Origin of the sequence: Methylobacterium fujisawaense, assembly GCF_039619325.1 — a bacterium.
Lineage (GTDB): Bacteria > Pseudomonadota > Alphaproteobacteria > Rhizobiales > Beijerinckiaceae > Methylobacterium > Methylobacterium fujisawaense.
In genome coordinates this window covers 6,424,705-6,478,331 of the sequence record NZ_CP155000.1, presented here as the reverse complement: position 1 = coordinate 6,478,331, position 53,627 = coordinate 6,424,705, and the positions used below count along the sequence as shown (strand labels likewise).

At 70.9% G+C, this 53,627-nt stretch carries 55 protein-coding genes and 1 pseudogene (2 of these 56 only partly in view); 26 read left to right on the top strand and 30 right to left on the bottom strand.

Annotated features, from left to right (window positions below):
• Positions 1-1,433 carry the 5' portion of a RelA/SpoT family protein gene (locus ABC766_RS30910; protein ID WP_043355937.1) on the bottom strand. It extends 823 nt beyond the left edge of the window, so the window shows 1,433 of its 2,256 coding nt (coding positions 1-1,433); its start codon is at positions 1,431-1,433; its stop codon lies off the left edge, out of view.
• A 202-nt stretch (positions 1,434-1,635) separates the two neighbouring features.
• A complete protein-coding gene (gene rpoZ, locus ABC766_RS30905) occupies positions 1,636-2,046 on the bottom strand; it encodes a DNA-directed RNA polymerase subunit omega (protein WP_010685409.1) in 411 nt (136 codons plus the stop codon).
• Between the two features lie 305 nt (positions 2,047-2,351).
• On the opposite strand from rpoZ, the gene fabD reads away from it, so the two are divergent.
• The 6 genes from fabD (at position 2,352) to ABC766_RS30875 (ending at position 7,986) form a co-directional block, all read left to right on the top strand.
• A complete protein-coding gene (gene fabD, locus ABC766_RS30900) occupies positions 2,352-3,296 on the top strand; it encodes an ACP S-malonyltransferase (RefSeq protein ID WP_043355941.1) in 945 nt (314 codons plus the stop codon).
• A gap of 17 nt (positions 3,297-3,313) precedes the next feature.
• The gene (fabG, locus tag ABC766_RS30895; protein ID WP_043355943.1) at positions 3,314-4,051 is read left to right on the top strand and encodes a 3-oxoacyl-[acyl-carrier-protein] reductase; all 738 of its coding nucleotides are present in this window, start codon (positions 3,314-3,316) and stop codon (positions 4,049-4,051) included.
• 332 nt (positions 4,052-4,383) lie between these two features.
• On the top strand, positions 4,384-4,623 hold the full coding sequence (locus ABC766_RS30890; protein WP_007559070.1) for an acyl carrier protein: 240 nt from the start codon (positions 4,384-4,386) through the stop codon (positions 4,621-4,623).
• 183 nt (positions 4,624-4,806) lie between these two features.
• The gene (gene fabF / locus ABC766_RS30885) at positions 4,807-6,066 is read left to right on the top strand and encodes a beta-ketoacyl-ACP synthase II (protein ID WP_043383014.1); all 1,260 of its coding nucleotides are present in this window, start codon (positions 4,807-4,809) and stop codon (positions 6,064-6,066) included.
• Between the two features lie 158 nt (positions 6,067-6,224).
• Positions 6,225-7,775 carry an anti-phage dCTP deaminase gene (locus ABC766_RS30880; protein WP_345820309.1) on the top strand — a complete coding sequence of 517 codons (1,551 nt, stop codon included), beginning with the start codon at positions 6,225-6,227 and terminating at the stop codon, positions 7,773-7,775.
• Positions 7,768-7,986 (top strand): hypothetical protein, encoded by a 219-nt coding sequence (locus ABC766_RS30875; RefSeq protein WP_345820308.1) that lies wholly within the window; start codon positions 7,768-7,770, stop codon positions 7,984-7,986. The genes ABC766_RS30880 and ABC766_RS30875 overlap by 8 nt, the downstream gene beginning before the upstream one ends.
• Positions 7,987-8,040: 54 nt before the next feature.
• Here ABC766_RS30875 and ABC766_RS30870 read toward each other — a convergent pair whose 3' ends face one another.
• From ABC766_RS30870 to ABC766_RS30855, 4 genes are all read right to left on the bottom strand, one after another.
• Positions 8,041-8,751 (bottom strand): YidB family protein, encoded by a 711-nt coding sequence (locus ABC766_RS30870; protein ID WP_345820307.1) that lies wholly within the window; start codon positions 8,749-8,751, stop codon positions 8,041-8,043.
• Positions 8,752-8,825: 74 nt separating this feature from the next.
• On the bottom strand, positions 8,826-9,026 hold the full coding sequence (locus tag ABC766_RS30865; RefSeq protein ID WP_345820306.1) for a hypothetical protein: 201 nt from the start codon (positions 9,024-9,026) through the stop codon (positions 8,826-8,828).
• An 84-nt stretch (positions 9,027-9,110) separates the two neighbouring features.
• Complete coding sequence (locus tag ABC766_RS30860) at positions 9,111-9,380, bottom strand: hypothetical protein (protein ID WP_043757120.1); 270 nt, start codon at positions 9,378-9,380, stop codon at positions 9,111-9,113.
• 85 nt (positions 9,381-9,465) lie between these two features.
• Complete coding sequence (locus ABC766_RS30855) at positions 9,466-11,547, bottom strand: hypothetical protein (protein WP_345820304.1); 2,082 nt, start codon at positions 11,545-11,547, stop codon at positions 9,466-9,468.
• A 212-nt stretch (positions 11,548-11,759) separates the two neighbouring features.
• On the opposite strand from ABC766_RS30855, the gene ABC766_RS30850 reads away from it, so the two are divergent.
• From ABC766_RS30850 to ABC766_RS30840, 3 genes are all read left to right on the top strand, one after another.
• Positions 11,760-12,800 carry a hypothetical protein gene (locus ABC766_RS30850; RefSeq protein ID WP_345820303.1) on the top strand — a complete coding sequence of 347 codons (1,041 nt, stop codon included), beginning with the start codon at positions 11,760-11,762 and terminating at the stop codon, positions 12,798-12,800.
• A gap of 79 nt (positions 12,801-12,879) precedes the next feature.
• Positions 12,880-13,128 carry a hypothetical protein gene (locus ABC766_RS30845; protein WP_345820302.1) on the top strand — a complete coding sequence of 83 codons (249 nt, stop codon included), beginning with the start codon at positions 12,880-12,882 and terminating at the stop codon, positions 13,126-13,128.
• Positions 13,129-13,276: 148 nt separating this feature from the next.
• Positions 13,277-13,630, top strand: coding sequence for a hypothetical protein (locus tag ABC766_RS30840; protein ID WP_345820301.1), 354 nt, complete (start codon positions 13,277-13,279; stop codon positions 13,628-13,630).
• A 29-nt stretch (positions 13,631-13,659) separates the two neighbouring features.
• On the opposite strand, the gene ABC766_RS30835 is transcribed toward ABC766_RS30840, so the two are convergent.
• A complete protein-coding gene (locus tag ABC766_RS30835) occupies positions 13,660-13,887 on the bottom strand; it encodes a hypothetical protein (RefSeq protein WP_043382998.1) in 228 nt (75 codons plus the stop codon).
• Positions 13,888-14,272: 385 nt separating this feature from the next.
• Here ABC766_RS30835 and ABC766_RS30830 point away from each other — a divergent pair, with 385 nt between their 5' ends.
• Positions 14,273-14,524, top strand: a complete 252-nt coding sequence (locus ABC766_RS30830; RefSeq protein WP_043382995.1) for a hypothetical protein — start codon at positions 14,273-14,275, stop codon at positions 14,522-14,524.
• Positions 14,525-14,575: 51 nt separating this feature from the next.
• Here ABC766_RS30830 and ABC766_RS30825 read toward each other — a convergent pair whose 3' ends face one another.
• The gene (locus tag ABC766_RS30825; RefSeq protein ID WP_345820300.1) at positions 14,576-14,917 is read right to left on the bottom strand and encodes a hypothetical protein; all 342 of its coding nucleotides are present in this window, start codon (positions 14,915-14,917) and stop codon (positions 14,576-14,578) included.
• A gap of 377 nt (positions 14,918-15,294) precedes the next feature.
• On the opposite strand from ABC766_RS30825, the gene ABC766_RS30820 reads away from it, so the two are divergent.
• Positions 15,295-15,513 carry a hypothetical protein gene (locus ABC766_RS30820; protein ID WP_210274712.1) on the top strand — a complete coding sequence of 73 codons (219 nt, stop codon included), beginning with the start codon at positions 15,295-15,297 and terminating at the stop codon, positions 15,511-15,513.
• Positions 15,514-15,625: 112 nt separating this feature from the next.
• On the opposite strand, the gene ABC766_RS30815 is transcribed toward ABC766_RS30820, so the two are convergent.
• The 5 genes from ABC766_RS30815 to ABC766_RS30795 all read right to left on the bottom strand — a co-directional run bounded on the left by ABC766_RS30815 (position 15,626) and on the right by ABC766_RS30795 (position 18,105).
• A complete protein-coding gene (locus tag ABC766_RS30815) occupies positions 15,626-15,925 on the bottom strand; it encodes a PilZ domain-containing protein (protein ID WP_043353543.1) in 300 nt (99 codons plus the stop codon).
• Between the two features lie 253 nt (positions 15,926-16,178).
• Entirely contained in the window at positions 16,179-16,361 is a 183-nt protein-coding gene (locus tag ABC766_RS30810; RefSeq protein ID WP_043353544.1) for a hypothetical protein, read from the bottom strand.
• 260 nt (positions 16,362-16,621) lie between these two features.
• Entirely contained in the window at positions 16,622-16,996 is a 375-nt protein-coding gene (locus ABC766_RS30805; protein WP_111473990.1) for a hypothetical protein, read from the bottom strand.
• Positions 16,997-17,122: 126 nt separating this feature from the next.
• Positions 17,123-17,398 carry a hypothetical protein gene (locus ABC766_RS30800; RefSeq protein WP_043353563.1) on the bottom strand — a complete coding sequence of 92 codons (276 nt, stop codon included), beginning with the start codon at positions 17,396-17,398 and terminating at the stop codon, positions 17,123-17,125.
• 239 nt (positions 17,399-17,637) lie between these two features.
• On the bottom strand, positions 17,638-18,105 hold the full coding sequence (locus ABC766_RS30795; RefSeq protein ID WP_043353547.1) for a MucR family transcriptional regulator: 468 nt from the start codon (positions 18,103-18,105) through the stop codon (positions 17,638-17,640).
• A 319-nt stretch (positions 18,106-18,424) separates the two neighbouring features.
• Here ABC766_RS30795 and ABC766_RS30790 point away from each other — a divergent pair, with 319 nt between their 5' ends.
• The 5 genes from ABC766_RS30790 (at position 18,425) to ABC766_RS30770 (ending at position 19,991) form a co-directional block, all read left to right on the top strand.
• Positions 18,425-18,631, top strand: coding sequence for a hypothetical protein (locus ABC766_RS30790; protein ID WP_043353548.1), 207 nt, complete (start codon positions 18,425-18,427; stop codon positions 18,629-18,631).
• 34 nt (positions 18,632-18,665) lie between these two features.
• The gene (locus ABC766_RS30785; protein WP_043353550.1) at positions 18,666-18,851 is read left to right on the top strand and encodes a hypothetical protein; all 186 of its coding nucleotides are present in this window, start codon (positions 18,666-18,668) and stop codon (positions 18,849-18,851) included.
• Positions 18,852-18,901: 50 nt separating this feature from the next.
• A complete protein-coding gene (locus ABC766_RS30780; protein ID WP_043353551.1) occupies positions 18,902-19,156 on the top strand; it encodes a hypothetical protein in 255 nt (84 codons plus the stop codon).
• Positions 19,157-19,273: 117 nt separating this feature from the next.
• On the top strand, positions 19,274-19,507 hold the full coding sequence (locus ABC766_RS30775; RefSeq protein ID WP_345820299.1) for a DUF6894 family protein: 234 nt from the start codon (positions 19,274-19,276) through the stop codon (positions 19,505-19,507).
• A gap of 58 nt (positions 19,508-19,565) precedes the next feature.
• Complete coding sequence (locus ABC766_RS30770; protein ID WP_342142225.1) at positions 19,566-19,991, top strand: hypothetical protein; 426 nt, start codon at positions 19,566-19,568, stop codon at positions 19,989-19,991.
• Positions 19,992-20,233: 242 nt separating this feature from the next.
• Here the strand turns inward: ABC766_RS30770 and ABC766_RS30765 are convergent, their stop codons facing one another.
• Both ABC766_RS30765 and thrS read right to left on the bottom strand, forming a co-directional pair.
• Positions 20,234-21,244 (bottom strand): diguanylate cyclase domain-containing protein, encoded by a 1,011-nt coding sequence (locus tag ABC766_RS30765; protein ID WP_345820298.1) that lies wholly within the window; start codon positions 21,242-21,244, stop codon positions 20,234-20,236.
• Between the two features lie 319 nt (positions 21,245-21,563).
• Positions 21,564-23,592: pseudogene (gene thrS / locus ABC766_RS30760) on the bottom strand (threonine--tRNA ligase).
• Between the two features lie 418 nt (positions 23,593-24,010).
• Here thrS and ABC766_RS30755 point away from each other — a divergent pair.
• Positions 24,011-24,916 carry an NAD(P)-dependent oxidoreductase gene (locus ABC766_RS30755; protein ID WP_345820297.1) on the top strand — a complete coding sequence of 302 codons (906 nt, stop codon included), beginning with the start codon at positions 24,011-24,013 and terminating at the stop codon, positions 24,914-24,916.
• 132 nt (positions 24,917-25,048) lie between these two features.
• Here the strand turns inward: ABC766_RS30755 and ABC766_RS30750 are convergent, their stop codons facing one another.
• From ABC766_RS30750 to ABC766_RS30740, 3 genes are all read right to left on the bottom strand, one after another.
• A complete protein-coding gene (locus ABC766_RS30750; protein WP_043382977.1) occupies positions 25,049-25,285 on the bottom strand; it encodes a DUF6894 family protein in 237 nt (78 codons plus the stop codon).
• Positions 25,286-25,357: 72 nt separating this feature from the next.
• Positions 25,358-27,277: an ABC transporter ATP-binding protein/permease gene (locus ABC766_RS30745; RefSeq protein WP_345820296.1), complete on the bottom strand. Its 1,920-nt coding sequence runs from the start codon at positions 27,275-27,277 to the stop codon at positions 25,358-25,360.
• Positions 27,278-27,362: 85 nt separating this feature from the next.
• Complete coding sequence (locus ABC766_RS30740) at positions 27,363-27,557, bottom strand: DUF1127 domain-containing protein (protein WP_043383150.1); 195 nt, start codon at positions 27,555-27,557, stop codon at positions 27,363-27,365.
• Positions 27,558-27,663: 106 nt separating this feature from the next.
• Here ABC766_RS30740 and ABC766_RS30735 point away from each other — a divergent pair, with 106 nt between their 5' ends.
• Positions 27,664-28,998: a PLP-dependent aminotransferase family protein gene (locus ABC766_RS30735; protein WP_342142232.1), complete on the top strand. Its 1,335-nt coding sequence runs from the start codon at positions 27,664-27,666 to the stop codon at positions 28,996-28,998.
• Between the two features lie 299 nt (positions 28,999-29,297).
• On the opposite strand, the gene ABC766_RS30730 is transcribed toward ABC766_RS30735, so the two are convergent.
• Positions 29,298-30,776 carry a LysM peptidoglycan-binding domain-containing protein gene (locus ABC766_RS30730; protein ID WP_345822856.1) on the bottom strand — a complete coding sequence of 493 codons (1,479 nt, stop codon included), beginning with the start codon at positions 30,774-30,776 and terminating at the stop codon, positions 29,298-29,300.
• Positions 30,777-31,003: 227 nt separating this feature from the next.
• On the opposite strand from ABC766_RS30730, the gene ABC766_RS30725 reads away from it, so the two are divergent.
• The 3 genes from ABC766_RS30725 to ABC766_RS30715 all read left to right on the top strand — a co-directional run bounded on the left by ABC766_RS30725 (position 31,004) and on the right by ABC766_RS30715 (position 37,048).
• Positions 31,004-31,600, top strand: a complete 597-nt coding sequence (locus ABC766_RS30725; protein ID WP_043347456.1) for a TIGR00730 family Rossman fold protein — start codon at positions 31,004-31,006, stop codon at positions 31,598-31,600.
• A gap of 56 nt (positions 31,601-31,656) precedes the next feature.
• On the top strand, positions 31,657-33,423 hold the full coding sequence (locus ABC766_RS30720) for a methanol/ethanol family PQQ-dependent dehydrogenase (RefSeq protein ID WP_345820294.1): 1,767 nt from the start codon (positions 31,657-31,659) through the stop codon (positions 33,421-33,423).
• 409 nt (positions 33,424-33,832) lie between these two features.
• Positions 33,833-37,048, top strand: a complete 3,216-nt coding sequence (locus ABC766_RS30715) for an autotransporter domain-containing protein (protein ID WP_345820293.1) — start codon at positions 33,833-33,835, stop codon at positions 37,046-37,048.
• Here ABC766_RS30715 and ABC766_RS30710 read toward each other — a convergent pair.
• On the bottom strand, positions 37,032-37,952 hold the full coding sequence (locus tag ABC766_RS30710) for a LysR family transcriptional regulator (RefSeq protein ID WP_345820291.1): 921 nt from the start codon (positions 37,950-37,952) through the stop codon (positions 37,032-37,034). The two genes, ABC766_RS30715 and ABC766_RS30710, sit on opposite strands and share 17 nt — an antisense overlap.
• 92 nt (positions 37,953-38,044) lie before the next feature.
• Here ABC766_RS30710 and ABC766_RS30705 point away from each other — a divergent pair, with 92 nt between their 5' ends.
• Entirely contained in the window at positions 38,045-38,914 is an 870-nt protein-coding gene (locus ABC766_RS30705) for an aldo/keto reductase family oxidoreductase (RefSeq protein WP_345820290.1), read from the top strand.
• A 157-nt stretch (positions 38,915-39,071) separates the two neighbouring features.
• Here ABC766_RS30705 and ABC766_RS30700 read toward each other — a convergent pair whose 3' ends face one another.
• The 7 genes from ABC766_RS30700 to ABC766_RS30670 all read right to left on the bottom strand — a co-directional run bounded on the left by ABC766_RS30700 (position 39,072) and on the right by ABC766_RS30670 (position 46,197).
• Positions 39,072-40,301, bottom strand: coding sequence for an ABC transporter substrate-binding protein (locus ABC766_RS30700; RefSeq protein ID WP_182592253.1), 1,230 nt, complete (start codon positions 40,299-40,301; stop codon positions 39,072-39,074).
• Positions 40,302-40,570: 269 nt separating this feature from the next.
• Positions 40,571-41,458: a 3-keto-5-aminohexanoate cleavage protein gene (locus tag ABC766_RS30695; RefSeq protein WP_345820289.1), complete on the bottom strand. Its 888-nt coding sequence runs from the start codon at positions 41,456-41,458 to the stop codon at positions 40,571-40,573.
• Positions 41,459-41,474: 16 nt separating this feature from the next.
• Positions 41,475-42,233, bottom strand: coding sequence for an SDR family NAD(P)-dependent oxidoreductase (locus ABC766_RS30690; protein WP_345820288.1), 759 nt, complete (start codon positions 42,231-42,233; stop codon positions 41,475-41,477).
• The gene (locus ABC766_RS30685) at positions 42,230-43,180 is read right to left on the bottom strand and encodes a 3-hydroxyacyl-CoA dehydrogenase family protein (protein WP_342142601.1); all 951 of its coding nucleotides are present in this window, start codon (positions 43,178-43,180) and stop codon (positions 42,230-42,232) included. Before ABC766_RS30685 ends, ABC766_RS30690 begins: the two co-directional genes overlap by 4 nt.
• Before the next feature lie 62 nt (positions 43,181-43,242).
• On the bottom strand, positions 43,243-44,094 hold the full coding sequence (locus ABC766_RS30680; RefSeq protein ID WP_342142603.1) for a MoxR family ATPase: 852 nt from the start codon (positions 44,092-44,094) through the stop codon (positions 43,243-43,245).
• 205 nt (positions 44,095-44,299) lie between these two features.
• The gene (locus tag ABC766_RS30675; protein ID WP_043347422.1) at positions 44,300-44,941 is read right to left on the bottom strand and encodes a hypothetical protein; all 642 of its coding nucleotides are present in this window, start codon (positions 44,939-44,941) and stop codon (positions 44,300-44,302) included.
• Complete coding sequence (locus ABC766_RS30670) at positions 44,938-46,197, bottom strand: hypothetical protein (RefSeq protein ID WP_043347420.1); 1,260 nt, start codon at positions 46,195-46,197, stop codon at positions 44,938-44,940. Before ABC766_RS30670 ends, ABC766_RS30675 begins: the two co-directional genes overlap by 4 nt.
• A 314-nt stretch (positions 46,198-46,511) precedes the next feature.
• On the opposite strand from ABC766_RS30670, the gene ABC766_RS30665 reads away from it, so the two are divergent.
• On the top strand, positions 46,512-48,356 hold the full coding sequence (locus tag ABC766_RS30665) for a cation:proton antiporter (RefSeq protein ID WP_345820287.1): 1,845 nt from the start codon (positions 46,512-46,514) through the stop codon (positions 48,354-48,356).
• Between the two features lie 740 nt (positions 48,357-49,096).
• Entirely contained in the window at positions 49,097-50,056 is a 960-nt protein-coding gene (locus tag ABC766_RS30660) for a helix-turn-helix domain-containing protein (protein ID WP_345820286.1), read from the top strand.
• 32 nt (positions 50,057-50,088) lie between these two features.
• Here ABC766_RS30660 and ABC766_RS30655 read toward each other — a convergent pair whose 3' ends face one another.
• Positions 50,089-50,496, bottom strand: coding sequence for a hypothetical protein (locus tag ABC766_RS30655; RefSeq protein ID WP_043347415.1), 408 nt, complete (start codon positions 50,494-50,496; stop codon positions 50,089-50,091).
• Positions 50,497-50,831: 335 nt separating this feature from the next.
• Between ABC766_RS30655 and ABC766_RS30650 the strand changes: the two genes are divergently transcribed.
• Positions 50,832-52,007 (top strand): vWA domain-containing protein, encoded by a 1,176-nt coding sequence (locus ABC766_RS30650; protein WP_345820285.1) that lies wholly within the window; start codon positions 50,832-50,834, stop codon positions 52,005-52,007.
• Positions 52,008-52,211: 204 nt separating this feature from the next.
• Here the strand turns inward: ABC766_RS30650 and ABC766_RS30645 are convergent, their stop codons facing one another.
• The gene (locus ABC766_RS30645; protein ID WP_043347410.1) at positions 52,212-52,532 is read right to left on the bottom strand and encodes a 2Fe-2S iron-sulfur cluster-binding protein; all 321 of its coding nucleotides are present in this window, start codon (positions 52,530-52,532) and stop codon (positions 52,212-52,214) included.
• A 134-nt stretch (positions 52,533-52,666) separates the two neighbouring features.
• Entirely contained in the window at positions 52,667-52,987 is a 321-nt protein-coding gene (locus tag ABC766_RS30640) for an Hpt domain-containing protein (RefSeq protein ID WP_043347408.1), read from the bottom strand.
• Between the two features lie 290 nt (positions 52,988-53,277).
• On the opposite strand from ABC766_RS30640, the gene ABC766_RS30635 reads away from it, so the two are divergent.
• Positions 53,278-53,627 carry the 5' portion of a hypothetical protein gene (locus ABC766_RS30635; protein WP_345820284.1) on the top strand. 7,129 nt of this gene lie beyond the right edge of the window, so the window shows 350 of its 7,479 coding nt (coding positions 1-350); its start codon is at positions 53,278-53,280; its stop codon lies beyond the right edge, outside the window.

Sequence of the window (53,627 nt, the reverse complement as noted above, 5' to 3'; positions counted from 1 at the left end):
CCGGTCACGACGAGCGATTCCCAGGCGGCCGGGGGCGAGGCGCCGTCGGAGCGGCTGATCTCGACCTCGTCGCCGTTGGCGAGTTCGTGCAGAAGCGGCGCCATCCGGCCGTTGATCTTGGCACCCACCGCCGTGTTGCCGACGTCGGTATGCACGGCGTAGGCGAAGTCGATCGGCGTGGCCCCCCGCGGCAGGGCGATCAGCCGGCCCTTCGGGGTGAAGCAGAACACCTGGTCCTGGAACAGCTCCAGCTTGGTGTGCTCCAGGAACTCCTCCGGGCTGTCGCCCTCGGCGAGGAGTTCGATGGTCCGGCGCAACCATTGGTAAGCGCCGCTCTCGCCGGCGAGCCGCGGATGCACGCTGCCCTCGGCGCGTCCCGGATCCTTGACCAGCTCGGCGCCGACTTCCTTGTAATGCGCGTGGGCCGCGATGCCGTATTCGGCGATGTCGTCCATGGCGCAGGTGCGGATCTGCAGCTCGACGCGCTGGCTCTTCGGCCCGATGACCGTGGTGTGGATCGAGCGGTAATCGTTCTGCTTCGGGGTCGAGATGTAGTCCTTGTAACGGCCCGGAACCATCGGCCAGCTGGTGTGGACGATGCCCAGCGCCGCGTAGCATTCCTGCACGGTGTTGACGACGACCCGGAAGCCGAAGATGTCGGAGAGCTGCTCGAAGGCGACGGACTTGCGCTCCATCTTCGACCAGATCGAGAAGGGCCGCTTCTGCCGGCCGCTCACCTCCGCGGTGATGCCTTGCGCGGCGAGCTTCTCGGTGAGCACCTGCGCGATGGTCTCGACCACGCTCTCCGACTTGGCGGTGAGCCGCGCCAGCCGCTGCGTGATGGTGGCGTAGACCTCCGGCTCCAGGTTGCGGAAGGCCAGATCCTCCAGCTCCTCGCGCAACTCCTGCATGCCCATGCGGCCGGAGAGCGGCGCGTAGATGTCCAGCGTCTCCTGCGCGATGCGGTGGCGCTTGTCCTCCCGCATGTGCTGGAGGGTGCGCATGTTGTGCAGGCGGTCGGCGAGCTTGACCAGCAGCACGCGCACATCCGCCGCCACCGCGAGCAGCAGCTTGCGGAAGTTCTCGCCCTGCGCCGCCTGCTTGGAGACGAGGTCGAGGCGCTTGAGCTTGGTCAGGCCGTCGACCAGGGCGCCGATCTCCGGCCCGAACAGCCGGCGGATCTCCTCCAGCGTCGCCTCGGTATCCTCCACGGTGTCGTGCAGGACCGCGGCCACGATGGTGGCGTCGTCGAGGTGGAGGTCCGTGAGGATCGCGGCGACTTCGAGGGGATGGGCGAAGAACGGGTCGCCCGAGGCGCGCTTCTGCGTGCCGTGCGCCTGCATGGCGTACACGTAGGCGCGGTTGAGCAGCGCCTCGTCGGCGGCCGGATTGTAGCGCTTGACCCGCTCCACGAGCTCGTACTGGCGCATCATCCGCCGGGACGGGGCCGGGGCTTCCTGGGTCGTGCGTGGGGTCGGGATCACGCGCGATTGTTCCGCAACCGCCGGGCCGGCGCCAGCCCCCGGCGGGGGAAAACCCTCCGGCGCCGGGCCGGCCTCGGAACGAGAGAACCCGGCGTCTCCGCCGGGTCCGGTCTCGGTCAGGTCGTGCGCATCCAGGCCCACGGTGTCCGGCTCACTCGCCCTCGTCGTCGGTCTCGACCGGCGGGGCGAGGTTCTCGAGGCCGCGGAGCAGATCTTCCTCGCTCATGCGGTCGAACTGGACCGCCGCGTCGTCGCTGGAGGACTGGGGCGCCACCGCGGCGGCGGCCGGCGAGCTCGACAGCAGCGGCACGGTCTCGGCCTCCGGCTCGTCCACCTCGACGTATTTCTGCATCGAGTGGATCAGCTGCTCCTTGAGGTCGTCGGCCGTGATCGTCTCGTCGCCGATCTCGCGCAGGGCCACGACGGGGTTCTTGTCGCGGTCGCGGTCGATGGTCAGGGGGGCGCCGGCGGCCAGGAGGCGGGCCCGGTGGCTCGCCAGCAGCACCAGCTCGAAGCGGTTCTCGACCTTCTCGATGCAGTCTTCGACGGTGACGCGCGCCATGCGGGGCGGCTCCTTGGGCTTGAGCGACGGAAGATGTCGGGTATGGCGCCACTCTACACCGGATGCCGTTGTGCAACAAGCACAGCGGGTTGCGCCGGGCGCGCCTCCGGCGAGCGCTGCGGGCCGGGCGCGCCGAGGCCCGGGTGCGGCGTCGGTGCGGCGGCTGTGCGGCGTCGGTGCGGCGTCATGGTGCGGCGCATTGTTGACACCCACGGCCGCGGGTGCGAGTGCGCGCCCCATTCCAGAGTTTCGGCCGACACGGGCGGCGTTCGCGCGCCGAAAGGTGCCGGCGATCAGGACGCAACATGCGCGCACTCATCTTTCCCGGCCAGGGCAGTCAGGCGGTCGGCATGGCGCGGGACCTCGCGGAGGCCTTCCCGCAGGCCCGGGCCGTTCTCGACGAGGTCGACGCCGCCCTGAACCAGAACCTGTCGCGGCTGATGTTCGAGGGGCCGGTCGAGGAGCTGACCCTCACCGCCAACGCCCAGCCGGCCCTGATGGCGGCGAGCCTCGCGGTGCTGCGCGTGCTGGAGGCCGAGCGCGGCCTCGACCTCGAACGCGACGTGGCCTGCGTGGCCGGCCATTCGCTGGGCGAGTACGCGGCCCTCGCGGCCGCCGGCAGCCTCACGATCGCGGATGCCGCCAAGCTGCTGCGCCTGCGCGGCGAGGCGATGCAGGAGGCGGTGGCGCCGGGCGCGGGCGCCATGGCGGCGCTGATCGGCACCGATCTCGACTCCGCCCGATCCGTCGCCGAGGCGGCGGCCGACGAGGCCGGCGGCGGCGCGGTCTGCGACGTCGCCAACGACAACGGCGGCGGCCAGGTGGTGCTCTCCGGCGACCGGCCGGCCGTGGAGCGCGCCATCGGCATCGCCACCGGCCGCGGGATCAAGCGCGCCGTGATGCTCAACGTCTCGGCGCCGTTCCACTGCCGCCTGATGGCCCCGGCCGCCGAGGCCATGGCCCGGGCGCTGGCCGCCGTCGCCCTGAAGGCCCCGCGCGTCACCCTCTACGCCAACGTCGCGGCCGCCCCGGTCTCCGATCCGGAGGCGATCCGCACGGCCCTGGTCGAGCAGGTCACCGGCACCGTGCGCTGGCGCGAGAGCGTCGCCGCCATGGCGGCGACGGGCGTCGACCGGTTCTACGAACTCGGCGCCGGCAAGGTGCTGACCGGCCTCGTCAAGCGCATCGCCCCCCAGGCGAGCGCCACGGCGGTCGGCACGCCCGCCGACGTCGCCGCCTTCGCGCTCTGATCCGACAGGAGCCCCGCATGTTCGATCTCACCGGCCGCAAGGCCCTCGTCACCGGCGCGACCGGCGGCCTCGGCCAGGCGATCGCCCGGGCGCTGCACGCCCAGGGCGCCACCGTGGCGCTCTCGGGCACGCGGCCCGCGGCCCTGGAGGCGCTCGCCGCCGAACTCGGCGAGCGCGCGAGCCCCGTCGCCGCCGACCTGTCCGACAAGGACTCGGTGGAGGGCCTCGTGCCGGCCGCCGAGGCCGCGATCGGCCCGCTGGACATCCTCGTGAACAATGCCGGCATCACCCGCGACAACCTGTTCATGCGGATGAAGGACGAGGAGTGGGAGCAGGTGATCGCCGTCAACCTCACCGCCGCCTTCCGCCTGTCGCGGGCCGCCGTGAAGGGCATGATGCGCCGCCGCTCCGGGCGGATCGTCAATATCGGCTCGGTGGTCGGCAGCACCGGCAATCCCGGCCAGGGCAACTACGCCGCCGCCAAGGCCGGCCTCGTGGGCATGACCAAGGCGCTCGCCGCCGAGGTCGCCTCGCGCGGGATCACGGTCAACTGCATCGCCCCGGGCTTCATCAGCTCGCCCATGACCGACGCCCTCAACGAGAAGCAGCGCGAGGGCATCCTCGCCCGCGTGCCCGCCGGGCGGCTCGGCGAAGGCTCGGAGGTGGCGGCGGCCTGTCTCTACCTCGCCTCCGCGGAGGCGGCCTACGTCACCGGGCACACGCTGCACGTGAATGGCGGTATGGCCATGTACTAGTGTGCGAAGACCGGTCTCGAACCGGCGACGATCGCGCGCGAATCACCCCCTCCGACACGCAAGTGCCACACCCATGAAGGCTTTCTGAACGGGCCCTCGCCAGGGCGGGAACCCTGTGCTACCACGCCCCGCAGCCGTACAGGGGGTTGACGGTTCAGCGGGTTTTCAGTCCAAGGCCCTCCGGCGGGGGCGTCCCGGCTCACGCGCCGGTTCACCTCAGAAGCACGCGCGATCGGACACCGGCCCGTCACAACAAGCCCGCAAGGGCGCGACGCGGCCACGGCACCACCCCGAGAAGACTGACAGACCAAAAGGACGAGGACGGAAGACCGATGAGCGATATCGCTGAGCGCGTGAAGAAGATCGTCGTCGAGCACCTGGGCGTGGAGCCCGAGAAGGTGGTCGAGAGCGCCAACTTCATCGACGACCTCGGTGCCGACAGCCTCGACACGGTCGAGCTGGTCATGGCCTTCGAGGAGGAGTTCAACGTCGAGATCCCGGACGACGCTGCCGAGACCATCCAGACGGTCGGCGACGCCGTGAAGTTCCTGGAGAAGAACTCCGCCGCCTAAAGGCGCCGGGGACCGGGTTTGACGCGGCGCGGGTGAGGCGAAACAGCCCCCGCGCCGTTATGCGTTTCAAGGCTCGGAGGCGTGACGGGTCCCGCCGGGACCGATTCCGCCGCCGAGGGCGTTAGGACGATGCGCGACCGCGGCTCTGCCGGCGGGGCTGCGCCTCAAGACGGGACAGGGCACATGCGGCGGGTGGTGGTCACGGGTCTGGGGATGGTCACGCCGCTCGGCTGCGGAGTGGAGCACACCTGGAGCCGGCTGATCGCGGGCGACAGCGGCGCCGGCCCGATCCGCGGCTTCGAATCCGCCGACCTGCCCTGCCGGATCGCCGCGCAGGTCCCCTTCGGCGACGGCACCGACGGCACCTTCAACCCCGACCTCGTGATGGAGGTGAAGGAGCAGCGGAAGGTCGATCCGTTCATCGTCTACGCGATGGCGGCGGCCGACGAGGCCCTCAAGGATGCCGGCTGGGCGCCGAAGAGCCACGAGGACCAGTGCGCCACCGGCGTGCTGATCGGCTCCGGCATCGGCGGCATCGGCGGCATCTACGACGCCTCCGTGACCCTGCACGAGAAGGGGCCCCGCCGGATCTCGCCGTTCTTCATCCCGGGCCGAATCATCAACCTCGCCTCCGGCCAGGTCTCGATCGCCCACGGCCTGAAGGGCCCGAACAACGCGGTCGTGACGGCCTGCTCCACGGGCGCCCACGCCATCGGCGACGCGAGCCGCCTGATCGCGCTCGGCGACGCCGACGTGATGGTGGCGGGCGGCGCCGAATCGCCGGTGAACCGCCTCTCGATCGCGGGCTTCTCCGCCTGCCGGGCGCTGACCACGGGCTTCAACGACACGCCGGAGAAGGCCTCCCGCCCCTACGACCGCGACCGCGACGGCTTCCTCATGGGCGAGGGCGCCGGCATCGTGGTGCTGGAGGAGTACGAGCACGCCAAGGCCCGCGGCGCGAAGATCTACGCCGAGGTGGTGGGCTACGGCCTCTCGGGCGACGCCTACCACATCACCTCCCCGTCCCCGGACGGCGACGGCGCCTTCCGCTGCATGAGCGCCGCGGTGAAGCGAGCCGGGATTTCGCCGTCCGAGATCGGCTACATCAACGCCCACGGCACCTCCACGCCCATGGGCGACGAGCTGGAGCTGAAGGCCGTGGAGCGCCTCCTGGGCGACGCCGCCGCGAACGCCACCATGTCGTCCACCAAGAGCTCGGTGGGCCACCTGCTGGGCGCGGCCGGCTCGGTCGAGGCGATCTTTTCGATCCTCGTCCTGCGCGACAACGTCATCCCGCCGACCCTCAACCTCGACAACCCCTCCGTGCAGACCCAGATCGACCTCGTGCCGTTCGAGGCGAAGCGGAAGCGGGTAGATGTCGTGCTGTCGAATTCTTTTGGCTTCGGCGGGACGAATGCGTCGCTGGTGATGCGGCGAGTATAAAATTGTTTGATTTGGTGGAGAATTATTTTATCAGCTGGGCGGCGGCCACATAAAAATTTGTCCGGCATCGCCAGCGATGTGCCTTGAACAGAACTCTTGCGCTAAAGCTGACTCAAGCTTAAGTTGTTTTTCTGCGTATTTTCGTGCGGAAAATCAACGTGAGCGAGATTTATCGGCCGGAGCTTATCTTTTGCCTTTGTGCGGCTTCTGGCACTGATACTAATGCGGTGGTAGCCGCACTAAGTACAGAACTAAGGGATGTCGGGTACAATCCGCACGTCATCAGGCTCAGTGCTCTGATGAGGGAAATCCCTGGATGTGAAATACTGAAATCAATTAAATTTGAAGATCTTCGAATAAGAAGAAGTATGGAGGCGGGCAATCGCATCCGAGAGGCGGTCGGCTTCAATGACGCCATGGTTCGATTGGCAATTACAGAGATAAGCAAAATTAGACAAGAGATCGAGGCCGGCAGCGGCGGCGTCCCATTGGAAAGTAATTGCTTTATAATTTCTTCTTTGAAGAGGCGGGAAGAAATTGATACATTAAGGGCGCTTTATGGCCAGAGAGTTTTCCTGATCTCTATCTATGAGAACGCTGAGCGTCGGATCGAGAATCTAAGCAATAAAATCGCTCGCAGCAGAAATAATTCTGATTTTGATGCATTCAAATCTCGTGCCAAGACGCTTTCGGATATTGATCGAAAAGAGTCTTCTTCCGTGAGGGGGCAGCGTCTCGAAGATGTTTATCCGACGGCGGATGTATTTTTTCGTTCAAGGGATAATTTGCGTGAAGATGTCAGAAGATTTATACAGTTGCTATTCGGCGCTCCTTTTATAACTCCTAATATTGATGAATTGTTGATGTTTCATGCGCGTTCTGCCGCGCAAAGATCGGCCGATCTATCTCGGCAGGTCGGAGCTGTCATAGCTACAAAGAGCGGCGAGATCCTTTCGACGGGATGTAATGAAGTGCCGAGAGCTGGTGGAGGTGTGAACTGGGACGATGTATCTGGCAGTGACGCTGATTATAGAGACTACAAGATAGGTCAGGATGCAGCTGCTGCGGCAAAGAAAGAGATAGTTTCAGATATATTTGAAAAATTGAAAAAAGCCAAGTGGCTGTTGTTAGAAAAACAGTCCATGAGTTCTGACGAGCTTGCGCAGGTCGCGCTTTTCTCAGAAGAAAAGCCACTATCGAGCGCTATGGTCTCAAGTATACTTGAGTTCGGCCGCATTGTTCACGCGGAAATGGCTGCGATATGTGATGCGGCGCTGCGCGGTATCTCACTGAGACAGTCAACGCTTTATTGTACTACTTTTCCATGCCACATGTGCGCGCGACACATAATCGCATCAGGTATAGAAAGAGTTGTTTACATCGAGCCGTATCCAAAAAGTCGCGCGAAAAAATTATATAAACAGGCAATCTCAGTCGACGATGATCGAGATGCGGAAACTGATGCCGTAAAATTTTCCTCGTTTGTAGGAGTGGCCCCCTCAAGATTCCTAGATCTTTTTGAAATGGTTCCAAGAAAGGATGCTCAAGGCTACGCACGCGATCCAGGGGCGCCGAGTCGTGGTATCCCCAAGGGAGTTGCGCGAGGGTCATTGTCCGCGGAACTAGAGGCAGAGTACATTAGTACTGTCAGCCAGACTGATTGGTCAAAAATTGCCCCTATATCAGGCGAGGACTGTTTCGATGGATGAGCATAGAAACAAGTCCAGTCTGCTAGCGCATGCTGACCAGATTGCGGGTAGAACGTCAAATTGGCCAGAAGCAAAGAAGAATTTTGCTCGCCGAGCGACAAGTTCAATTGTTTCTCCTATGCCTCAATCTATCGATGTCGGGCCGCATTCTCTGCGCCCAAGTGATTTTATTAATAGAATGGATATCGGGCTGATCAAGATTAAGGTGTGAAATCAAAAGGTGTGCCGTTGAGAGTAATGCTTTTTGCATTAGGCACGCTTATTATCACCACCCCCGCCGCTCCGCCTCCCCCGGCACCCGCCCCTGCGGGGTGAGCGTGTGCACCACCTCCGGCAACGCCTCGGCGAGCTGCGCGAGAAGCGTGTCCCGGTCCATCCCGGTCTGGCTCTGCAGGGTGTCCACCGTGTCGGGGCCGAGCGCCCGGGCGAGCTGGTCCGGGGCCACCGGGCGGTTGGCACCGGGGCCGATCCAGGACTCGATCACGTCGCCGAGGCCGCCCTGGCGGAAGCGGTCCACCAGCCCGTCGAGGCCGCCGAGATCCCCCTGCCCCTCCGGGGCGGCGCGGCTCGGGGCCGGGGCGTCGCCGGGGCCGTCGAGCATGCCGGACAGATCCGAGAAGTCGCCGGGCGGGAGGGACGGATCCGTCGGCCCCTCCGGGCCCCCGTCGCGGCGGCCGCCATACTGGTCGAAGCCGCCGATATCGCCCCCGTCGTCGGGGCGGCGTCCGCCGGCATCGGCGGGGTGCTGGCCGGGATCGCGGCCGTAGGGGCCGGCGCCGCCGGAGCGGTCGGCCTCGGGGCCGGGCTCACCCCGTCCCCCGCGCCCGAAGATGTCGCCGAAGCCGCCGCTGGCGCCCTTGGCCAGCAGCAGCATCAACAGCGCCTTCACCAGGGGCGACATGCCCCCGGCGCCCTGCTTCTGCCCGCCGAACACCTGGCCCAGCACGCCGCCGATCGCCGATTCGAGCAGTCCCATGCGCGTCTCCCCCACGGTTCGGGCCGGACGGGCCCCGGCGGACAACCCTCGGGGGCGGGCGCGGGTTGCCTCGCTCAGCGGGCCGGAGGGGTGAGCGCGGCCTGCGTGGTGTGGGCGGCGGTGGTGGCGTCGGCGGGCTCGATCAGCGGCACCGTCGCGGCCGAGAGGATCAGTCCGGCCAGGAACAGGCCGGTGGCGGCGGCGCCGGCGCGGGGGCGCGGCAGTCGGACGGCGCGGCGTCTCGCGGGATGGGGACTTTCGACGGTCCAGGGCATCGCGGCCTCTCCGGGTTCGGGGCGGGCCCTCGGGGCCCTGTTGCCGGATGAACGCCGCCGGGGGGCGGACCGGTTCCCGAACCCTCAATCCCGGACGACGAGGCGGCGCCCCAGCGCCCCGAGGGCGCAGGCCGCGCAGTAGACCGGCAGGATCAGGCCCGCGCCGTCGAGCCACAGACCGGGCAGGCCCGGCACGAACCCGGCGAGCGCCGCCGCGGCCACGAGCCCCGCGACCACGCAAAGTCCCAGCGAGGCGGCGAGCCGGTCCGGCCAGCCGACCAGCGCCCCGACCACGAGGCCGAGCGCGGCCGCCCCGGCGAGCCCGGGCCAGAATCCGGCGAGCAGCAGCGTCACGGCCGTCCGGCCTCCCTGCGGGCGCGATCGATGCGCGCGGATGGGCGCGGCCCGGCGGGCGGGCGCGGGGCGGGGCGGATGTCCCTCACGGCAGCAGCGCGAAGACGACGGGGCCGGCCGGCCCGTCCGGCCCGGCCGTGACCTGCTCCGGTCGGGCGCCGGCCTGGAGGAGATACTCCACCACCGCCTGGGCGCGCAGGCGCTGCAGGTCGGGCGGCGGCTCCTCGGGGGCCTCGGCGGGCTTCTTCGCCGAAGCCTTGCCGTGCGCGGCCGGCTCCTTCCTGGCGTCCTTCTTGGCCGCTTCCGCCTTGCCGCCCTCGGTCTTGGTGTGATCCGGCTTGCCCCGCGTCTTGGGCGTGTCCCCCTTGGGCGTGTCCCCCTTGGGCGTGTCCCCCTTGGGCGTGTCCCCCTTGGGCGTCTCCGCCTTGGGCGTCTCCGCCTTGGGCGTCTCCGCCTTGGGCGTCTCCGTCTTGGCGGCGCTGGCGATCTGGGTCGGTGCGGCGGCGGGCGCGCCCTCCCCCGTGGCCGCCGGGCCGGCGGCCGGCGTCGGGGTCGGCTTGGCCGGGTCGGCGGGCCCCGAGACGGCGATGCGCAGCGACGGGCAGGTCTTGGCCAGGGCCGCGAGGGCGTCGAGGGTCGGGTAGAAGGCCGGCGTCAGGACCACGCCCCCGGCGGGGAAACGCAGGTCGGTGCCGGCCAGGGCGGCGGTGAAGTCGGCGCGGCAGGTGGCGGGGTCGCGCCGCTCGGCGGCGTCCCGGGCCGTGACGGTGGCCTGTCCGGTCCAGCCGGTGGGCAGCGCCTCGGCCAGCCGGTCCGGGGTGCGGGCGGCGCCCTCCCGGTAGAGGCTTTCGCCGGTCAGGGTCAGGGCGCGGTCCGAGACCGTGACGGTCCCGTCCGCGAGGTTCGCCACCAGCGGGGCGGCGGCGGCCAGCGCGTCCCCGAGATCCGGCGGGGCGCCGTCGGCGAGGCGGGTGCGGTCGATGACCGGTTCCCGGAACAGGCGCGGGCGCAGGGCGGCGAGCACCCGCTCCCGGGTCGCGGTGTCCGGCAGATGCCCGGTGAGGAGTACGGAATCGGCGGTCCGGCGGATCGCCACCCGGTAGGGCGAGAGCGGCCGCGCCGTGAGCGCCACCGGCCCGGCCGCCACGCCGGCGGGCCGGCCGTCGCGCATCAGCGCCTCGGCGTCCGGGAGCGCCTGCCCGTCGATGGCGTCGCCGGTCACCGAGACCGCCCCGTCCTGGAAGACCACGCGGCCGGACTGGATCAGCTCGGCGAGCTTGAACGCGAAGGCGATCAGGCCCTTCGGGTCGATGGCGGGGTCGAGGCCCCGGGCCGCCAGGAGCCGGTCCTCCACGGCGCCGCCCGCCGCCGCCTCGGTGGCCGCGCGCAGGGCGGCCTCGCGGTCTGCGGCCGAGGGGGTGAAGCCGTCGAGGACGACGCCCCGGCCGGATTTCTCCACGGCGAACCGGTACGCGGCCACCTTGGGCGGCAGGATCTCGATCCGCCCGATGCTGAAGCCCTCCGGCGGGTCCGAGAGCGCCGCCCGCAGGGCCTCGTAGGCCGGCACGTCCAGGGCCTCGCCCGAGAGGCTGAGCACGGTGTCGCTGAGGGCGGCCCGCCCGCCCTTGGCGAGGCCGGAGAGCCGGGCCGCCAGGAACGCGGCCGCGCTGGCGAAGTCCGGCGGCGCCCCCCGGGCGGCCCGGGCGGTGTCGTCGAGGCCTGTGCCGGGATGGAGGGCGCCGGCGATCCGCGCCTCCAGGGCCCGCCGGCCGATCTCCACCGGGCGGCTGCCCTCCAGGGCGATCCGGTTCGGGCCGGTGCGGATCGCTGCCCACTGGAAGGGCGCGGCGGTCTCCACGATGCCGACCTCGGAGACGATGCGGCGGGGGCCGTCCAGGGCCGCGAGGCGGGACAGCACGGTGGCCCGCTCGGCGACGTCCGGCGCCTCGCCGGCGGCCACGAGGTCGCGGCCGCTGGCCTCCAGGCGCAGCCAGGGCTCGCCGGTGGCGGTGGCCGTGCCGGATGTCACCGCCGCCCCCTCGGCCTCGAGTCCCTCGGCGATCCGCGGGGCGGCGTAGAGGGTCGCACTCGCCCAGATCAGCGCGAGGGCCGGCAGGCCGGCGAGCCAGCCGGCGCTGCGCAAGCCTGAGGCGAGGGTTTCGGGCAACGGTACGATCGCAGGTCGGGGCGCAGGTCCGGGCGGATCCGCCGCCGAGACCACACCGCCTTTCCGGCAGCATGAAGGCCGACGGTGCTCTTTCCGCGCCTGCGGCGGGCGTTCCGCGTCGGTGCGCCGCCGGAACCGGCCGGACGCCCCTCTGTTTCTCGGCAATAAATCTGTCCGGCTTTGTCTTCGTCCGCCGGCCTGCGGAGCGTGCCATGCGGTCCATCCTCGCCGCCCTGCTGCTGCCGATCGCCATCCCGGCTTCGGCGCAGAGCCTGTCGGCCACCGCGACGGTGCCGAGTTCGGCCTCGTCGGAGCCGATCACGCCCATCGCCAATCCCGGCCAGCTCAGCCTCGGCGGCGGCACCACCACCGGCCCGTTCCCGACCGTCTCGGCGCAGACCGGCGGCTTGGTGAATGCCGGCCAGCTCAGCTTCGGCAGCGCGGGCGGCGGCGGCCGCATCGGCGCCTCGGGCGGGCGGGCGGCCGGGCGCTCGGCCGGACAATCGGCCGGGACTGCCAACGGCACATCGGCCGCGGGATCGACCGGTGCGGGCCAGCTCGGAACCTTGGGCTCGGCCGCGACCGGCGGCGCAGGCGTCTCCGGCTCCAGCCTCCGGACCGGGGGGACGATCGGCGCCAGCGGCCTGCGCAGCGGCTTCGGCACCGCGTCGCGTTCGGGGCTGGGCACGTCACCGGGGAGCACCCTGTCGCTGACCAGCGGCACGATCGGTCTGGGTGGCGGGTCTGGCCTCTCCCTGGGCCTGGGATCCGGCGGCACGACCCGCACGGGGCAGACGACCGCCCTGACGGGCGCGGGCTCCCTCAACGGTCTCGGCACCGCCACCGCCACGGGGGTCGGCTCTGTCGGGACATCGGGAACGTTGCTCCCTGCGGCTGCGCCGGCCGGCCTCGCAGGCGGGACCGCCGACGCGGCCGCGATCGGAGCGTCCGGCACCACCCTGTCCAGCGTCGGGCCGTTCGGCGTGTTCGGGCTCGGGACCGGCGCGACCGTGAGCCCGGGCGCCTCGATTTCCGGAGCGGCCGGCGCGGGGGGCGTCGGAACGGGCGGGGCCGGGATCGTCGGGGCGAGCGGGCTCCGTGCGGACGACCCCGCACAAGCGGCCCGCACGCTCCCGTCCGGCGGAGGGGCGTTCGGCGGGGCCGGCATCGGCGGTGCGGCGGCCGCGCCGGTCCGGACCGGCGACCTCTGCGGCGATCCCCTGGCCGAAGCCTGCCTCGGCGGCGGCTTCTGAGCGCCTCCCGGGCCCGGAACCGGGCCGAACCGATGCCGTTCATCCTGTTCCGGCACCTGGGCCGGGACAGGAGGCAGAAATGAGCGTCATTCTGGGCCGCGTCTCTTTCGCGGCCGTTCTCGTTCTCGGCGTCTCGGGCGCAGCCCTGGCGCGCGATGCCGGCCCCAAGGCGCACGGCGCCCACGGCGCGACAGGCCTGCACGGGATCGGTTTCAACGAGCCGAAATTCCGGTCGCACCTGCAGAGGGGCAAGAATCAGCCCTATACGTGGCCGGTCAGCGACCGCTATCGCCCGGTCTCGCAGCCCTATTACGGTCGCGCTTACTGAGCCGCCCGGAGACCGCTCCGTCGAATGGATGAGTGGCGCCGCGTCGGCCCCCGCGTCACACAGGGGCCGGACCGGGGCCCGTCATCGGGATTGGCGGGCACAGGCGCGGCTTTCCGTGCCGTGCCGGCTTCCAAGCCTGGAGAGTGTGATGCATCCGCTGACCCGGCTCGTCGTCGCAGGCCCCATCGTCGCTCCCCTCGTCGCCGCCTCCCTGCCGGGTCGTGCGGGCGAGTTCGCGCCGACGGCTCCGGTTCCCGGCATGGCCCTGACGCAGCCCGATCCGGGGATGGCCAACGGCGCTCCCGCCCCCGTCCTCCCGGCTCAGCCCGCACCGGTCGCGGCGGCGCCGGCGCCGGCGCCGGTCCAGGCCGACCCGACCGGGGGGCGCCGACGTCCCCCGGGGCTGGGGAGCGGATTTTCATCCCTCGAAGGGCGGCTTCCGAACCAGCGCACCGGTCTGCGACACCCGCACGTGGTGCGCGACATCTGCATCGGCTGCTGATCGTGACTGCAAGACCCGCGTCGCCCCGGCTATTGCAGGGATCGCGAGCGGGAATGCGCCTGGATCCAGCGCGGTGAGAGGATGTCACCGGCCTCGGTGATGATCCACGGCTGGGCGTCGTCGGACGCGATCGCCTCGAGCGCAACCGCGAGGGCTTCGCGCAGCGTCGCGAACGGGCGCCCCTCCGCGGAACGACCGGTCGCGCGTGCGGGCCAGATGGTGAGTTCGGCCCTTTTGTCGAGATCGGAGGGCGTCATCGGCGCATCCGTGATGCTTGGCATGGTGTGTGGGTCTACCGGGCCTGTGTGACGGGCATCTGGCGCCGGAGGCCGCCGATCCGGGTGCGCCCGTGCGGCTGCGACGAACCATCCGGCACCCGGATCAGAAATTAAATGATGCGCGCGTCCAAGTTATATTTGAGAACCGGCCAATGGAAGTTTAGTTCATTTGCATCGAATGCATGGGCATTTAATTGTCGGCCTGCTCAGGCCCCCCGGAAATCCCGGGAACATTGCAAAACCGTGCCGTCGTGGCGATATGGTGCAATGCGAAAAACGCATGCCGCATCGCACAAATCCGTGGTCTCATGCGCTGGTCGATCGCAGTCCGCGGTCGACGCTGCGATCGAAACGGAGACGCACCATGCGCACGATCCTCATCCTCGCGTCGGCCGCGCTCACCTCGGCCGCCTTCATCGGCCCGGCCGCCGCCGACGATCACCTGCACCTGACCCCGCCGCTCTATCGGGAGCAGGCCCGGCCGGCCCAGCAGATCCGTGCGATCCACGACCTGACCACCACGCCTCAGCCCGTGGCGGCGCCGGCGACGGTCAGCCGGACGGTCTCGGCCCTTGGCCGACCGATGGTCCAGGCCTCCGTCGAGGCGAGTCGCTGAGCCCGCCGCCGGAGACGGAGCGCCCCGGGCGCCTCTGTCTCCGGCCCTGACTCAGACGATGTGCAACGCCTGAGCGGCTGCCGCCGGCGATACGCCGCGACGGATCAAGCGCCGCGTCCGCGCCCGTTGATCGCGTTCGGCACTGAGGGCGGCTCCGGCCGCCCGATATCCCTCGAGCCACAGTTCCGCCCAGGCATACTGCATCGCCATCACGAGCAATGCGGCATTCTCGGCCTGCCGCAGGCTCAGCCGCAGGCCCTCATCCGCCAGGCGGCCCACCTCCCCGTACATCATTGCCAACTCCGCGTCCGAAGACGGCCGGCAGCGCCGCGACGGGCCGCCCGCCCACGCGCCCAGAGACCGGGCGCGGCTGGCTCTGTACACGTCCTGCACGGCGTCATCGCGGCATCGAGCGCCTGCCCGCGGGTGTGGGCGAGATCGGCCGAATCGTGAAGCCCATCGATGACGCTCCCGAAGGCCCTGCGGGCCTGTGCGAGGCCGGTCCCGGCGAAGGCGCGTGTCCGGGTCGGACCCGCCTGGCGACGCATCCCCGGGCGGGCCGGCCGTACGAGCACGGAGATCCAGGGATCGACCGTACCGTGCAACGACCGGTCGGATCTCGGTTTCGCGTCTCACGGGCGAATCCCGCGCGCCGGTGGGCCGATGATGGCCCATTGCTCCGTGTTGAGGGGCCGCCCTGCGCGGAACGACGCGACGGGGCCCCGTGTCTCTCACGATGGCGGGAGGCGCGATGCGGGACGCGCCTCTATATGGGAGGTGAGAGCAGGGAGAGAGACGTGTTCACCGTCAAGGGGATTGATCCGTCCGGGCGCGTCATGACGTTCGCCTGCGGGACTGACGAGCAAGCCATGGAGAAGACCTGGGAACTGGCCCGGCGCGGCTTCCGCGAGATCACGGTCGCCGACCCGAAGGGCAAGGAACTGTCCGCGGCCGCCTTCGAGCGCTCTCTGAACATCGATTGGGACTGACGCGAGCCGGCTCCACGGTGCCCCGGCGCGCCGACCGGCGCGATGATCCGATGCGAAGGGCCACTTCGGGCCGCGCGGCCTCGCTGCGGGGCGGACCGGCCTTCGGCCGCCTTCAGGCCCGCTCCAGCTCGTGAAGCATCGTCCAACCGCCCGACCGAGCCGTCTCGGGGACGTCCGCGGTTGCACCGATCTCGTCCGCCTTGCGCCAGATGGCCTGGCAGACGAGGATCTCGTTGCTCGCGTCGATACTGAGGATGAAGCGATCCGGCACGATCTCGGTGTCCGGAAGCGCGATCCGCACGCCGCCGGCCGACCGATCGTAGACGATGCAGGGCAGGCTTCGATGCTCGTCCACCGAGATGCTGCCGGTCTCGTTCAGGATCGTGCGCGGAGCGCTGCGTCGTTCGAACATCACCGCCTCGACAAACCTCTGTCCGACAGGATCGGACACCCGGGTTCAGACAGGGTTTGCGAAATGCATCGAATTGTCGGGATGCCCGCCGAACTGTGAATCCAGCGGGCTTCGGGCGCGGTGCGATCGGGCGACCGCGTGGCCTGTGCCGCGCCGGCCGCCCAGCAGAAAGGGGGCGATGAAGCCGTGACCGGCGGGTCGGCCTCGTCTGCGCCGCACCGGTCGCGGCTTGCGTATCGATCCGGTGCCGGTCCTAGCCGGTGACGACCTCGACGAGGGTGGTGAGAAAGCCCAGGGCGACCGCGCCGATGCCGCTCATGAAGGCGACATCCCACCCGGCGAATTCCTTCGACTGGGGCGCGCGCATGAAGGCGAACAGCGTGACGGCAGCCCCGCATAGGACGAGGGCGAGGGCCAGATAGAGCGGTCGGGACATGGCGTTTCCTTCTCCGCCGGTCTCGCGGCCCTTGGGGCTCTTGTACGGACGAGTGCGACCGGCTTGATCTGTTCAGTTTCATCCGTCGTCAAAACATGACAGACGAAGAACGGGCGAACAAGATCGTAATCTGTTCTGCATTGCGGAACATAAAGTCGGTCTGCCGCCCTCATCTGTTCTGGGCGCGGGCCTCGTGGAAGATCTGTCGCGAGGGCTGTCGATGTCGTGGGGGCTGAGCGCAGGGCCGGCCCCCAGCGGGCTCAGTCGATGAAGACGCGGACGCCGTCTGTATTCAGGATCTCGCGTTGGTCGGCGCACCATTGCTCCGCACCCACCGCGGCGATCTCCTCCGCGACGCGCCGGCCTTCCGCGGCGATGACGGTCTGCGCCTGCCGGTGGCCGAGGGAAACGTCGAGTGCCCGGCGGACCGTGCGGGACAAGCCTTCGGAGACCGTATCATCGACGGTGTAGAACTTGCGGCAGTAGAGAACGATGCCGGCTTGCGCGCCGACGATCCGCACGAGACCCGCGATCGTCTCGGTGCGCGTGGCGTCCTTCGGGTCTTCGGCCGCCGCAGCCGCGGCGGGCAGGACGGCCGCGGCCAGTAACGCGGGGAGCAGAAGCGCACGAGTCATCCAAAGGCCTTCCTTCGGTCCGGGACCGGACCACGCCTCTGGAACGCCGCAGCGGGCGGACAGTGCCCGCGCATCCGCGCGGCCCTGTGGGCTCGTTTCGCGGGCGCGCCCGCGAGAGCCCGTCGCTCACTTCCGGGCGGCCATCATGTCATGGGTCAGTACGGTCAGCTTGCCGATCAGGTTGCTGATGTCGGAGCCCTTGCAGGACCATTGCGTGCCGATCGCCTCGCCGTCCGCCGAGACGGAGACCACCGCCACCGAGCGCAAACGGCCCTCGCGGGCCAGCGCCAGCTGATCCTGCAACACGGCGATGATCGACGCGGTGTCCTCGTCCGCGACCGCGGGCGCGATATGCGCCGGGAACGGCACGACCGAACTCGTCATCGTCTGCTCTCGCTTCATCTCGCCGAACCCCTCGGTAACATCCCTGGGCTCCGGCGTGCGCATCAGCTTTGTGCAGAGTGTGGCAGCTTGTCCGTGTCCTGCGATGTCTTGGAGGCGTGTGGCGGTGATGCAACGGTTTCGGTGCGTTCCGGCGGCCAAAGGCTGCGGGCCGTTCCGGCCGCAGCGGCGCGATGCGCGTGGCTCCGCGGAGCGTTGCGGGGGCGCCCCGCACGGGGCACCCCCGGAGATGTCCGCCTTCAGGCTGCCTTGCGGCCCTTGCGCTCACGCTCGGCCATGGCGCCGGGCTGGCCCAGGCCGATCGCCTTGGCGAGGGCGGAGCGCTGCTCGGCGTAGCTCGGGGCGACCATCGGGTAGTCGGCCGGAAGGCCGTAGCGGTCCCGGTAGCTGCGCGGATCGAGGCCGTGGCTGGTCAGGTGACGCTTCAGCGTCTTGTAGGTCTTGCCGTCGATGAAGCTGACGATCCCGTCCTGCCGGACCGACTTGCGGATCTGGGCCGCGCTCGGCTTCTCGATATCGGCCTGGGGCGCCGCCCCGGTCTCCGGCGTCAGGGTCCCGGCGACGAGCCCGCTGATCGCGCCGTGCACCCGCGCGATCAGGGCCGGCAGCTCCGAGGCCGGGACCGGATTGTTCGACACGTAGGCGGCGACGATGTCGCCCGCCAGCTCGATGAAATTCGAGTTGGGCCCTGTGGTTTCCTCTGTCACTGCAAGATTCCTGATGTGCCCCTCACGAGGGATCTGCTACTTTTGAGCGCTGAATGCAAGTTACAAAAGCGTTTGGCGCGGGGCATCCTGCGGATGACTGGCGTGCGCGCGGCGGACAGCTGGAAGGTAGATCTGGCAATCGGCGATGGAGAACTTTCTTGCGCGGCCCGGCGAAGCCTATCGACTGCGGTAGTGTTTCCACTCTGCGGAACGACCAGAAGGCGAGTCTCGCGGCTTCGGAGCTTGCGCGTCTCTGTCGGCCGGGGGCTGCATCGTCTTCTGCGGTGACGCGGCGGCCGGGGCGTGGCATGGCGCGGCCATGCTGATGCTCGTGCTCCTCATCGCCCTGCTGGCCGTCGTGGTTGTGATGATCGTCCTCCGGCGGTGGACCGGGCGCCTCGCTTCGCTCGCGACGCTGCTGGCCGGAGCGATCGCGGTTCTGTGGCTCGCCGAGGTCGGACTGCTTCCGGGCACCCAGGGGCCGCTGACGGCGCAACGCCCCCTCGTTCCGGGGCTCGACCGGTAACGGTCCGGTAAGCGTGCCGGCGCGAGCATGGGCCATGCCCACGCTCTCCGCCCCGCGCCTGCTCACGTTCCTGGTGTCGGCCGTGTTGATCGGCCTTGCCGTCGCCAGTCTGTACACGCGCATCCCCATGGTCGGTAAAACGGTCGTGGCGCACCGGCAATGGTTCTTCATCGGTGCCTACGTCCTGCTCGCCCTTGGGGTGACCACACGCAGCCTGTAGGCGAGCGAGCCGTCGGCCTCGCGATCGCCGGCTGCGCCGAGGAGACCGGAATGACCCTGAGGACCACCTTCCTCGTGCAGCCGTTCGAGCTGCATCGGAAACGCCTGCGGCCCGCCCGTCAGGAGCCCGCCCAGAGCGAGTTCGGCGCCCTCAAGAAGGCGGAGGCGCTGGCCGCCCGCATGCCGGGCGCGGCGGCCCTCAAGATCGTCGCGGACGACGAGACCGGAGAACTGGAAGGCGTCACGATTCTCGGCCAGTTCGGGGAGGTTCCGGAAGATTTTGCCGAGACTCTCCTGGGGAACTGATTCCGGCCGCGTCTCGGGATGCGACACGGAGGACCGCGCAGTGCGGCCCGCGGGAAACTACGTAGAAACACCGGCGGTCGATACCTGCGCGCTTCCGCGCTCGCTGAGCCCGCATCCGTGCCCCGCTATTTCATCGATCTCCACGACGGCGCCAACCTGATTCGCGATCGGGACGGCTTCGATCTGCCCGATCTTGCCGCGGCGCGGGCGAAGGCGGTTCGATTGCTGACCCGGGTCGCGCTGGGGCTGACCGATCCGGTGCAGCGGCAGGACTACGTCATCGCCGTGCGCGACGAGCAGGGCGCGGTCCGCCTGCGGCTGCGCCTCTCCTACGATGTGGAAACCGGCTGACGGCGCGCCCTCCGGCGCGGTGTCGGAGGCCGGCACGGGTCCAAGACAGGGGCATCACATGCGACGTTCGACAGGTCCGGCCCGTGCCCTCGCGGCAGCGCTCATGCTTCTCGGCTCGGCCGGATGGGCGACGGCGCAGACCGCACCGCCCCCGCCGGCGGGCACGGCTGCGGCCACGGCCGACAACGCCGTGATGCTGACGGTCTTCCTGCGCCACGACCAATCGCGCCCGCTGGCGGACCTGAACGCGCAGCTCGCCCGGCAGGGATTCTACAAGGCCTTCCCGCCTCCGGGCATCGAGGTCGTCTCCTGGACCGTCGTCATGGGGATCGGGCAGATCATCGTGCTGCGGCTGCCCGCATCCCGCCTGCGCGAGGTCAACCGCGTCCTCGAGGACACGGCCTGGGGCGCCTATCGCACCGAGTTCTACCCGACCTACGATTACAAGGCCGTGGGCCTCGGGGAGCACGAGAAGGCGCGCTGAGCGCCTCCCCGCCCGCAGGTCCGGCGGCGGCGCTCAGACGAAATGCGCCGGCAGGGACAGGCCGTGCGCGTACAGGGTCAGCGCGATGGCGCCACCCGCCAGGGTGAGCGCCAGGGTGATGCGGTTGGTCCAGCTCATCGTCGATCTCCCTCCGGCTCGCGACTGTCTTCGCGGTATGGGGAAGAGATAAGCCCAAGCTTTCGCAGCGGGCGTGCTCCGCGGCACATCGGGGTGCGGCCGCCTCAGGCCGGGGCTCCGCGTCCGGTATCCGTCGGCCCGAGAATCAGCGCTTCGTCCCACAGGCACGGATGGCCGAGCCGCTTGGCCGTGTACATCGCCGCGTCGGCCCGCTCCGCCAGGGCCTGCGCCCGCGTGGCGTGCAGGGGCGCGCAGGCCACGCCGATCGCGGCGCCCACGCGGATCGGGGATCCCGCACCGAGATCGTAGGGGGCGGCGAGGCGCGCCTGGAGGTGCAGGGCGAAGCCGAGCGCCGGCGCCGGCGCCGCGTCGCCCAGGAGGATGGTGAACTCGTCGCCCCCGAGCCGCGCGGCGATGTCTGCCGCCCCCAACCCATCCCGGAGGCGCTCGGCCAGCTGCCGCAGGAGCGCGTCGCCCATGGCGTGACCGTGACGGTCGTTGACCGGCTTGAAGCCGTCGAGGTCGATGGACAGCAAGGCGCAGGGCACGCCGTCGCGGCCCGCCAGGGCCCGGTCGAGCCGGGCCGCGAACAGGTAGCGGTTCGGCAATCCGGTCAGCGGGTCGTGGTGGGCCATGTAGCGCAGGAGCGCCTCCGTCCGGCGGCGCTCGGTCACGTCCTCCCACAGGGCGGTCCAGCCGCCGCCGGCCTGCGGGTGCAGGGTGCGCGCGATCTGGCGCCCGTCCGGAAGCGTCTGCACCACCGCATCGGTCGTGCCCCGGGCCCGGAGCCGCCGGCACGCCGCCCAGAGCCCGTTCGGATCCCGGTCGGACGGGAGGGGCCCGGCCGCGCTCGCGGCATCGACCTCCCGGGCATGCAGGCCGGGCCGGATCCGGTTCGCGGCCGACCCGAAGAGGCGCCGGAACCCGTCGCTCATGAACAGCAGCCGGTCGGCGGCATCGAACACGCACAGGCCGTGCGGCAGGGAATCCAGGGCCTGGACGAGACCGGGTCCGAGGGTGCGTCCGCGGCCGAGGCCGTCCTGGCGCCGGCCACGGACAGCCCGAGGATAGCGCCGCGCCAGCTTCATCGCCGCCCTGCCCACCCGCGCCGTCATGGCCATTCCCCCGAAGCAACCCGACCACGTCGCGCGGCCGCCGGATCGCGCCGGCTCGGAAATTAATCCCCTGTACTCATAGAATGGGATTCCTTTCGCCAACCTTGACGAAATAAATTCGCGTTCAACGATCCTTGGCGCGGTCGCACCATCCGGAAGTTGAGACGGCCGCGTGGATGCGCCTCAAGACTGTCCAGAGCCCCGGACGAGGTCCCGGCACGCGGATGCCGGCCGTCGGCCGAGCCGGTTTCCGCGTCCGCCCGGCGGCGCAGGCCGGGCGGGTCGATCCGGCCGCCGCGCGATCCGCGCGACGGCGCGATCACGGCGCGTCGTGCACGCCGTGATGGCCGTCGAGGACGGTGTCGCTGGTCGGGACCGTCTCGGCCACCGCCTGGGCGCGGCGGATATCCGGGGCGGTCGCCTCCGCCACGAAGGCCGCCACCGCCTCGGTCAGCGGAAGCGTGCGGGTCTGCTGGCTGCCGAGCCGCCGGATCGAGACCGTCCGCTCCTCCGCCTCGCGGCGGCCGAGCGCCAGCAGCACCGGCACCTTGGCGAGCGAGTGCTCGCGGACCTTGTAGTTGATCTTCTCGTTGCGCAGATCCGCCTCGACCCGCAGGCCGGCGCGCTCCAGGGTGCGGATGACGTCCCGGGCGTAGGCGTCGGCCTCGCCGGTGATCGTCGCCACCACCACCTGCACGGGCGCCAGCCAGAGCGGGAAATGCCCGGCGAAATGCTCGATCAGGATGCCGGTGAAGCGCTCCATCGAGCCGCAGATCGCCCGGTGGACCATGACGGGCGGCTTCCTCGCGCCGTCGGCGTCGATGTAGAAGGCGCCGAACCGCTCGGGCAGGTTGAAGTCCACCTGCGTGGTCCCGCATTGCCAGTCGCGGCCGATGGCGTCGCGCAGCACGTACTCGAATTTGGGCCCGTAGAACGCGCCCTCCCCCGGGTTCACCGCGGTCTTGATCCGGCCGGCCGACTGCTCCTCGATCTGGGCCAGAACCCGGGTCATCACCTCCTCGGCATGGTCCCAGAGGGCGTCGGAGCCGACGCGCTTCTCGGGCCGGGTCGAGAGCTTCACGACGATCTGGTCGAAGCCGAAATCCGCGTAGGTCGAGAGGATCAGGTCGTTGATCTTCAGGCACTCGTCGGCGAGCTGGTCCTCGGTGCAGAAGACGTGGGCGTCGTCCTGCGTGAAGCCGCGCACGCGCATCAGCCCGTGCATGGCGCCGGACGGCTCGTAGCGGTGCACGATTCCGAACTCGGCCATGCGCAGGGGCAGGTCGCGGTAGGATTTCAGGCCGTGCTTGAAGATCTGCACGTGGCCCGGGCAGTTCATCGGCTTGAGGGCGAACCAGCGCTTGTCCTCGGCCTCCTCGCCGGCCGACTGCGCGGCGAACATGTTCTCCCGGTACCAGCCCCAGTGGCCGGAGGTCTCCCACAGGGCCTTGTCGAGGATCTGCGGGGCGTTCACCTCGGCGTAGTCGCCGCGCAGGCGGCGGCGCATGTAGGCGATCAGCTCCTGGAAGATCGTCCAGCCCTTGGCGTGCCAGAAGACGACGCCCGGCCCCTCCTCCTGGAAGTGGAACAGGTCCATCTCGCGGCCGAGGCGGCGGTGGTCGCGGCGCTCGGCCTCCTCCAGCCTGTGCAGGTAATCGTCGAGGTCGGCCTGGCTCGCCCAGGCCGTCCCGTAGATGCGGGTCAGCATCGGGTTGTTCGAATCGCCCCGCCAATAGGCGCCCGCGACCTTCATCAGCTTGAAGGCGGTGCCGACCTTGGCGGTCGAGGTCATGTGCGGGCCGCGGCAGAGGTCGAACCAGTCGCCCTGCCGGTAGATCTTCAGATCCTCGCCCGGCGGGATCGCGTCGACCAGCTCGACCTTGAAGCCCTCGCCCTTGCCGGCGAACAGGGCGCGCACGTCCTCGCGTGTCCAGACTTCCTTGGTGAAGGGAGCATCGCGCGCGATGATCTCGCGCATCTTCGCCTCGATCTTCGGGAAGTCCTCGGGCGTGAACGGGGTCTCGCGATGGAAGTCGTAGTAGAAGCCGTTCTCGATCACCGGGCCGATCGTGACCTGCGTCTCCGGCCAGAGCGCCTGCACCGCCTCGGCGAGCACGTGGGCGCAATCGTGTCGGATCAGCTCCAGGCTGCGCGGGTCGGTGCGGTCGAGGAACTCGATGCGGGCGTCGCCCGCGATCGGGTCGTCGAGGGTCGGCGACCGTGCCGTCGAGCGCCATGGCGACGGTGCGCTTGGCCAGCGACTTGGCGATGCCCTCGACCACGGCGCGGCCGGTGGTGCCGGCGGCGATCTCCCGGGTGTTGCCATCGGGGAAGGTGAGGATCGGCATGGTTCGAGCGTCTCCGGGCTCAGTCCTGCATACGCGGCAGGTAAGCAATTTCGGGGGAGCGGCCGTGTAGACCGATTTCTCGGGCGAGGGAACAACGGCGCGGCGCAACTCCACGCATCCCTGGCCCCCGCCCGCCGTTCCGGTGCGCCTGATCGTCCCCGCGCGGCCGCGCTGGAGGGCGGGACGCGAGCACAGGGAATTCGGGTCCCCTCTCCCGCACGGGAGAGGGGGCCGGCGCGGGTGTCCCGACCGGAGCAGCCTCCGGAGCCGGGTCCCGCTGCGCGGCCCCGGGATGACGCGCGTCCCACGAATGCCGGAGACGGGGCTGGAAGACGGCCCCGTCCGGCGACATGCTGGCGCGGCGCCTCCCCCCGTACGGACGGGCGGGCGGCCGGACACCCGGAACAGGGACACCCGCATGGCCGCGCGCCTCGCCCTCCTCGGCCTCGGCGCGATGGGGCATCCCATCGCCCGCAACCTCGCGGCCAAGCGGGACTCCGACGCCGAGACGCTCGTCGCGATCGATTGCGATCCGCGGCGCCTCGCCGGTCTCGACGCGCCGGGGCTCGTCGCCACGACCGATCCCGGCCAGGCCGCCGGCGCCGACGTGCTGTTCCTGTGTCTGCCGGACGGCGACGCGGTCGAGGCGGCCCTCCTCGGGACCGGCGCCTTGGCGGAGCGCCTCGCCCCCGGGGCAGTCGTGGTCGACCTCAGCACCATCGCCCACGCCAAGGCCCTGGCGATCAGCCGCGCCGTGGCGGCGACCGGGCGCGCCTTCGTCGACGCGCCGGTCTCCGGGGCGCCGGCCGGTGCCGAGGCCGGGACGCTCACCGTGATGTGCGGCGGCGAGGCCGGGGCGGTGGCGCGGGTGCGCCCGCTGCTGGCGCGGATCGGCACGACCATCCTCGCTATGGGGCCGCCCGGGTCCGGCCAGCTCACCAAGACGATCAACAACGTGCTCTACGACATCAACATCGCGGCGCTCGCCGAGGTGCTGCCGATGGCCGTCGCCCTGGGGCTCGACCCGGATCAGGTCGCCCAGGTGGTCACCACGGGCACGAGCCGGAGCTACGCGGCGCGGTTTTTCGTGCCGCGCATCCTCCAGGGCCGCTTCGACGAGGGTTATCCGATGGGGGCGGCCTACAAGGACCTCGTCGCCGCGGCGGCGATCGCCGCGGAGAACGGCTTCCCGATGCCGGTCACCGCGGCCGCCACCGTCACCTACCAGACCGCCCTGCGCCAGGGACACGGCGACCGGGACAAGGGCGCCATGGTCCTGCCGTTCGAGGCGCTGCTCGGGGTCCGGGTGCGGTCGCGGTCCTAGGGGATCGCCCTGGCGGAGCGGCCGCGAAGGAGGGCTTCAGGGATCGCGCGCCCGGCCGGAGGCCTCCTTCGCGGCCTTCGCCACGCTCCGGCACCGCGGGACGCGGGCGCGGATGCAAGGCATCCCGCGGGATCAGGGCAGCTCCAGCACGTCCTTGAGGGGGACCACCGCCAGCACCGCACCCGACGCGTCGGCGATCTCGAAGGACTGGCCGGCCAGCACCGCGCCGTCGACGCGCTGGATCTCCAGGAGCGCGCGGGCGGAGCGCTCGGCCTCGGCGCGGGCGGCGTCGAGGTCGGCCAGGTCGGCGCCGTCGAGATCCTCGATCAGCCACTGGCCGTCACGGATGTGGAGATAGAAGTGCGGCATGTCCGGCAAACGGCCGCTGCCGCCTCCGGTTGCACCCGGGCCGCTCGGCACGGTCCGCTTGTGTCCGCCCGGTCACTCCGCGGCTTCGGTCTCCGGCAGGGCCGCCTGCCCGGGCCGGGGCGCCACCGGTGCGTCGGCGCGCTGCAGAACCTCCAGGGCCGCATCGGCCTCCCGCTGGCGGTCCCAGAGCGCCGCGTAGACGCCCCCGGCCTCCAGCAGTTCCGCATGGGTGCCGCGCTCGACGATGCGGCCGTGGTCGAGGACCAGGATCGCGTCGGCGTTGACCACCGTGGACAGCCGGTGGGCGATCACCAGGGTGGTGCGGCCGCGGCTGACCCGGTCCAGCGCCGACTGAATCTCCGCCTCCGTGAAGGAATCGAGCGCCGAGGTCGCCTCGTCGAGCACAAGGATCGGCGGCGCCTTGAGGATGGTCCGGGCGATGGCGACCCGCTGCTTCTCGCCGCCCGAGAGCTTCAGGCCGCGCTCGCCCACCGGCGTGTCGTAGCCCTCCGGCAGGCTCGAGACGAAGCGGTCGATCTGCGCGAGCCGGGCCGCCTCGCGCAGCTCCGCGTCGGTGGCGTCGGCCCGGCCGTAGCGGATGTTGTATCCGATCGTGTCGTTGAACAGCACCGTGTCCTGCGGGACCATGCCGATGGCTGCCCTCAGGGATTCCTGCGTCACCGCCGCGATGTCCTGCCCGTCGATGCTGATCCGCCCGCCCTGCGGCTCGTAGAACCGGAACAGCAGGCGCGAGAGCGTCGACTTGCCCGCCCCCGAGGGCCCGACCACCGCCACCGTCTGGCCCGCCGGGATCGCGAAGGAAACGCCGCGCAGGATCGGCCGCTCCGGATGGTAGGCGAAGCGGACATCCTCGAACCGCACCGTGCCGCCCGCCACCGCGAGCGGCGCGGCGCCCGGCCGATCGGCGATCTCGGGGTTCTGCCCGAGGATGCGGAACATGTCGTCGATGTCGATGAGCGCCTGTTTGATCTCGCGGTAGATCATGCCCATGAAGTTGAGGGGCATCGAGAGCTGCACCAGCATGGTGTTGGCGAGCACGAAGCCGCCGATCGTGGTGCGCCCGGCCAGGATGTCCCGGGCGGCGAGCCACATCACCACGGTCATGCCCAGGGTGAAGATCACCGCCTGCCCGGCATTGAGCACCGCCAGGGACACGTAGGTCTGCGTCGAGGCCTTCTCGTACCGCGCCATCGACTCGTCGTAGCGGGCGGCCTCGCGGCGCTCGGCGCCGAAATACTTGACGGTCTCGTAGTTGAGCAGCGAATCGACCGCCTTGGTGTTGGCGTCCGTGTCCGAGGCGTTCATCCGGCGGCGGATGGCGATCCGCCACTCGGTCGCCTTGTAGGTGAAGGCGAGATAGGCCGCGACCGTCACGAAGGCGGTCGCCGCGTAGGTCCAGCTGAACTCGTAGGCCAGCACGCCGAGCACCAGCACGAACTCGACGATGGTCGGCACGAGCGTCAGCACCATCAGGCGCGACAATTCCTCGATGCCGGCGCGGCCGCGCTCCAGCACCCGGGTGAGGCCGCCGGTCTTGCGCTCCAGATGGAAGCGCAGGGACAGCCGGTGCATGTGCTCGAAGGTCTGGAGCGCGAGGCGCCGCACCGCATGCATCGCCACCTTGGCGAACAGACCGTCGCGCACCTGGGTCAGCGCCGACATGGCGATCCGCGAGACGCCGTAGAGGGCGATCAAGAGCATCGGCGCGGCGAGCAGCCCCGTGGGCACCGGTGCGTCCTTGCCCCCCACGGCGGCGACCAGCGCCTCGGTGATCCACTTGAAGGTGAACGGCGTCACCATCGTTACCAGCTTGGCGGCGAGCAGCAGGCCGAAGGCCAGGAAGACGCGGCGCTGCAGGTCGGGCCGGCCATGGGGCCAGAGATGCGGCCAGAGCCGGCGGTAGGTGGCGATCAGGCCGGGGCGCTCGGCCGGGAGAGGCGGCCCGGCCTGAGGCGCAGTCTTGTCGGTCATGCGGGTTCTGTCGGGAGGGAATGCTGAGTCCCGCATATAGGCGCGGGGCGGCGCGGGATCACCCGCGCTGCGCGCAGGGCACCCGTCACGCCCGCCAGAACGGCTTCGCGATCTCGATGCGCAGCGCCCACGGCTCCAGGCCGGCATCCCGGGCCTGATCGGGGTGGAGCGCCGCGAGGGCGCGCCGGGTGCGGATCCGATTCAGCCACGTCCGGAGCAGGGACGGGCGCGCGGCGGGGCGGCGAAGGGCGGGTGACGAAGACAATGTGACGGCGGGCATCGCGGTCGATCCGGTGGCGGGGATGTGCAGTCCGGCCGGGATTGCTGGCGGAGCATTGATCCGATACACATCTCGGATCAATCGAAACATTGATCTCGGAGCAATGATGCGCGCCGCGGATTACCGCTCCGTCGCCGACGCGATCGCCGCCGACATTGCGGCGGGCCGGCTGCGCCCCGGGGCGCGGCTGCCGCCGCAGCGGGACTTCGCCTACGCCCGGGGCATCGCGGTCTCGACGGCGAGCCGGGTCTACGCGGAACTGGCCCGCCGGGGGCTGGTGACCGGCGAGGTCGGGCGGGGCACCTATGTCCGCAGCGATCCGGGGCAGGCCGGCCTGCTCCGGCCGGAGCCGCCCGCGGCGGCCCTCGACCTGCAGCGGACCCATTCGCGCCTGCCGGAGCAGGAGGCGGTCCTGTCCGAGACCCTGGCGGCGCTGGCCCGCAGCGGCGCCGAGATCGGCTTCAGCCAGTACGGGCCCGCGGGCACGCCGCGGGCGCAGGCCGTCGCCGCCGGGTTCCTGGCCCGGGAGGGCTACGCCCCCGATCCCGCCGATATCCTGTTCACCGGCAACGGCCGGCAGGCACTGGCCGCCGCCCTGGCGGCCCTGGCGGCGCCCGGCGAGCGGATCGGCTGCGAGCCCCTGACCTATCCGGGGGTGAAGGGCATCGCGGCGCGGCTCGGGATCACGCTGATCCCGCTGGCGATGGATGCCGAGGGTGTCTGTCCCGAGGCGCTGCTCCAGGCCCACCGGGCGACCCCGCTGAGCGGCGTCTATCTCCAGCCGACCCTGCACAATCCCCTCGGCGCCACGATGGGGCCGGCGCGGCGGGCCGCCCTGGCGGAGGTCCTGGATCGCACCGGGCTCATCGCCATCGAGGACGCGGTCTACAGTTTCCTGGCCGAGGCGCCGCCGCTGGCCGGCCTCATGCCGCACCGGGTGATCTTCGTGGACAGCCTGTCGAAGCGGGTGATGCCGGCCCTGACGGTCGGCCTGATCGCCGCGCCGCCTGCCCTGACCGACCGGCTCGCCGCCTCCGTCCGCCAGGGGGCCTGGACGGTGCTCGGCCTGTCGCTCGCGGCCGGCATGCACTGGATGGCCGGGGGCTCGGCGGCGGCGCTGGCCGAGGCCAAGCGCCACGATGCGGCGGCCCGGCAGGCTCTGGCCCGGGCCGCGCTCGCCGACCTCCGGGTGGTGGGCGATCCGCAGGCCTACCACCTCTGGCTGGAACTGCCCGAGACGTGGCGGGCCGAGGCCTACGCGGCCGCGGCCCTGCGCCAGGGCATCGCCCTCCTCCCGGCCTCGGCCTTCGCGGTCCATCCCGGCCACGCGCCGAACGCGGTGCGCCTCGCCCTGGCCTCCCCGTCCCGCGCGGACCTCGACGGGGCGCTGCGCAGCCTGCGCCGCCTGGCGTTTGCGGGCGACGATCAGGTCGTGGAGTGAGGCGGTCTGGGGACGGCGCCGGTGCCCGGCTCTACCCGGCTCTGCCCGGGCTGTGCCGCCGCGGTCACGGCGGCCGGCGTGACGACGGTTCGGCGGCATCGACCGGAGGCGGTCCGGGCGCCTTGCGCGCGGGGACCCGTCCCGTCCCTGGGCCTCGCCCTGATTGGCGATCGGGATTCCGGAGCCCTCCTGCGAGGCCCGCGCGCGCGGGCACCCCAGGACGAGGTCGCGGTCTGGAGCTCCGGCGTTTCAGGCCGCCCCGGCGGCCCTGAGGGCGGTCGGGCAGGCCCCGAAGCCGCTCAGCCGCGCTTGTCGGCGGGGAGCACGAAGATCTGGCCCGGATAGATCAGGTCCGGATCGCGGATCTGGTTCTGGTTGGCGTCGTAGATCACCGTGTAGCGCTCGCCCCGGCCATAGGTGCGCTGGCTGATGCGCCACAGATTGTCGCCGCGGGTGATCCGGGCCGTGCTGATCTCCGGCACGAACACCGTCCCGGCCCGGTTCGGACCCGCCATGTCGGCCACCAGGGGGCTCGCTCCGGTGGCCGGGGGCGAGGCCGCGGCCGGCCGGTCCCGATCGGCCCCGTCGCGGGCGTCGCCGGCCCGCGCGTCCGGGGCCCGCGCCCCGTCCTGGGCGGCCGAGGGCGCAGGCTCGGCGGGTTCCCGGGCGGCGAGCTGCGCCGGCTCGGGCACCGACAGGGGCACCGCCGCGCGGCTGGCGACCTTGCCGGTGGCTGGGTCGACCTCATCGATCCGCACTTGGTACTGGCCGGACTTGAGACCGCGCCCGATGGTGAAGGTCGCCCGGCCGTCCGGCCCGATGCTGCCGGGGGCGATCAGCGTGTCGTTGAGGTAGAGCTGGATCCTGGCTCCCGGCGTACCGGTGGCCGTCACGAACAGGCGGCCGTTCCCCTGCACGTCCACGCTGACGATCCGGGTCGGCGCCGACCCGGGCGCCGCGGCCTCTCGGGTCTCGCCGCTCCCGGCCGGCCGCGCGGCCTTCGCCGGGTCGGCGGCCCTGGAGCCGGGCTCGGTGCCGGGCTTGGATCCGGCCCTGCCATCCGCCTTGCCTCCCGCCTTGGCGTCGGCCGTCGCGCCGGGGGCGCCGGGCTGCGACAGCACCACGGTCGCGGCGTCCGGGGCGGTCAGGGCCACCAGGGGCTGGCGATCCCGGCCGGGGGCGACATCCACCGCGACGCTCTGCTGCGACTCGGTCGCGCGCCCGTCCTTGCCGGTCATGCGCAGGCGGAGGGTGCTGGCCCCCGCCGGCAGGGCCGGCGGCACGATCGCGAATTGGCCGTTGGCGTCGGCCTTGGCCCGGGCCACCGGCCTGCCGTCGACCAGCATCTCGATCCCGGCATCCGGCGCACCGCGGCCGGCCACCACGGCGTCGCCGTTCGGCTCGACCCGGACGATGTCGAAGCGCGGCGCCTCGGCGGCGTCCGGCAGGCGCGCATCCGGGCTTGGGCCGGCCTGCGGCGCTCCGGGTGCGGCGGCGCGGGGATCCTGCGGGCGGGCGGCCATGTTGCCCGGCCCCGGCGCCGGGCTCGCCCGGCCCGGCTTGTCGTCGCGAAAGTCGATGGTCGGGTCGGGGCGACCGGCCACGGCGCCCGGATCGGTCAGGCCGCGCAGGCTGCCGCTCGGCGCGGGGGAGTCCGGACCGGTCCGACCGGTGAGCCGCCGCAGGGAATCGCCGCCGAACAGCGCCAGCACGAGTCCCAGTCCGCCGAGAAGGCCGGCGAGCGCCAGGGCGAGACTGCGCCGCACCTGTCTCGACATCGCCACGAAGGCCTCCCCTGATCCTGCCGCCGCCCGTCGGGCCGCCGTCCGCCCCGCGCGAAAACCGTCGACGGCGCCGCCCATAATACCGTACATGGTCCTGACACCAAGCCGTCCCGCCGTCCAGGCGGGCGAATCCCCCGCGAATTCAGCAGTTTGGCGCGTGGAGTGCCGGGCGCGGGGCGTGTTCTGGACGGCTCGCAACGGACGCGCGAGGAGGGCGCCGGATGGCCCCGGTGAGGACAGTCTGTGTCTATTGCGGCTCCGGCTTCGGCCGCGACCCGGCCTTCCGCGAGGCCGCGGAGGTCCTCGGGACCGCGCTCGCGCAGGCGGGGATGCGCCTCGTCTACGGCGGCGGCGATGTCGGCCTGATGGGAACGGTCGCCCGGGCGGCGCTCGCCGCCGGCGGCCACGTCACCGGCATCATCCCGGATTTCCTCCAGGCGCGGGAGCACATGCTGGCGGACGTCCAGGAGACCGTGGTGGTGCCCGACATGCACACCCGCAAGCGCCTGATGTTCGAGCACTCGGATGCCTTCGTGACCCTGCCGGGCGGCATCGGCACCCTGGAAGAGCTGGTCGAGCAGCTGACCTGGGCGCAGCTCGGGCGGCACCGGAAGCCGGTGGTGCTGGTCTCGGTGGCGGAGTTCTGGGCGCCGCTGCTCGCCCTGTTCGAGCACATGCGCGGCCACGGCTTCATCCGCGAGGGCCTCGACCTGAGCTACCTCGTCGCCCGCGAGGCGGCCGAGGTGGTGCCGATGCTCCGCACGGCCGGCCATGAGCCGGATCCCCAGGCCGAGACCATCGTCCAGCAGCGGATGTGAGGCGGTCCGGGCGGGATCCGGTGCGCCGGCGACCGCGCGGCGGGAGGATTTTCAGGATGCGCGCTTCCCTCCTCGCGGCCCTGCCGCTCGCCGGCCTCGCCGGCGCGGCCGCGGCCGGACCCGCGCCGGTCCTCCAGACCCTGGACTACGCCAACACCCGCTATTCGGATCTCGCCCAGATCGACGCCGGCAATGTCGGGCGCCTGAAGGTCGCCTGGACCTTCTCCACCGGCGTCCTGCGCGGCCACGAGGGCGCGCCGATCGTGGTCGGGCACGTGATGATCGTGCACACGCCCTTCCCCAACGTGGTCTACGCCCTCGACCTCGACCATGACGGCCGAATCCTGTGGCGCTACGCCCCCCGGCAGGAGGCCGGCGTCATCGCCGTCATGTGCTGCGACACGGTCTCCCGCGGGCTGGCCTACGCGGACGGGCGGCTGTTCCTGCAGCAGGCCGACACCACCGTGGTCGCCCTCGACCCCGAGACCGGCCGGGTGCTGTGGTCGGTGAAGAACGGCGATCCGGGCCGGGGGGAGACCAACACCGCCACGGTCCTGCCGGTCCACGGCAAGCTCATCGTCGGGCTCGCGGGGGGCGAGTACGGGGCGCGCTGCCACGTCACCGCCTACGATCAGGCGACGGGCCGGCGCCTCTGGCGCGCCTACGCCACCGGGCCCGATGCCGACATGCTGGTCGATCCGGAGACGACGACCGAACTCGGGCGCCCGATCGGCAAGGATTCCTCTCTGACGAGCTGGGAGGGCGACCAATGGCGGACCGGCGGCGCCTGCAGCTGGGGCTGGTTCTCCTACGATCCCGACCTGAACCTCGTCTATTACGGCACCGGCAACCCCGCGACCTGGAACCCGTCCCAGCGCCCCGGCGACAACCGCTGGTCCATGGCGATCATCGCCCGCGACGCCGACACGGGCATGGCCCGCTGGGTCTACCAGATGACCCCCCACGACCAGTGGGACTATGACGGCGTCAACGAGATGATCCTCACCGAGCAGGCGATCGCCGGGCGGCCGCGGAAGGTGCTGACCCATTTCGACCGGAACGGCTTCGGCTACACGCTCGACCGCGCCACGGGCGAAGTGCTGGTGGCGGAGAAGTTCGATCCCACGGTCAACTGGGCCAGCCGGATCGTGATGGACCCCGCCGCCCCCGATTACGGCCGGCCGGTGGTCGACAAGCGCTACGCGCCCGGGGAGGCCGACGAGGAGGAGGTGACCAAGAACATCTGCCCCGGGGCGCTGGGCGCCAAGAACCAGCAGCCCGCGGCCTACTCGCCCCTGACCCGGCTGTTCTACGTGCCGACCAACCACATGTGCATGGACTACGAGGCGTTCCGGGTCACCTACACGCCCGGCCAGCCCTATGTCGGCGCGACGCTCACCCTGCACCCGCCGGAGGGCTCGGACCGGACCGGGGCGTTCATCGCCTGGGACGGCGCCAAGGGCCGGATCGCCTGGACGATCCCGGAAGCCTTCTCGGTCTGGTCGGGGGCGCTGGCCACCGCCGGCAACGTGGTCTTCTACGGCACGCTGGAGGGCTACCTGAAGGCGGTCGATGCCCGGGACGGGCACGAGCTCTACCGGTTCAAGACGCCGTCCGGCATCGTCGGCAACGTCACCACCTACCTGCACGACGGGAAGCAGTACGTGGCGGTGCTCTCCGGGGTCGGCGGCTGGGCCGGGATCGGTCTGGCGGCCGGGCTCACCGATCCCGCCGACGGTTCGGGGGCGGTCGGCGGCTACGCGGCCCTGTCGCAATACACGGCGCCGGGCGGGCAGCTCACGGTGTTCGAACTGCCGAAGTAGAGCCGGCCGCCGGTCCCGGCGGCATCCGCACGCGCCGCCGGGCGATTCGCACGGCATCCCGCCGGGTCGCTTCGGCGCCGGATCCGCCCGGGCGCAATCCGGGCCGCCTCCCCTGCCCCGCCTGGCGCCGACCCCTGCAACCGCGTCCGGCCACGGGCGCGGCTATTCAGGTACGGCCGCTCGTGCGCGGCAATCGAAGGCCGAAACCCAGTTCTTGACGGATATTGCGATAGACTAAATCCGGTAATCTTCGTGCAGGCTCCAAAAATAAGCCGACTTACAGAGTGTTGCTCCGAAGATACGAATCAAGAAGGCGTCAGATTTTGAACGAAATATGACGATTTTCCATCGATGATCTTGGATATGGGGCGCGCGACCGGCCGGACGGGGCGGTGTCGGGGAGCGCATCATGAAACGGGGATATGGGGTCTCAATCGCCGCTCTGGCGGTCGCGATGCTCGGTTCGGGCGCCCAGGCGCAGACGCCCGGTGCGGGCAACGGCGTCGACATCCTGTCGGGCTTCGGGCGGATCTGGATCCCCGGACGGACCTACGACACCGGATCGCCCACGGCCCTCGGGGCGCCCCTCCTGCTGCGCAACATCCAGATCGTCGCCGAGCGGGCGCGGGAGCGGACTCTCGCGCAGGAGATTGCCGCCTATTACGACGACCGCCGCAACCAGAGCTACAGCGTCATCGACGGCCTCGGCCCGCTGACCCAGGCCTATCTGGCGGGGTCCGGGGCGACCACCACGATCCCGGCCTTCGACGCGACCACGTCCCGCGTCCAGTATGTCGACCAGGGCACCGGCGCCGGCGTGACGACGTCGCCCCTCGGGAAGGTCGTGCAGCTGGTCAACGTGTTCCGGACCAACGCCTCCACCAGCCCGGCCAAGGACGCCTACAGCTACCCGCGCCCGTGGCGGCAGAGCCTGAACGGCGAGAGCCTCGGCTTCGTCGTGCCGCCCTCCCTCGTGCCGGAGAAGAGCCCGACGCCCGCGACGGATGGCGGCTTCCCGAGCGGCCACACCAACGCCGCCTACCTCTCGGCCCTCGCCCTGGCCTACGCGGTCCCGCAGCGGTTCCAGGAACTGCTCACCCGCGCCAGCGAGCTCGGTGACAACCGCATCGAGGCGGGGATGCACTCGCCCACCGACGTGATCGGCGGCCGCGTGCTGGCGACCTACTTCGCCATCCGGGCGCTCAACGACCCGGCCAACGCGACCCTGCTGGCGGACGCCGTCGCGCAGGCCCAGAGCTACCTGAGCCAGGCCTGCGGCGGGCCGCTGGAACGGTGCGCCCACGCCGCGGTCGATCCCGCCACCGACCGCTTCTCCGATTACGCGCGCAACAAGGCCGCCTACACGGCGCGCCTCACCTACGGTCTCCCCTCGGTCGGACCCACCAATCTGCCGCCGGTGGTCCCGACGGGCGCCGAGGCGCTGCTCGCGACGCGCTTCCCCTACCTCACGGCGGCGCAGCGCCGCGACGTGATCGCCACCACCGAGCTGCCCTCCGGCGGGTTCCTCGACAACGGCCTGGGCTACGACCGCATCAACCTGTTCGCCGCCGCCGACGGCTACGGGGCCTTCAACGGTCCCGTCAGCGTCACCCTGGATGCGGCCAAGGGCGGCTTCTCGGCCTACGATGTGTGGCGCAACGATATCGGCGGCGCGGGCAGCCTCGAGAAGCTCGGCAGCGGCACCCTGGTGCTGGCCGGCGCCAACACCTACGCGGGCGGCACGACGATCGGCGGCGGGACGCTGGTCGGCCATGCCGGCGCCTTCGGCACGGGCGCGATCGTCGACAACGCGGCCCTCGTGGTCGATCAATCCGTCGACGGGACGCTGCCCAACGCCATCTCGGGCTCCGGGACCCTGACCAAGACCAATTCAGGCACCCTCACGCTCACCGGCCTCAGCACGCTGAGCGGCGCCACCACGGTTCAGGCCGGGCGGCTCGCGGTGAACGGCTCCCTCGCCAACTCGGTCGTGTCGGTGCTGCCGGGGGCGGAGCTCGGCGGCTCCGGCACGGTGGGCGGGATCGGCGCGCTCTCGGGGGGCACGGTGGCGCCGGGCAACTCCATCGGCACGCTCACCGTCGCCGGCAATGCCGCCTTCGCGGCCGGCTCGACCTACCGGGTCGAGGCCAACGCCGCCGGACAGGCCGACCGCCTCGCCGCCACCGGCAGCGCCACCCTGTCGGGCGGCACCGTCCAGGTGCTGGCCGCCTCAGGCGCCTACAGTCCGCGCACCACCTACACGATCCTCTCCGCCGCCGGCGGCGTCTCGGGCCAGTTCGCCGGCGTGACCGCGAACCTCGCCTTCCTCAGCCCGGGCCTGCGCTACCGGACCGACGCGGTCGACCTGACCCTCACCCGCAACGACGTGCCGTTCGCCGCGTCAGCCACCAGCCGCAACGGCATGGCGGCGGCCAACGCCGTCCAGGCGGCCGGCCCGGGCCGGCTCTTCGACGCGGCGGTCGCCTTCACCACGGCCGAGGCCGGCAACGCCTTCCGGGCGCTGGCGGGCGACATCCATGCCGGCACCGTGTCTACCGCCTACGAGACCGCGTTCTTCGTGCGCGAGGCGGTGCTCGACCGCCTGCGCTGGGGCAGCCCCGGCACCGACCTCGATTACGGCACCCTGCCGGCCGCCTACGCGGCCGACCTGCCGGGGCGCCAGCCGGTGGTGGCGGGCGTGCCGGTGCGGACGCTCGACCCGCAGGTGTTCGGGCTCTGGGGCCAGGGCTTCGGCGCCTTCGGCACGGCCGAGGGCGGCGGCAACGCGTTCAACCTCGACCGGCAGATCGCCGGCTTCGCGGCGGGCGCGGATGTCCGCGTGTCGAACGGGCTGCGCGTCGGCGTGGTCGGCGGCTACACGGAGGCGTATCTCGACAGCGCCGGCCGGTCCGGCGGCACGAGCCGGGCGGAGAGCGCCACGCTCAAGAGCGGCTTCGGCGGCCTGTATGGCGGCTATGAGGTCGGGCCGTTGTCGCTGCGGCTGGGGGCGCTCTACGCCGGGACCGACACGCGCACCCGGCGGGCGGTGCTGTACGGGCTGTCGGACACGCTGAGCGGCCATGGCGGCGGCTATACGGTGCAGGGTTTCGGCGAGATCGGCTGGAGGATCGCGCTCGGCCAGCCGGCTCCGGCGGCTCTGGTGTCGAGGGACGGCGTCGCGGTGCCGGTGCCGCCGGCGGCCTCCTACGTCGAGCCGTTCGTCGGCGGGGCGTATGTCGGCATCCGGCGGGACGCCTTCGCGGAGACCGGGGGCGCGGCGGCGCTGGCGAGCGTCGCGCGGGACTACGATCTGGGCGCGGCGACCGTGGGGGTGCGGGCGCAGACGGGCCTGGAGCTGGGGCTGGGTCTTCCGGTGACGCTGCGGGGTCTGGTCGGCTACCGGCGGGCGTTCGGCGACGTGGTGCCGACGGCCCTGCTGCGGTTCGGCACGGGCCCGGCCTTCCTGAGCGCGGGCGTGCCGATCGACCGGGACGCGCTGGTGGCGCAGGTCGGGCTCGATCTGGCGGTGGCGCCGAACGCGAGCCTGGGCGTGGCCTACACGGGCCAGACCGGCGCCCGCGCCCAGGATCAGGCCGTGAAGGGCACCTTCACCCTCCGGTTCTAGCGCGCGACGCCTGCGCGCCGACGAAATCCACGAAGGCGCGCAGGGGCGCCGGCAAGAGCCGCCGGCCCGGATAGTAGAGGAACGGGCCGGAGAAGACCTGCCACCAGGGTTCCAGTACCGGCTCCAGGGCGCCGCTCGCGAGATGCGGGCGCAGCCAGTCCTCGAACAGGTGGACGATCCCGGTACCCGCGACCGCGGCTTCCACCGCGAGGTCGCTGGCGGCGACTCGCACGATCAGCGGCCCGGACGGGGCCACCCGGACGATGTCGCCGTCGCGCTCGAACTCCCAGGGCGCCGTCAGGGCGCCGCTCGGGAACCGGCCGAGCAGGCAGGCATGGGCGAGGAGGTCGCGCGGATGCTCCGGCCGGCCGCGCCGGTCGAGATAGGCCGGGGACGCGGCGGTGGCGAAGCGCTGCCGCCGCGGGCCGATCGGCACGGCGATCATGTCCTGCTCCAGCCGCTCGTCGTAGCGGATCCCGGCGTCGCAGCCCGCCGCCAGCACGTCGACGAACCCGTCCTCGACGACCACCTCCAGGCGGATCTCCGGGTAGGCCGCCAGGAAGGGCGGCACGAGGGCCGGCAGGACGAGGCGCGCCGCGCTCAACGGCACGTTGAGCCGCAGCGTCCCGGCCGGCCGGTCGCGAAACCCGTTCACCACGTCGAGGGCGGATTCCACCTCGGCCAAAGCCGGGCCGAGCCGCTCCAGCAGGCGCATGCCCGCCTCGGTGGGCGCGACGCTGCGGGTGGTGCGGTTCAGGAGGCGCACGCCGAGCCCCGTCTCCAGCCGGCGCACCGCCTCGCTGAGGCGCGACGCGCTCCCGCCCCCGGCGCGGGCGGCCTCGCGGAAGCCGCCGGCCCGCGCCACGGTCACGAAGGCGGCGAGGTCCGTGAGATCCTGGGTCATTGTTCGAAGATCCGCACAGCCCGTGCCGATTGTCACCGCTTATCGGTCGAATCGCTGGCGTCTACATCCGGGACGCGAACAGGAGATCCGTCATGACCGACATCGCGCAGGCCGGCACGTTCCAACTCGGCGACCGCAGGGTGAAGCGGCTCGGCTACGGGGCCATGCAACTCGCCGGGCCGGGCGTTTTCGGGCCGCCCAGGGACCGCGCCGCCGCCATCGCGGTGCTGCGCGCGGCCGTCGCCGCGGGCGTCGACCACATCGACACCAGCGACTTCTACGGGCCGCACGTCACCAACCAGACCATCCGCGAGGCGCTGCACCCCTACCCGGACGACCTCGTGATCGTCACCAAGGTCGGCGCGAAGCGCGGGGCCGACGCCTCGTGGAACCCAGCCTTCTCGGCCGCGGAGCTGACGCAGGCGGTCCACGACAACCTGCGCAACCTCGGCGTCGAGTCCCTCGACGTGGTCAACCTGCGCCTGATGTTCGACGTCCACGGGCCGGCGGAGGGCCCGGTCGAGGCGCCGCTCACCGTGCTGGCCGATCTCCAGCGCCGGGGGCTGATCCGCCGGATCGGCCTGAGCAACGCCACGCCGCGTCAGGTCGCGGACGGGCGCCGGATCGCCGACATCGTCTGCGTGCAGAACCAGTACAATCTCGCCCACCGGGGCGACGACGCCTTCATCGACGCCCTCGCGGCTTCCGGCACCGCCTACGTGCCGTTCTTCCCGCTGGGCGGGTTCAGCCCGCTGCAATCGGGCACCCTGTCGGAGGTGGCCGCCGGGCTCGGCGCGACGCCGATGCAGGTAGCGCTCGCGTGGCTGCTCCGCCGGTCGCCCAACATCCTGCTGATCCCGGGGACGTCGTCCCTCGGCCATCTGCGCGAGAACCTCGCGGCGGCGCAGCTCAGCCTGCCGGAGGAGGCCATGGCGGCGCTCGACCGGATCGGGGCGGCGTGAACGGCTTCCGTTCGGACGCTTCGGTTGCGGTCTCCCTCCCCGTCATCACGAGCGTAGCGACGTGACCCAGGTCAGCGCGACGACGGCCGGCGTCGCGCCGTCTGGATTGCTTCGCTCCGCTCGCAAAGACGGCGGTGCCGCAAGGAGCGCCCGACGCCTACTTCGCGGTCATGCCGGCCACCATCGGGCATCCGCCCTCGCTCATCGGGCGGAAGGCCTGCTCGGCGGGGATCGTCTCCAGCACCTTGTAGAGGTCCCACGCGCCCTTCGACTCGGAGGGCGCCTTGGCCTCGAACAGGTACATCGGGTGGATCTTGCGCCCGTCCGGCCGGATCGAGCCCTTGCCGAACAGCGGGTCGTCGGTGGGCATCTCCTTCATCTTGGCCACCACGGCGGCGCCGTCCTTGGCCGAATGCAGGGCCGCCACCGCCTTCAGGTAGTGCAGCGTGCTGGCGTAGACGCCCGCCTGGTACGAGGTCGGCTTCTTGCCGGGCATGCGCTTCTCGAACCGCTCCGCGAAGGCGCGGGTGCCGTCGTTGAGGTCCCAGTAGAACGAGGCCGTGAAGTCGAGCCCCTGCGCCACCTCCAGGCCCAGCGAGTGGATGTCGGTGATGGCGATCAGCAGGGCGGCGATCTTCTGGCCGCCCTGGCGGATGCCGAACTCGTGCGCCTGCTTGATGGCGTTGGCGGCGTCGAGGCCGGCATCGGCGAGCCCGATCACCTGCGCCCCCGAGGCCTGGGCCTGGAGGAGGAACGAGGAGAAGTCCGGGTTCGGGAAGGGCGTGCGCACGCCGCCGACGACCGTGCCGCCGTTCTTCTCCACCACGGCCTTGGTGTCGCGCTCCAGGGCGAGGCCGAAGGCGTAGTCGGCGGTGATGAAGTACCAGGTCTTGCCGCCGCGCTTGAGCATCGCCTTGCCGGTGCCGTTGGCGAGCGCCGCCGTGTCGTAGGTCCAGTGCACGGTGTTGGGCGTGCAGGCCGGGCCGGTGAGGTCGGCGGTGCCGCCCCCCGAGTTGATGAAGGCCTTGTTCTTCTCCTTGGTGATCTGCGCGATGGCGAGCGCCACCGAGGAGGTCGGCACGTCGAACACCGCGTCGACGCCGTCGCGGTCGTACCATTGCCGGGTGACGGAGGCGCCGACATCGGGCTTGTTCTGGTGGTCGGCGGAGACGACCTCGACCTTCAGCCCGTGCGCCTCCGGCTTGAAGTCCTCGACCGCCATGCGGGCGGCCACCACCGAGCCCTCGCCGGTGGAATCGAAGTAGACGCCCGAGCGGTCGTTCAGGACGCCGATCTTCACCGGGACGAGGTCGGCCGCGAAGGCGGCGCCGGCGCCGAGCGCGCACAAGCTCCCGAGCAGTCGCGCGACGTGGTGGCGGACCGTCATGTCTCTCTCCCTGTTTGTCCGAACGCGGCGGCGTTGATCGCCGCTCGGGCTGTTTCCGATTGCAGCGTATCCGTGGCGGTTCGCGGCTGAAACGGGTGCGCGTGAGGATGCCGGCGATCCGTCAGGGGCAGCCCTCCCCGCCCGAGACGACACCGCCGTCTTTGCGAGCGGAGCGAAGCAATCCAGCCGCACCACGCTCGCCGAGGTCGCGCTGCCCTGGGTCGCTTCGCTGCGCTCGCGATGACGGGGGAGCGACTACAATCGGACTCTCAACCGCCCCGCGGCGCCAGCCCGAAGATCGCCCGCGCCTGATCGGGCGTGGCCGGCGCACGGTCGATATGGGCCAGCAGGCTCACGGCCTTCTCCACCAGCGCGGCGTTGCTCGGCGCGAGCGTGCCGCGGGACAGGTACAGGTTGTCCTCCAGCCCGACGCGGACGTTGCCGCCCATGCCGGCGGCGACCGCGAGGATCGGGAACTCCTCCCGGCCGATGCCGAAGGCCGACCAGACCGCGTCCTCCGGCAGCCGGGCGCGCATCGCCACCAGGGCCTCCGGTGTCGCCGGCGCTCCCCAGGGAATGCCGAGGCAGATCTGGAACAGCGGCGGCCGCGCCAGATGCCCCTCGGCGATCAGGTGCCGGGCCAGCTCGATCTGGCCGAGATCGAACACCTCGATCTCGGGCTTCACGCCCGCCGCCCGGATGTGAGCCGCCATCGCCCGCAGGTGGCCGGGGGTGTTGAGGAACAGGTGCTCGCCGAAATTCATCGTGGCGACGTCGAGGGTGCAGATCTCGGGTGTGAGTGCCGCCACGTGCCGGGTGCGGGCTTCCGGGCTCACGAAGGTGGTGCCCGGGCCGGCGACGGCCGGATCGGGATCGCCGGGCACGAACCGGCCCCCCGCCCCCGTGGTCAGGTTGAGGATCACGCTGTCGTTCTGGTCGCGGATCCGTTCCACCACCTCGCGGTAATGGGCCAACTCCATGCTGGGCGCGGCGGTCTCGGGATCGCGGACGTGGATGTGGACCACCGCGGCCCCGGCGGCGGCGGCCTCGAGGGCCGACTGGGCGATGGCCTTCGGGCTCACCGGCACGGCCGGGTTCTTCTTCGGCGTGTCGAAGGAGCCCGTGAGGGCACAGGTGATGACGGTGGTGCTCGACATCGTATCCTCCCCGGGCTCAGATCGCCCCGCCGTCGACCGTGATCGTCTCGCCGGTGATGTAGGCCGCCCCCGCCGCGAGGAAGAAGATCGTCTCGGCGATGTCCTCCGGCCGGGCCATGCGACCGAGCATCGTGCGCTCCACCGTCGAGGCCTTGCGCGCCTCCGACCAGGGCTCGGTCCAGGGCGTGGCCACGAGGCCCGGCGCCACCGCGTTGACCCGCACGTCGGGCGCCAGCGCCCGGGCGAGGCTGCGGGTCAGGTTGATCAGCCCGGCCTTGCTGGCCGCGTAGGCCACCGAGGAGCCCCGCCGCCCGAGCCCGGCCACCGAGGCGGTGTTGACGATGGCGCCCCGGCTCGCCTTGAGGGTCGCGGCCGCGGCCCGGGCGCAGCGGAACGGCCCGAGGAGGTTGGTCGCCAGGATCGTGGCCCAAAAATCCTCACTCATCGCGTCGAGATCCTCGAAGGCGATGGGCGTGGTCGAGCCCGACGTTCCGGCATTGTTGACGAGCACGTCGAGGCCGCCGAGCCGGTCGATCCCGGCCGCCACCATCGCCTCGGCCTCGCCCGCCCGCGACACGTCGCCGGGCAGCGCGAGCACCGAGAGCCCCGTCCCGGCAAGTCGCGCGGCCTCGGCGGGACCGCGGGGATCGTCGGGCAGGTGGTTCAGCGCCACCGCGGCGCCGTTGCGGGCGAAGATCTCCACCGTCGCGAGGCCGATGCCCGACGAGGCTCCGGTGACGAGGACGCGCCGTCCGGACAGGTCCGCTCCGATCATGATCCCTCCATCCGGCCGATCCCGGCCATCGCCGCCTTGAGCGCCAGGAGCTTGCGGTCGCGCTCGCGGAACAGCTCCGCGGGCGCCCGGCCGCCCCAGTCGAAATAGCCGCACCCCGCCATCACCCCGGTCCGGCCCGCGGCGCAGAGGGCGTCGAGGGTCTCGGAGCGGGTGCGCGGCGGCGGCGGCGCGTAGCTGCCGTTGGCCAGCGCGCGCTGCGTCAGCTCCAGGCCGGTGAAGTCGGCCTTGGCGAGGTGGCCGAGGATCGGGATGCGCAAGGAGAGCCCGTGGATGATCGCCTCGTCGATGTCCCGCGGCGCGGCGACGTCCTCGTCGAGGAGCCGGAACACCTCGGCGCTGATCGCCTGCTGGATGCGGTTGGCGATGTAGCCGGGGATGAAGCGCTTCAGCACGATCGGGACCTGCCCGAGGCCGCGCACGAGGTCGGCCATGGCGGCGACCACCGCCGGATCCGTGCCGGGCCCCGGGACCACGTCGACGAGGTCGACGATGTAGGGCGGCGTGTACCAGTGCAGGATCAGCGCCCGCGCCTGCCGGGCCTCCGGGATCAGCGGGAACACGTCGAGATAGCTGGTGTTGCTGGCGAGGATCGCGTCGGCCGGGCAGAGCCGGTCGAGCTCGGCGAACAGGGCGCGCTTGGCCTCCGGATTCTCGGTGATCGCCTCGATGACGAGGCCGGCGCCCGCCACCGCCGCGTCCAGCGTCGCCTCGACCCGGACGGCCCGTGCCAGTCGCTCGGCATCCCAGCCCGCGGGCGCGGCCCCTGCCTCCTGCAGGGTGGCCAGCGCCGATTCCATCAGGCCGGGCACCCGCGCGCGGGTCTCCGGTGACGTGTCGGTGATCCGCACGCCGTGGCCGCCGAGCGCCAGCACCAGGGCGATGCCGTGCCCCATCACGCCGCCGCCGACGATCGCGATCTCGCCCATGCCGCACGCTCCGTCCCTGTCCCGGGCTCCTCTGGCGGGAGTCCTCGGGTCTTCACGCGAATTCAGCCGCCGCGCTGGTCCCGGCGCATCATGAAGGCCAGCTTCTCGAAGAGGCTGACATCCTGCTCGTTCTTCAGGAGCGCCCCATGCAGGGGCGGGATCAGCTTGCGGCCGTCCTGCTCGCGCAGGGTCTCGGGGGCGATGTCCTCGGAGACGAGGAGCTTCAGCCAGTCGAGCAGTTCCGAGGTCGAGGGCTTCTTCTTCAGGCCCGGCACCTCGCGCATCGCCAGGAAGGTCCGCAGGGCCTCCTCGACGAGGCGGTGCTTGATGCCCGGATAGTGGACGTCGACGATGCGCTGCAGCGTCTCGGCGTCGGGGAACTTGATGTAGTGGAAGAAGCAGCGGCGCAGGAAGGCGTCCGGCAGCTCCTTCTCGTTGTTCGACGTAATGATCACGATCGGCCGGCGCACGGCTTTGACGGTCTCGCCGGTCTCGTAGACGTGGAACTCCATCCGGTCGAGTTCGGTGAGGAGGTCGTTGGGGAACTCGATATCGGCCTTGTCGATCTCGTCGATCAGCAGGACCGGGCGCTCGGGCGCGGTGAACGCCTCCCAGAGCTTGCCGCGCCGGATGTAGTTCCCGATCTCCGAGACCCGGGGATCGCCGAGCTGGGAGTCGCGCAGGCGCGAGACCGCGTCGTACTCGTAGAGACCCTGCTGCGCCTTGGTGGTCGACTTGATGTTCCAGACGATCAGCGGCGCACCGAGTCCCCCGGCGATCTCCTCGGCCAGCACCGTCTTGCCGGTGCCGGGCTCGCCCTTCACCAGAAGCGGGCGTTCCAGCACCACGGCGGCGTTGACCGCCGCGGTGAGGTCGGGGGTCGCGACGTAGGTCTCGGTTCCGGAAAAGCGCATCGCGGTCTCGGAGAGGTGGGTCGAGGGAAACGGGTAGCGCGGGGCGCGGCCGGGCCGCAAGCGCCGAGCCCATCTGGCCCAACCTGTCCGAGCCCCGTCATCGCGAGCGAAGCGAAGTGACCCAGGGCAGCGCGACGTTCCGAGGCGTGACGCCGCCCTGGATTGCTTCGCTCCGCTCGCAAGGACGGTAGCGCCGCGAGCGATCTCAGCCCTTCTCGTGCCAGACGCAGTTCCGGGCCAGGATCTCCAGGTTCACGTCCGACTTCTGCGGCTGCGGCAGGGTCTTGCCGTCCATGGCGAGGTCGATCTTGATCTCGACCTGCCCCTTCGCCTCGGCCGTGCGGCGGGAGAAGTAGCAATATTGCTGGTAGGGCTGGTCGGCGCTGTCCTTGAAGTTCCAGCCGGTCACGATCTGCCCGTCGAGATAGGGCACCTGCTTGAACACCGTGAAAGTGGTGTTCACCGTCGCCTTCGAGGCCGGGGCCGCGTCGCTGCCGAGCTGCGCCTTGGTGGGGGTCGGCGACGCGGATGCCTTGGGCAGGCCTTCGAGCTTCAAGACGTTGTCGGTCAGCGTGACCTCGCCCTTGGTCTTCAGGGTCACGTCCGAGAGGGCGGCCTGCATGGCGGCGGCGATCTTCTCCGCCGCGGTGTCGAACTGGTTGAGCGTCGCCCAGCCATAGGCCGCCGCCCCGATGCCGATCCCGGCGAGGCACGCGAAGGCGCCGAAACCCAGCGCCCGGAACAGGAAGGCCCGGGCGGCGACGTAGCTCGAATCCGCCCGCAGGCGGGAGTTCACCTGCTGGGCGAGAGCGATATTCTCGGGGGTCCCGCTCGCGACGTAGTTCATGCGCCGGCTCCAGCGGCAGGGAGGGTCTGGCCCGGATGGGCCTGGTTGGGCAGCGCCTGCTGGCCTTGCGCCGGGCGGTTCATCGGGATCACCGCCCCCGAGGCGTTGGCGGCCCGGGGCAGGATCGGCTCAGGGTTCGAACGCAGGGCGTCGGCGATCGCGTCGAGCATGTACGGCGCCGCTTCCGGGTTCACGGCGGCGCCGAGGTCGTCCTCGTCCATGAAGGTCCGGCGGGTCGAGACCGCGCAGAGGGCCAGGATCGTCGACGCGAAGGCGGCGCAGACCGCGGGCAGGAACACGAAGATCCGCAGGAAGGCGTGGACCTGGCTCTCGGTCACGTCGATCGGATCGACGCCGTAGACCATGGCGGTGAACGAGTGGAGCTGCGAGCGGTTGACCGCGTTCCGGTAGCCCTGCTCGGCATCGGCCACGCGCCGGTCGGCGGCGCCGGGATCGAGGGCGGCGCGGGCCTTGCGGGCCTCCTCCAGGTCCTTGATCATCCCGGCGCGGTCGGCGGACGCCTTGGCGACACCCTGCGACAGGGCGGCGACCCGCGGATCGGCCACGCATTTCAGGTTCTGGTACTTCCGGCCCTTGCTGTTGGTGCCGAAGACGCGCTCGCAGCGCTGGGCCGGCAGGCCGGCGAGTTGCTGGGCGTTGTCGGCGGAACGCTTCTCGATCTGGTCGAGTTCGGCCGTGTACTGGGCCACGCGTTCGTCCGCCGCCTTGATGCGGTCGCCGATCGTCGCACGGTCGGCCTGGGCGTCCTTCAGGGCCGTCTTGGTCCGGGCCGCCTCCATCAGGCGGGGATGGAACATCATCTCGCCGAGCTGCGACACCGACTTGGTGGTCACGCCCGCCGCGAAGATGATGCCCAGCACCGCCAGCCCGCGCACGAAATGCGAGCGCTGGGTGCGGGCCAGGATGCCCAGCGGCACCCGGCACAGCTCCACCGCGGCGTAGACCAGGGGCGCCAGCAGCATGAAGTAGAAGGCGTGCCAGTCGCCGTCGCTGTAGACGCCGGCGAACAGCCACGCGCCCCAGAGCGAGGCGCCGATCACCATGAACTCGACGAGGTACGCGATTGCCACGTAGCCCCACTTGATGCGGTAGCCCTTCTCGACGTGGCGCTGGTGGCGCCAGCGGTCCGACTCGAGCTTCCACTCGCGCTTCTCGCGCTCGCGATCGCGGCTGGGGGGCGCTGTCGGACCGGAGAATATCGATTTGATGGAGATCATCGGCCTCGTCGCATCCATCCGGTCCAGTTCCGGGCAGGGCCCGGCCGAGCTTAACCCCCGGTTAACTCAGGCGTGTATGCGCCCATTGTGCCGATTTTGAGCCGCGTTGCACACACCCGCCGTACACATCCACCGGGTGATCGCCCGCAGCATCGCCCCGGTGGCGGAAATGTCTCACCCGATCGATGTATCCGGCTTGTGTCGGAGCGCACCTGCGCCGGCCCGTTCCCGGCCTGAAAGCGGTTGCCCGCAGCACGGCGACGACCCATGATCGCGAAGCCGTGATCGGCGTCCCCCTGCAGCCCCGAGAGACGAGGTTCGATCCGCCGCCGATGCCAGAGGTCCATGCCGGCTCCTACAAGGAAGCGATCCTGTTCCTCGTCACAGCGGGCATCGTGGTGCCGCTGTTCCACCGCCTGCGGATCTCGCCGGTGCTCGGCTTCATCGGCGCCGGCGCCCTGCTCGGACCCTTCGGCCTCGGCCGGCTGGCCGACACCTATCCCTCCGTTCACCTCTTCACCATCGGCAACCGGGCCGAGATCGCGCACCTCGCCGAATTCGGCGTGATCTTCCTGATGTTCATGATCGGGATCGAGCTGTCCTGGGAGCGCCTGCGGGTGCTGCGCCGGCTGGTCTTCGGCCTCGGCTCCCTGCAGGTGGGCTGCTCCGCGCTGATCCTCGGGGCGATCCTGTACGGGCTCGGCGTGCCGCTCACCGGCGCGGCGATCGTCGGCATCGGCCTCGCCCTGTCCTCCACCGCCGTGGTGCTGCCGGTGCTGGCCGAGCAGAAGCGGCTGAACGCGCCCACCGGCCGCACCAGCTTCGCGGTCCTGCTGTTCCAGGATCTGGCGGTGGCGCCGGTCCTGTTCGCCATCGCGGTGCTCGGCCGCGACGACGGCGGCGACAAGGGCTGGGCGCTGGCCATGGCGCTCGGGCAGGCGGCGATCGCGCTGGTCCTGATCGTGGTGGCGGGCCGCCTCGCCCTGCGCCCGCTGTTCCAGCTGGTGGCGCGCACGCGCTCCACCGAGCTGTTCATGGCCGCCTGCCTGCTGGTCATCGTCGGCACGGCGCTCACCGCGGCGGCGAGCGGCCTGTCGATGACGCTCGGCGCCTTCGTGGCCGGCCTTCTGCTGGCCGAGACCGAGTACCGCCGGGCGATCGAGGCGACGATCGACCCGTTCAAGGGCCTCCTGCTCGGCGTGTTCTTCGTCTCGGTGGGCATGAACCTGGACCCGGCCCAGCTCATGGCGAGCCCGGGCGCGATCCTCGGACTGTCCCTGGCGCTGGTCCTGATCAAGGCCGCCGTGGTGATGATGGCGGCTCCGGTCCTGAAGATCCCCCGGCCGGTGGCGCTGGAGACGGCGCTGCTGCTCGGGCCGGGCGGCGAGTTCGCCTACGTGCTGATCGGCGGCGCCATGGCCACCGGGCTCGTGCCGGAGGAGGTCGGGGCGGCGGCCCTCGTGGTCACCACCGTCACCATGATCATGATCCCGGCGCTCGCCGCCGTCGGCCGGCGTCTCAAGATGCGGGCGACGGCCGGCGCCCAGGCCGCCGCCAAGGCGGAGCCGTGGCCGCAGCGCTTGGAGAACCGGGTGATCGTGGCGGGCTTCGGCCGCGTCGGCCGGCAGGTCGGCGAGATGCTGGAGCGGCACAAGATCCCGTACCTCGCCCTCGATTCCGACGCCGCCCGGGTCGCCGAGCAGCGCCGCGCCGGGGCGCCGGTCTATTTCGGCGACAGCGGCAGCACCGAGATGCTGCGCCGCTGCGACATCGCCACGGCCCGGGCCCTGGTCGTCACCCTGGACAACCCGCGCGCCGTCGAGGCGGCGGTGGTGGCGGCCCGGGCCGAGCGGCCGGACCTGACCATCGTGGCCCGTGCCCGCGACGCCCGCCACGCGTCGTCCCTCTACGAACTCGGCGTCGACGACGCGGTGCCGGAGACGATCGAGGCCTCCCTGCAGCTCTCGGAGGCCGTGCTGGTCGATGTCGGCGTGCCGATGGGGCTCGTCATCGCGTCGATCCACGAGCGGCGGGACGAGTACCGGACCCTGCTGAAGAAGCGCGAGAACGAGGCGAAGCCGGTCTTCCGGGCCCGGCGCACCGTGGGGAAGGCGCTCGGCAAGCCGCCGGCCAAGCGCGAGCCCGAGCGCCAGGAGGCGGCCGGCCAGGAGGCGTGACAGGAGGCGTGACAGGAGGCGTGAGCCGCAGCCCTGCCGAACCAGCGGGGCGCCGCCGCGGTAGCGCGTCCGTTGTCCGTCTGCGGAACCGGAGAGCGCGCCGATTCCGCCGCCCGACCAAGGTCAGGATCACGACTGCGTGGCTGTCCCAGGCCCGGTTGCGGGTCCTGCCGCGTCCAACCCCGGCCGCTTCCCAGCTTCAGCCAAGTCGTGCTGCGGCGGCGGCCGGCAGGCGCAGGAGACGTCGAAATCTTTCGATGTGATTGATTCGAACAGAAGGCGGCGCCAAATTTTTTTGCGTGAAGTCTGTAGTGCATGCTGCTAGGGGTCGCATGTTCAAATGCGATATTTTGGAATATCTGCCTAAGTAGTTCTTTGTTTGCCGGGAATCGATCTGATTCCTGCAACTTTGGTCTTCGCCCGCAGGTGCCTCTGAGGGCGAGGTCCGATTGCAGGTGAAATTGGCTCAAGATTTCGCCATGTAGGATTGCGGCATTCGACCGGTGCGCGTCTGATGCGAGTGAAGCCCGTGATGGCTAAAAGCGGTCTCCTGATGTTCTGCGCGTCACGTAACGTTCAACCGGCGGCGCAAGACCGGCTCGCGATCCGGGTCTTCCCGCCGATCCGTGCGTGCGGCGTCGAGCGAGGTCGCGATGTATGAGGGGGACGGCCGATTTCCGCGGGTCGGCGGTGATCGGGACATATCAGAATACGCGACCGTGCGGATGAATACGGAGGCGGTGCCGCTCCAGGCGCGTTTCGATTACTGGATTGAGGCATGCCGAACCATGTTCGGCAGTTTCGAGTTCGTGGATCTGGAGCGAAAGAACTTTCGCGCCGCGTTGAACACTCTGACCGTCGACAACCTCACGATCGCGCACTACGTCGGATCGCCCCACGCCATGGTCCGGACGCGGTCTCACATCCGATCGTCCGATAACGATTTCTATCTCGTCATCCTGGCGTCGGAGCGGACCTTCAATCTGGATCACGGCCAATACCATCGATCCAGTGCCGGCGGGATCTCGCTCCTGGACAACACCCAGCCCTTCCTGGGTGCCCATCCTGAAGGCTTGGACATCATCAATGTCTTCATCCCGCGGGCCGTGCTGGAGCTGGCGATGGGGCCGGCCCGGTGCCTGACGGGATTGTCGATCGACGCGACGCAGACCAGCTTTCCTATCATCGTCTCGTACCTGTCCGCGCTGATCAAGCACGGCGCGACCCTCGATCCGGCCTGCCAGGCGCGCGTGGCTGCGATTGCCGTTCAACTCATCGCGGCCGGCTTTGCGGAGAAAGTGGAGTCCGACGCGCCCCGGTCCCTGGGCGGCGCCGCGATCCTGAGCCGGGCGCGGGCTTTCATCATCGACCATATCGGCGTCGAGGGCCTGTCGATCAACGATGTCGCGGCCGCGCTCAATATCTCGGTCCGCCGGCTTCAGGAGGTGGCCAGCGCGGAGAATATCGCACTGATGGACTGGATGTGGGAGCGCCGTCTGCAATTGGCGCACGCGAAGCTGGCCGATCCGGTCAACGGCGTCGTGCCGGTCGGCCTGATCGCGTATCAATGCGGGTTCGCCAGCCAGGCGCACTTCTCCCGCCGCTTCAAGGAGCGCTTCGGGCAGACGCCGACGGAGTACAAGGTCGCGTCCGGACTGACGCGGGCGGCACGCGCCGCGGCGGCGGCCGGCATGGCCTGAAGCGGGCCGGTGCGCGCAAGCCGCCGATGCCGTCAGATCAGGGCGGGCTGCGCATCCTCGTGCTTGGGCCGCCGCGTCACGCGGCTGCGCGGCGCCGGCTCGAACCCGTCGGCGAAGCTGCACCGGTAGACCAGCTCGTCCGCGGGCCCGAGGCCGGTGACCAGGGGCACCGTCACGGTGTCGCCGGAGAAGCGCCAGCCGCGGGCGCCCTTGTCCCAGTAGAGCCAGACCGTGCCGGGATAGCCGCGCAGGGTGAAGACCGCCGCCTTGCGCGACAGGGCCTGCACCGCCCGAGGGGCATACATGCCCTTGTCGCGATACGCGTCCCGGGTCGCCTCCGGCTGGCGATCCATGAAGGTGTTGCGCACCAGCTGAATCGTCGCCCCCGGCTTCCCGAGAAACCGCTTGAATTCCGTCAGATTCCGCAGGATGACCGCCATCGCAGGTCTCCTCGCCCGTCCGGTCCGGACCGCGTCGCCGCGTCCGCACACACTCGATGCCCCGAGTTGAGCGATTCCCATGACCGATTGAGTGACCGGGCGAGGCTTGTCCGGGCACATATCAACAGATTCGACAACTTATACCCAGGTTATGAGTCCCATCGGCCCGGAGAGACTCGCTTCGGCCCGAGATCCGGCCGCGTCGACGGCGATGAATCTTGTCGACCATCGCCGAAGACTCGAAATCCGGCCCAGAAAGTCCTGCGCCGCCCGGCGCGGCCTTGGCCGATTCGCGCGGGCTTGACCCGGGCGCCCGGCTGGCGCGTTCTCCCGGGATGCTGCTGCGGTTCTTCACGGCCCTCCGGGACGCCAAGGTCCCCGTCTCCCTGAAGGAGTACCTCATCCTGCTCGGCGCCCTGGACCGGGGCCTCGCCGGGCACGATGTCGAGGCGTTCTACTTCCTGTCGCGCACGGCGCTCGTGAAGGACGAGGCGCATCTCGACCGGTTCGACCGGGTGTTCGGCACGGTGTTCAAGGGGCTTCAGACCCTCGGCGAGGCGGTCGAGCCCGCGGCGATCCCCGAGGAGTGGCTGCGCAAGCTCACCGAGAAGTACCTGACCGAGGCCGAGAAGGCGGAGTTGAAGGCGCTCGGCTGGGACACGCTGTTCGAGACCCTGAAGCAGCGGCTCGCCGAGCAGAAGGGGCGCCACCAGGGCGGCTCGAAATGGATCGGCACCGGCGGCACCTCGCCCTTCGGTGCCTACGGCTACAACCCCGAGGGGATCCGGATCGGCCAGGACGGGAACCGCAACTTCCGGGCGGTGAAGGTCTGGGACAAGCGGGAATTCAAGGATCTCGACGACGACCGCGAGATCGGCGCGCGCAACTTACGCCTCGCGCTCCGGCGCCTGCGCCGCTTCGCCCGGACGGGAGCGGCCGAGGAACTCGACCTCGACGGCACGATCCGGGCGAGCGCCCGCCAGGGCTATATCGACGTGAAGCTGCGGCCGGAGCGGCGCAACGCCGTGAAGGTGCTGCTGTTCCTCGATGTCGGCGGCTCGATGGACTGGCACATCGAGCAGGCGGAGGCGCTGTTCTCGGCGGCGCGCTCGGAGTTCAAGCACCTCGCGCATTACTACTTCCACAACTGCCCCTACGAGGCGGTCTGGACCGAGAACCGGCGGCGGCACGAGGCGCAGACGCCGCTGCTCGACGTGATCCGCACCTATGGCAGCGACTACCGGCTCGTCTTCGTGGGCGACGCCTCGATGAGCCCCTACGAGATCGCGACGCCGGGCGGCTCGGTGGAGCACTGGAACGCGGAGGCCGGCGCCGTCTGGATGCAGCGGCTCCTCGACCATTTCCCGAAGGCGGCGTGGCTGAACCCGGTGCCCGAGACGCACTGGGGCTACACCCAGTCGATCGGCATGATGCAGCGGCTGATCGCCGGCCGGATGTTCCCCCTCACCCTGGACGGGCTCGACGCGGCGGCCCGGGCGCTGGTGCGGTGAGGCTCGGTATGCCCCGGCTTCGTCGCGCCGATCCGCGGCCTCATCCTGAGGTGCCCGCGTCTGCTGGCCTCGAAGGCGGGCGCGAGGGATCGCGGCGCTGACTGGAGGGCTCCTGCGAGGCCTCCGGCGCCTCAGGATGAGGGTGCGGGGATCGGGACGCTCCGCGACATCGTGGCCCGGCCGGCTCCGCGATCGGAGGGCCTGTCAGCCCTGCTGGGACGGCGTCGTCACCACGAGTCCGTCGAGCGCCGGGGTGATCTTGATCTGGCAGGACAGGCGAGAATTCTCGCGGACGTCGCTGGCGAAGTCGAGCATGTCCTGCTCCATGTCCTGGGCCTTGCCGACCACCTCGATCCACGCGTCGGCGACGTAGACGTGGCAGGTGGCGCAGGCGCAGGCGCCGCCGCACTCCGCGTCGATGCCCGGCACGTTGTTGCGCAGAGCCGTCTCCATCACGGTCGCGCCGACGCTGCCTTCGACGGTCCGCTCCGTCCCGGCGTGGTCGACGTAGGTGATCTTGGGCATGCTGGGGGCTCCGGGCTCGCGTCGAGCGCACTCTGTCCGACGGGCGGCGTGCCTGCTTGGCGGCTGGAAACGCGGAATGCAAGCGCGGCATTAGACACCGGTCCCGGATCGATCGCCGCATTGCGGCGACCCCGTCAGGCCCGGGCCTCCGCGATCTCCGCCAGCGCCTGCGCGACCGCGTCCGCGAGGTCGTCGACCGGCACGGGCCCGGTGCCGTCCCGCAGGCGCGCCTCCGCGGCATCCGCCAGGGCCCGCACGCGCACGGCCCCGACGCCGGCGGCCGAGCCCTTCAGGGTATGGGCGAGGTCGGCGCGCGCGTCCCGCGGCACGGCCGGGTCGGCGAGGCGCGGCAGGATCGACCGGCACTGGCCGGCGAACAGATCCAGGACCTCACGGGCCAGCTCGGCGTCGCCACCGGTCTGGGCGTCCAGTTCCGCGGGGTCGATGGCCTGCATGCTCGGGCTCCCGGCATCCGGATTCGTCGGGGATTGCGGATCTGATCCACACAATTCACCCCCTGATTCGCCGGGTGGGGATCGCGCCGGACCCCTCCCCTGCGGCAGGATGGTGGACGCGGTGAGCGACGGGCGCGGTAACCATTCGGTTAACGTTTTCTGGGGCCAGTCGAGGGCTCGGGTATCGGCAGTCGCTGCCTGAGTTTAGTCTTGTAATGGTAAACGGGGCGTTGCGTCTCCGGCATCAGCCTTCCCCAAGGCGTCGGTGAACCCGTGTAACGAGGCGTTGAATGGCGACCGAGAAGAAGCTGAAGGACCCGGCCGAGGCCGCGCTCTCTGCGATCGAGCAGGCGCTGAACCTCGACGCCCTGACGCCGAACGGCACCGATGGCCGCGCCGAGCCGCGCCTGCCCGATGTGGGTGACGCCGAGCCGCTCCTCGACGGCGGCCTCGATGCCGCCGGGCGGACCATGCCGCCGCGCCTCGATCTCGACCCGCCGCTCGCCTCCGACCTGCCGCCGCCGGGCCTGGACCGCCCGCGCCGCGAGGGCGGGCTCCTGCCCCCCGACCGCTCGCTGGTGGCCAACGACGACCGGCGCAACATCGGCATCCTGCAGCAGACCCTGCGGGTGCGCTCCTC

What these genes read in the sequence shown, in the direction of transcription:
- ABC766_RS30815 (WP_043353543.1), bottom strand. Translation starts at nt 15,925, where the DNA reads ATGTTCGAACGACGCAGCGCTCCGCGCACGATCCTGAACGAGACCGGC.
- ABC766_RS30820 (WP_210274712.1), top strand. Translation starts at nt 15,295, where the DNA reads ATGGGAGGTGAGAGCAGGGAGAGAGACGTGTTCACCGTCAAGGGGATT.
- ABC766_RS30745 (WP_345820296.1), bottom strand. Translation starts at nt 27,277, where the DNA reads ATGACCGACAAGACTGCGCCTCAGGCCGGGCCGCCTCTCCCGGCCGAG.
- ABC766_RS30720 (WP_345820294.1), top strand. Translation starts at nt 31,657, where the DNA reads ATGCGCGCTTCCCTCCTCGCGGCCCTGCCGCTCGCCGGCCTCGCCGGC.
- ABC766_RS30785 (WP_043353550.1), top strand. Translation starts at nt 18,666, where the DNA reads ATGCCCACGCTCTCCGCCCCGCGCCTGCTCACGTTCCTGGTGTCGGCC.
- ABC766_RS30645 (WP_043347410.1), bottom strand. Translation starts at nt 52,532, where the DNA reads ATGCCCAAGATCACCTACGTCGACCACGCCGGGACGGAGCGGACCGTC.
- ABC766_RS30685 (WP_342142601.1), bottom strand. Translation starts at nt 43,180, where the DNA reads ATGGGCGAGATCGCGATCGTCGGCGGCGGCGTGATGGGGCACGGCATC.
- ABC766_RS30810 (WP_043353544.1), bottom strand. Translation starts at nt 16,361, where the DNA reads ATGTCCCGACCGCTCTATCTGGCCCTCGCCCTCGTCCTATGCGGGGCT.
- ABC766_RS30770 (WP_342142225.1), top strand. Translation starts at nt 19,566, where the DNA reads ATGCGACGTTCGACAGGTCCGGCCCGTGCCCTCGCGGCAGCGCTCATG.
- fabD (WP_043355941.1), top strand. Translation starts at nt 2,352, where the DNA reads ATGCGCGCACTCATCTTTCCCGGCCAGGGCAGTCAGGCGGTCGGCATG.
- ABC766_RS30865 (WP_345820306.1), bottom strand. Translation starts at nt 9,026, where the DNA reads ATGCCCTGGACCGTCGAAAGTCCCCATCCCGCGAGACGCCGCGCCGTC.
- ABC766_RS30755 (WP_345820297.1), top strand. Translation starts at nt 24,011, where the DNA reads ATGGCCGCGCGCCTCGCCCTCCTCGGCCTCGGCGCGATGGGGCATCCC.
- ABC766_RS30890 (WP_007559070.1), top strand. Translation starts at nt 4,384, where the DNA reads ATGAGCGATATCGCTGAGCGCGTGAAGAAGATCGTCGTCGAGCACCTG.
- ABC766_RS30845 (WP_345820302.1), top strand. Translation starts at nt 12,880, where the DNA reads ATGAGCGTCATTCTGGGCCGCGTCTCTTTCGCGGCCGTTCTCGTTCTC.
- ABC766_RS30800 (WP_043353563.1), bottom strand. Translation starts at nt 17,398, where the DNA reads ATGAAGCGAGAGCAGACGATGACGAGTTCGGTCGTGCCGTTCCCGGCG.
- ABC766_RS30805 (WP_111473990.1), bottom strand. Translation starts at nt 16,996, where the DNA reads ATGACTCGTGCGCTTCTGCTCCCCGCGTTACTGGCCGCGGCCGTCCTG.
- fabG (WP_043355943.1), top strand. Translation starts at nt 3,314, where the DNA reads ATGTTCGATCTCACCGGCCGCAAGGCCCTCGTCACCGGCGCGACCGGC.
- ABC766_RS30715 (WP_345820293.1), top strand. Translation starts at nt 33,833, where the DNA reads ATGAAACGGGGATATGGGGTCTCAATCGCCGCTCTGGCGGTCGCGATG.
- ABC766_RS30790 (WP_043353548.1), top strand. Translation starts at nt 18,425, where the DNA reads ATGCTGATGCTCGTGCTCCTCATCGCCCTGCTGGCCGTCGTGGTTGTG.
- rpoZ (WP_010685409.1), bottom strand. Translation starts at nt 2,046, where the DNA reads ATGGCGCGCGTCACCGTCGAAGACTGCATCGAGAAGGTCGAGAACCGC.
- ABC766_RS30835 (WP_043382998.1), bottom strand. Translation starts at nt 13,887, where the DNA reads ATGACGCCCTCCGATCTCGACAAAAGGGCCGAACTCACCATCTGGCCC.
- ABC766_RS30765 (WP_345820298.1), bottom strand. Translation starts at nt 21,244, where the DNA reads ATGACGGCGCGGGTGGGCAGGGCGGCGATGAAGCTGGCGCGGCGCTAT.
- ABC766_RS30690 (WP_345820288.1), bottom strand. Translation starts at nt 42,233, where the DNA reads ATGATCGGAGCGGACCTGTCCGGACGGCGCGTCCTCGTCACCGGAGCC.
- ABC766_RS30650 (WP_345820285.1), top strand. Translation starts at nt 50,832, where the DNA reads ATGCTGCTGCGGTTCTTCACGGCCCTCCGGGACGCCAAGGTCCCCGTC.
- fabF (WP_043383014.1), top strand. Translation starts at nt 4,807, where the DNA reads ATGCGGCGGGTGGTGGTCACGGGTCTGGGGATGGTCACGCCGCTCGGC.
- ABC766_RS30840 (WP_345820301.1), top strand. Translation starts at nt 13,277, where the DNA reads ATGCATCCGCTGACCCGGCTCGTCGTCGCAGGCCCCATCGTCGCTCCC.
- ABC766_RS30740 (WP_043383150.1), bottom strand. Translation starts at nt 27,557, where the DNA reads ATGCCCGCCGTCACATTGTCTTCGTCACCCGCCCTTCGCCGCCCCGCC.
- ABC766_RS30750 (WP_043382977.1), bottom strand. Translation starts at nt 25,285, where the DNA reads ATGCCGCACTTCTATCTCCACATCCGTGACGGCCAGTGGCTGATCGAG.
- ABC766_RS30665 (WP_345820287.1), top strand. Translation starts at nt 46,512, where the DNA reads ATGCCAGAGGTCCATGCCGGCTCCTACAAGGAAGCGATCCTGTTCCTC.
- ABC766_RS30780 (WP_043353551.1), top strand. Translation starts at nt 18,902, where the DNA reads ATGACCCTGAGGACCACCTTCCTCGTGCAGCCGTTCGAGCTGCATCGG.
- ABC766_RS30705 (WP_345820290.1), top strand. Translation starts at nt 38,045, where the DNA reads ATGACCGACATCGCGCAGGCCGGCACGTTCCAACTCGGCGACCGCAGG.
- ABC766_RS30830 (WP_043382995.1), top strand. Translation starts at nt 14,273, where the DNA reads ATGCGCACGATCCTCATCCTCGCGTCGGCCGCGCTCACCTCGGCCGCC.
- ABC766_RS30870 (WP_345820307.1), bottom strand. Translation starts at nt 8,751, where the DNA reads ATGGGACTGCTCGAATCGGCGATCGGCGGCGTGCTGGGCCAGGTGTTC.
- ABC766_RS30655 (WP_043347415.1), bottom strand. Translation starts at nt 50,496, where the DNA reads ATGGCGGTCATCCTGCGGAATCTGACGGAATTCAAGCGGTTTCTCGGG.
- ABC766_RS30735 (WP_342142232.1), top strand. Translation starts at nt 27,664, where the DNA reads ATGCGCGCCGCGGATTACCGCTCCGTCGCCGACGCGATCGCCGCCGAC.
- ABC766_RS30675 (WP_043347422.1), bottom strand. Translation starts at nt 44,941, where the DNA reads ATGAACTACGTCGCGAGCGGGACCCCCGAGAATATCGCTCTCGCCCAG.
- ABC766_RS30700 (WP_182592253.1), bottom strand. Translation starts at nt 40,301, where the DNA reads ATGACGGTCCGCCACCACGTCGCGCGACTGCTCGGGAGCTTGTGCGCG.
- ABC766_RS30695 (WP_345820289.1), bottom strand. Translation starts at nt 41,458, where the DNA reads ATGTCGAGCACCACCGTCATCACCTGTGCCCTCACGGGCTCCTTCGAC.
- ABC766_RS30640 (WP_043347408.1), bottom strand. Translation starts at nt 52,987, where the DNA reads ATGCAGGCCATCGACCCCGCGGAACTGGACGCCCAGACCGGTGGCGAC.
- ABC766_RS30670 (WP_043347420.1), bottom strand. Translation starts at nt 46,197, where the DNA reads ATGGATGCGACGAGGCCGATGATCTCCATCAAATCGATATTCTCCGGT.
- ABC766_RS30875 (WP_345820308.1), top strand. Translation starts at nt 7,768, where the DNA reads ATGGATGAGCATAGAAACAAGTCCAGTCTGCTAGCGCATGCTGACCAG.
- ABC766_RS30680 (WP_342142603.1), bottom strand. Translation starts at nt 44,094, where the DNA reads ATGCGCTTTTCCGGAACCGAGACCTACGTCGCGACCCCCGACCTCACC.
- ABC766_RS30850 (WP_345820303.1), top strand. Translation starts at nt 11,760, where the DNA reads ATGCGGTCCATCCTCGCCGCCCTGCTGCTGCCGATCGCCATCCCGGCT.
- ABC766_RS30725 (WP_043347456.1), top strand. Translation starts at nt 31,004, where the DNA reads ATGGCCCCGGTGAGGACAGTCTGTGTCTATTGCGGCTCCGGCTTCGGC.
- ABC766_RS30730 (WP_345822856.1), bottom strand. Translation starts at nt 30,776, where the DNA reads ATGTCGAGACAGGTGCGGCGCAGTCTCGCCCTGGCGCTCGCCGGCCTT.
- ABC766_RS30710 (WP_345820291.1), bottom strand. Translation starts at nt 37,952, where the DNA reads ATGACCCAGGATCTCACGGACCTCGCCGCCTTCGTGACCGTGGCGCGG.